Raw genomic sequence first — 57,139 nt, forward strand, 5'->3', positions numbered from 1 at the left:
TGAAGCGCGATTCTTGACGAATGAGTCCATAAGCCCACGCTAGATTTAAATCAATCTGCCTTGCGATAGGAGATAGCTCATCGCGATACGGTGTAGGGTAGCGCAAATGAAAGTCATGCTCTTGTTTTGTACGATCAGCAGTATTGACAACGCGATCATATAAATTGATACGCTTAGCATATTCAGCGGCAGCGAGTAACTGCCTATCGGTCATATTACGTAACTCCCAATTCCATTCGCGATTACCTTCAAAACGTAAATTCATGGCATAAAAACGTTCGCCACGAATAAATCCTTTGCGACTTGCCATGGCATCAATTTCTTGCTCCGTAACTTTGGTACGACTGGGTGCATGATTTGGTTTGCCTAATTCCTCGCGGGCCAATTGACCGTAAAAGTTGTATTGCTCTGCAATCAGCTCAAAGCTCTCTTTTGCTTTTGCATCTTGACCTTCAGCCTTTAATGCGCGGCCATACCAATAAGTCCAGGCTGGGTCTTTGCTTCTCACCGCAGGATTCATACCATCAATCGCATTCTTAACTAGAGCCCAATCCTTTGCACGTAAGCCAGCACGCACTTTCCACTCTTGAGACTCTACAGACAATAGCTCGTTGTAACCGAGCTCCTGTTGTAAACGATAGGCATCATCTGCATTCGGGTCTAATTTCTTTGCCAGAAATTGACCAATTACACCCCAAGCAAGCGCTTGATTCTCTTTGCTGTAGCGGGATGCGGTTTGAGAAAAATCACGATAGGCTTTTGCGGGATCAGTCTTTGCAACTTTTAAAATATCGCCAATAGGATCATCGCCACCGAGCCGACGTGCCATCGTGTCGTATCCTTTTTCGCTTGCAGCACGACCAATCGCCTTTGCCTCGTTTAATGTCATGCCACCCGCATCCACTAAAGCTGGAACCAACTCTTGGCATGCTTGCCCAAAATAACTAGGGTCCAATAACACTGCGCGTGAATCGATAGTCAACTTGGTAGGATTTTCTCCTTGCGACAATTTTGATAGCAAGGAATAACACTTCACCTGCGTATCGTCATCTAATACAAACTTGGCATATTCTGCGTCAAACCGCGCCCAATCTTTACGCTTACCAAGCACTAGCAACCAATCATTACGCATACGATCTGCCAATGCGGTTCCCTGATAATGATTCAAGAAGGCTACGACTTGTGAATCAGCTGCATAGTCATTTCGAGGACTGCCTGAACTATCAAACATTTGTGGTTTGATCCGAAAATACGCTACGTAATCATCAAATGGATAATTGACTAAAGCTGAGGATAGTTGCTGTGTTCGAAACACATCATTCTTTTTGGCCGCCTCACGCAAGTCAATAAACATTCGATCTGTGTCAGTTATTTCTGCAGGCGCTACTTTTCTTTCATAAGACTTCGGCAACTTTGGTTTTTTGGTTTTCTCTGCAAATGCGTTTGACATAGAAAAAACCATCCCTAGGGCCAATATTCCAGCCCAACGGACACAGTGTCCCCTCAGAATCTGATGCGTCTTTTTCACTATCTAACCTTATTTACTATATTTTCTAATTTTCGCTCGATAATGGATGATATGCACAGTAATTCATCAAAAACTCTGCGCCAAGAATTATTAAAACAACGCAAGGAATTCGCTGCGAGTAGCGCTTTCGCTCAAATTAGAGAGAAGCTGATTTCCACTATTCAAGGGTTTCTTGCTAGCGAGGGCAAGGCCCTGAGCGCAATTGCCCTATATTGGCCGATTCAAGATGAGCTCGACATAAGAGCCCCCTTACTTAGCTGGGCTAGCGGTGATAAGGGGCGGCGCTTAGCCTTGCCTTATGCTCGCCCTGATAAACATCTGGATTTTTATGAATGGCGGGATGGCGATAGTTTGATGCCTAGCAAACATGGCGTTCCTGAACCAATTCCAAATAATGAGAGCAGACCCATTGTTGATCCAGATTGCATCTTCATCCCCTGCGTGGGTTGGTCAAGCTCAAGCGCTAATGGCAAAACACACTATTGGCGATTGGGCTATGGTGGCGGCTATTTTGATCGCACCTTATCGGTATTACGCAAAAAAAATCCTAAGCTGATTTGCATTGGGATTGGATTTAATTGGCAAGAACTGGATGACACTCAGTGGTCTGCTCAAACTCACGATGAGCCTTTAAATATGCTGCTCACCGAATCTGGTTTGCTAAGCTAACTTAATTCGTTAGCTCTAAGTTCTCCGCGATAGCCAATACGGCATCAACCTGATTTAGAGAATAAAAATGCAAGCCTGGTGCGCCAGCCGTTAGAAGCTGATCACACAAGTCCGTTACAACCTCTTCGCCGAATGCGCGAATCGATGCAATGTCATCGCCATATGATTGAAGTCGCAAACGAATCCAGCGAGGAATCTCAGCACCACAAGCATCCGAGAATCGTAACAGTTGACTGCTGTTGGTAATTGGCATGATGCCAGCGATGATAGGTTGAGTAACACCCAAATCATAGGCTTCATCAACAAAACGGAAATACGCATCACTGTTATAAAAATACTGAGTTACAGCGGAGTTTGCCCCGGCCTTCATTTTTTGCACAAAGAAATCAATATCACTTGCTGGAGACTTTGCTTGTGGATGCGTCTCTGGATAAGCGGCAACATCAATATGAAACCAATCACCCGTCTCTGCACGAATGAACTCTACCAATTCATTGGCATGATGAAATTCACCGTACTGACCCATGCCTGACGGCAAGTCACCGCGTAATGCAACGATTCGCCTCACCCCTAAAGCCTGATATTGCTTGAGCATTTCACGCACACTTTCACGCGAACCACCAACACAGGATAAATGCGGGGCAACAGCAGCTCCAGCAGCATGAATATCACTAACAACTTTTAATGTACCTGACTGAGTAGAACCACCAGCCCCAAATGTCACGGAATAAAACGAGGGCTTCAGTGTTTCGCTGAAGCGTTCGCGCACCAAGTGCAATTTATTCTCACCTTCAGGTGTTTTTGGAGGAAAGAATTCAACGCTTAATTCCATGATTGGGGCCTAGATATCTAACAGCAGATTAATAACGATAGTGCTCAGGCTTGTATGGGCCTTCCTTGGTGACACCAATATAAGCTGCTTGTTGATCAGTTAATTCAGTTAGCTGAGCATTTAGCTTCTTCAACTGTAAGCGTGCAACTTTCTCATCCAAATGCTTAGGCAAGGTGTATACGCCAATTGGATACTTATTAGTGCCAACTGCATTCCACAACTCAATCTGGGCAATCACTTGGTTTGCAAATGAAGAGCTCATCACATAGGAAGGATGGCCAGTACCACAACCCAAATTCACCAAACGGCCTTTTGCCAAGATGATTAAACGCTTCTCTGGCATACCATTGGCCGCAGGGAAAATCACGTGATCTACCTGTGGCTTAATTTCTTCCCACTTGTATTTCTCGATACCAGCAACATCAATCTCATTATCGAAGTGGCCGATGTTACAAACAATCGCCTGATCCTTCATCTTCACCATATGGTCATGTGTAATCACATGGTAGTTACCAGTTGCTGATACAAAAATATCAGCCTTGTCTGCGGCGTAATCCATTGTTACAACGCGGTAGCCTTCCATGGCCGCTTGAAGAGCGCAAATTGGATCAACTTCCGTTACCCATACCTGGGCAGACAGCGCACGTAAAGCTTGTGCAGAACCTTTGCCCACATCGCCATAACCACAAACAACGGCAACCTTACCGGCAACCATCACGTCGGTAGCACGCTTAATCGCATCAACCAAAGACTCACGGCAACCATAAAGGTTGTCGAACTTGCTCTTGGTTACAGAGTCATTCACGTTGATTGCTGGGAATTTCAAATCACCTTTGGCGAACATTTGATACAAGCGATGAACGCCAGTAGTGGTTTCTTCGGTAACGCCTTGTACCTTCTCTAAACGAGTGGAATACCAAGTTGGGTCTTGAGCTAATTTTTTCTTGATAGCAGCAAAAAGAATTGTCTCTTCTTCGCTTGTAGGGTGGTTTAAGCATGCTTGATCTTTTTCAGCACGCGCACCTAGATGTAATAGCAAAGTCGCATCGCCACCATCATCCAAAATCATATTGGTATAGCCACCATCAGCCCATTCAAAAATACGATGAGTGAAGTCCCAGTACTGCTCAAGCGTTTCGCCTTTGATAGCGAAAACTGGCGTGCCGTTTGCAGCAATCGCTGCAGCGGCGTGATCCTGTGTCGAGAAAATATTGCATGAAGCCCATTGCACTTCGGCACCAAGAGCCTCAAGGGTCTCGATCAACACCGCGGTTTGAATGGTCATATGCAAAGAGCCTGTAATGCGTGCGCCACGCAATGGCTGTTGAGCGGCAAACTCATCGCGAATGGCAATCAAGCCGGGCATCTCGGTTTCGGCAATCGCGATTTCTTTACGACCAAAGTCAGCCAAAGAAATATCCGCAATTGCGCAACGAGTTGCAACAAAGTCTTTTAAATTGAAATCAGAAACGGTATTCATGTAATGCTCCAGCTAAATACGATCCAATGCTGGAGTACAAACTCGCTAGCCGTTGAATCATGGGTTAGCGAGCGCAGTTGCAAGTAGTAAATCTGCTTCGATTTACCCCTTCAAGCCTGGGGATCTGCCAATTGGCAATCCTTGCAACGCTCCTTGAAGGTATGGCGAAATTGTAATCAATTTCGCCATGTTCTGCCTTAATACATCTTAAAAACGCTTTTTGAGTCTTTAATTCAACATACAGGGCTTATAAACCTGCAGCTGCACGCAATGCAGCGGCTTTATCTGTCTGCTCCCAAGTAAATTCTGGCTCTTCGCGACCAAAGTGACCATAAGCTGCCGTCTTGCGATAAATCGGACGCAGGAGATTGAGCATCTTCACAATACCTTTTGGACGCAAGTCAAAATGCTCAGAAACCAGTTGTGCGATCTTTTCATCAGAAATCTTGCCAGTGCCAAATGTACTCACCATTACTGAAGTAGGTTTTGCAACGCCAATTGCATAAGAGATTTGAATTAAGCACTTGCTTGCCAAACCTGCAGCAACTACGTTCTTCGCAACATAACGACCAGCATATGCAGCTGAACGATCAACCTTTGAAGGATCTTTACCAGAAAATGCACCGCCGCCGTGAGGGGCAGCACCACCGTAGGTATCCACAATAATTTTGCGGCCAGTTAAACCGCAATCGCCTTGTGGGCCGCCGATAACGAAACGACCTGTTGGGTTCACCAAGAAATTAATCGCGCCCTTAATCAAATGCTTAGGCAATACTGGCTTGATAATTTCCTCTACTACTGCCTCACGCAATTTTTCCAAAGAGATATCTTCGTCATGTTGAGTGGACAACACCACGGTATCAATAGAGTCAGGCTTACCATCAACGTAACGCAAAGTGACTTGTGACTTGGCGTCAGGACGTAACCACGTCAAGCGGCCATCACGGCGTAATTGTGATTGACGCTCTACCAAACGATGTGACAAATGAATTGGGAGTGGCATGAGCTCTGCTGTTTCGTCACAAGCGTAACCAAACATTAATCCTTGGTCGCCAGCGCCTTGATCCAAGCCATCATCGTGCGCCTTATCAACACCTTGAGCAATGTCTGGGCTTTGCTTGTCATAAGCAACCAATACGGCACAACCCTTGTAATCGATACCGTAAGCAGTATTGTCATAGCCGATTTCACGTAAGGTATTACGGGCAACTTGAATGTAGTCTACGTTCGCATTGGTTGTAATTTCACCAGCCAATACAACTAAGCCGGTGTTACACAAGGTTTCTGCCGCAACACGTGCAGTTGGGTCTTGTGCCAAGATGGCATCAAGAATCGAATCAGAAATTTGGTCCGCTACTTTATCGGGGTGACCTTCAGAAACAGATTCTGAGGTAAAGAAGTAATCATTTGCCATTGCATATTCCTTTAAAAATTAACACGATCTATCGGACAACTCGACGTGCCTGGAACTACAACGGCGACGCTTTAGCAGAATTTTTGAATCGCCCTGCAAGTTGTCTTAACTCAGCGATGGTGCCATTTTATCTGAAAACTCCAATATTCATCAAGGTTCGATCAAATTTGGTCTTCATGGCAGCATTGAATATCATTGGGGGGTGCAAAAATTCCTTTTAAAAATTGGCCTCAATATTGTCGCCGCCTTACCCCTGGTGGTGGTGCAGGCATTCGGGGCTTTATTAGGCTTACTCGCCTACCTAGGATCAAAGCAATATCGGTCCCTATTTAGACCGCAATACGAAGCCGTAGTCAAAACACGCAATTTACCGTTCAAGCTGTGGGAAGCCGTGCGCGCCTCTGGAATGCTTTTCTCAGATAGTTTATGGATTTGGCGCAATCCACAAAAAGCACTCAGCCTGGTAGAAATCCAAAACTGGGATCTAGTAGAGCAGGCGATACAAGAAGGTCACGGCCTAGTTATGCTGACACCACACCTTGGTGGCTTTGAAATTATCCCCAGAGTATTGGCGAAACATTTCCCTGCAACAATTTTGTATCGACCATCACGACAAGAATGGCTCAATGAAGTAGTAGAGGAAGGGCGCGCATATCCTAATATGCATTTCGTACCTACTAACCTCAATGGTGTAAGACAGATGACGAGAGCACTGACACGTGGCGAGGCGATCGGCATTCTTCCTGATCAGGTGCCTAGCGGAGGTGAAGGAGTATGGGTGCCATTCTTTGGACGACCAGCTTACACAACACCATTACCTGCACGTCTAGCAAATCGCAACAATACTCCGGTGGTGATGTTTACAGCAAAGCGCAAATCTATTGGAAGGGGTTGGCTAATGCAAGCAACGCGCCTTGCACCCTTTAATGAAGACGCCACCATAGCTGCCGCCGAACTCAATAGAGCAATTGAAAATGCCGTCTTACTTGCTCCCGAACAATTCATTTGGTCATATAACCGCTACAAGCATCCAACGGGCGCAGAGTTGCCGCCAAACAAGTAAAGAACATTATCATTTTGAGCATGGACTGGCTCTCAAACCTTTTTAATTTTTTAGCGCTTAGCCTATTGCGCTTATTTGCGTTTCTTCCCTACAGCATTACTGTTTATGTTGGCTATGGACTTGGCTGGCTTGCGGCTCACATACCAAATAGCAGAGCCAAGGTGGTCAAAACGAATTTGCGATTATGTTTTCCAAACCTCAATGAAAAAGAGATTGATGCGCTGGCGCTTGAACATTGGAAATTGTTTGGTCGCAGTGTTTTAGAAAGAAGCAGAATTTGGTTGGGAAGCGGCAAACAAATTACCGACATTGTGACGATTAAGTCCGCTATTACGCTTGGAGATCGCAAACCTCGCCTACTCATCAATCCGCACTTTGTTGGCCTTGAGGGCGGCTTTATGGCGCTATCAGTGCTGGCGAGTCAACGTGATTGGCCTAAGGGGGCTGGTCTTTATCAAAAAATGAAGAATCCATTCTTTAATCAAAAGATGATTGAATGGAGAAATCGCTTCGGTGGTAAATCAATTGAAAGACAAAGCCGGTTGCGCGACCTGATCCGAGAAATCCAAACTGGAAATTTTATTTTCATAGCCCCAGATATTGATTTAGGGCCCCGTGATTCCATATTTGCGCCATTCTTTGGAATTCAGGCAAATACCATCACATCCGTATCGCGCTTAGCTAGGTTAAGTGGTGCTGAAGTTTGTTTAATGACCACAACTCTGAACAAAGATCGCAAAGGCTATACGTGCCACATTAGCGAGCCACTACCAAACTTTCCTAGCAACGATGTCGAAAAGGACACTGCTCGCCTCAATCAATATATTGAGGAACTTGTTCGAGAAAGGCCAGCAGAGTACTATTGGGTGCATAAACGCTTTAAGCATCGCCCTCCTGGCGAGCCAAGCCTTTACGATTAATGGATTATTTTGAGCACTACTCTAAGCAACTCTAGACGCAAATTACGCTTCACCAAAATGCATGGTGCGGGCAATGATTTCATTGTGCTCAATGGCATCGATCAAGACTTAAGCAATATCACTCGCGACCAATGGCAAGCCTTGGCGCATCGTCAATTTGGTATTGGCGCAGATCAAATTCTTTTGGTTGAAAAACCTACTCGCGACGATGCCGACTTTCGTTATCGCATCTTTAATGCGGATGGCGGAGAAGTAGAGCAATGTGGTAATGGCTCACGTTGCTTTGTGCGCTTTGTGCTTGACCAAGGCCTATCCAATAAAAATCCTCTGCGTGTTGAAGTGGCGCACACCGTCCTTACCTTAAAGTCTCATTCCGATGGTCAAGTTGAGGTGAATATGGGCGCGCCAATTTTTGAGCACAGCCAGATTCCATTCAATGCCAATGGCCTAGCAAGCATGCAAGAGTTTCATGAAACACTCTATGCGCTGCCACTGAATCATCCTGCGACACACGATACTTTGGTGGGTGTGCTTTCCATGGGCAACCCCCATGCCGTTCAAGTGGTGGCTGATGTTGCTAGTGCCCCCGTTTTAGAGGAAGGCCCTGAAATCGAAAAGCATGCCGCCTTTCCAAAAAGAGTGAATGCAGGTTATATGCAAATCATGGGTCGCAACGAGATAGTGTTGCGAGTTTATGAGCGTGGTGCCGGAGAAACCTTGGCCTGCGGAACTGGCGCCTGTGCGGCAGTGGTTTCAGGCATTCGCAGAGGACTGCTTGACTCACCAGTAAAGGTACATACTCGTGGAGGTGACCTCCAAATTGCTTGGGGTGGAATTGTGAATAATGAAATTCAGCCCGTAATCATGACAGGCCCAGCCGTTACTGTTTTCGAAGGTGAAACAGAAATCTAAGAGACCTTTTTCTTAGACGCCATATTTTTCTCTATACGCTTTTACTGCTGGCAAATAAGCAGTTAACTGGCCATCGCTTGATGCTGTCAAAAATGACATTAGGTCGGTTAGATTCGCGATTGAAATTACCGGCAAACCAAACTCTTGCTCAACAGCCTGTACTGCTGACTTGTCGCCAATTTCTATCGCATTACCCGAGCGCTCCATGCGATCTAAGGCAATTAATACGGCAACAGGTTCAGCGCCCGCTTTGCGAATGAGGTCTACAGATTCTCTAACTGATGTGCCTGCTGAAATAACATCATCAACAATAATGACCTTACCCTTTACCGGCGCACCAACTAACACGCCACCTTCGCCATGATCTTTGGCTTCTTTGCGGTTGTAAGCATAAGGAACATTAATACCTTCGTCCGCTAGAGCAATAGCGGTCGCAGCTGCAAGAGTAATGCCCTTATAGGCTGGCCCATACAACATATCGAAAGGAATTTTTGATTCCACCAACGCCTTTGCATAGTAACGTCCAAGCGCGCCCAAACGAGCGCCATCATTAAATTCACCAGCATTGAAGAAATATGGAGAGAGCCTGCCGGCTTTGGTTTTAAACTCCCCAAAGGACAAAACCTTTGCCTCCAAGGCAAAACGAATAAAGTTATCTTGATTTGAATTATTTGAGCTCATAGACCTACATGTTACGCATCATTTCCGCGAACCTCAACGGTATTCGTTCTGCAGTTAAAAAAGGCTTTCTACCGTGGGCCATCAAACAAAAGGCTGACTTCATCTGCATGCAAGAACTCAAAGCCCAACGCGATGATTTAGAAGACGCCATTCTGAATCCTGATGGACTACATGGCTTCTTTCATCATGCGGAGAAAAAGGGCTATAGCGGCTGTGGCATCTATACACGCCATCAACCAGATGAAGTACTTTACGGATATGGCAATGCAGAATTTGATGCGGAAGGGCGTTATGTTGAAGCGCGCTTCAAAAATCTTTCGGTGATCTCGGTTTACATGCCATCAGGCTCAAGCTCTCCTGAGCGACAAGAGGCTAAGTATCGCTACCTCGATAGTTTCATGCCACATCTCATCAAACTTAAAAAATCTGGCCGTGAAATTGTTCTCTGCGGTGACGTCAATATTGCCCACCATGAAATCGATTTAAAAAACTGGAAAGGCAATCTTAAAAACTCGGGCTTCCTGCCTGAAGAGCGCGCTTGGTTAACCAAACTATTTGATCAAGTGGGCTATGTCGATGTTTATCGCAAACTAGAGCCTAAGGCTGGAGAGACTTGCTATACCTGGTGGAGCAATCGTGGCCAAGCTTATGCTAAAAATGTTGGGTGGCGCATTGATTATCAAATCAGCACTCCCGAGATTGCTGCTGCAGCCAAGACAACCACCATCTATAAAGATGAACGCTTTTCTGATCATGCACCACTAACGGTGGATTATGACTGGAAGCTTTAAAACTATTCGCCTTCTTTTTTGGTCTGCACAATTTGAAAATGCATCGTTGCCCAGATTAATGCCAATACTGGAAGGCCGATGATGGCAGTGCCATAGAAAAAAGCTGGGTATCCAAAGTGGTCAACATAAACGCCAGAAAATCCTGCCAGCCACTTTGGTAATAACAGCATCATCGAACTAAATAAAGCGTACTGCGTTGCCGAGTAGCGAATATTTGTAAGAGATGAAAGGAATGCAATAAACGCGGAGCTGGCGATTCCTGAACTTAAGTTATCCGCCGAAATCACCCAGATTAAACCGTGCAAATCATGCCCCTGATGGGCAAGCCAAGCAAATAGCAGATTACTTACAGCAGATAACACGGCACCCACAAATAGAATTCTGAGAACGCCGAATCGGAGCGTGAGAACTCCGCCCACAAAGGCGCCAACGAGAGTCATCACAACGCCAAATACTTTGCTAACTGCCGCAACCTCATCTTTTGTGTATCCCATATCAACATAAAACGGGTTAGCCATGATGCCCATCACTACATCACTAATACGATAAATCGCTATGAGAGACAAAATTAATATGGCATGCCAACGATAGCGACGAATAAATTCTGCAAATGGTTCAATCAAAGTTTGATACAGCCACGCTTTTGCATTGCGCGCTTTAGCTAACTCATAACGAGCAGGCTCTTTACTAAATAGGGTTGTCAAAACCCCAACGCCGATCGAGGCCGCCATACACAAATAAGCAAATTGCCAAGCACCAGCGTCATAACCGCTACCTGTTTCAGCTCTTGCGGCCAACCACAATACGCCGGCACCCGCCCAGATGAGTGCTAAGCGATAACCAGTTTGATATGTGGCCGCGAGCGCCGCCTGACGATCGCTATTCGCTGATTCAATCCGAAATGCATCCAAAGCGATGTCTTGAGTAGCAGAACCAAATGCCACTAATAGAGCACACCATACGATTGAATTCAGGGCAAGCTTGGGATCCAAAGTAGACATGCCTACTAAGCCGAGAATGACCAGGGCTTGCGCGAATATCAACCAACTTCTCCTGCGCCCCAATAGAGCAGTTAAGAATGGAATTTGCACACGATCAACCAAGGGGGCCCACATCCATTTGAACGCGTAAATCAGCCCAACCCAAGTTAAGTAGCCAATTGTGCTGCGATCGATTCCTGCTTCGCGCAACCAAAAACTCAAAGTTCCCAGTATTAGCAAAAGGGGTAAGCCCGCTGAGAAGCCTAGAAATAACATTCTTAGGCAAGGCCATTCGAGATACACCCGAAAGTCTTTTAACCAAGATTGAATGGCGGACAGCACCTTGATGTTTATCTTATGCGCGACAGACACGGAATAGAGCAAGGCTACCAAACAGATTTGGCATCAAGGTCACTTGTCGACCATCATGCAAGATGCATTGATCAATGACTTTAAGTCCAAGACTGGATGCTAATTTTTCAAAATCGGCAACCGTCAATACGCGTACGTTTGGAGTGTTGTACCACTGATAAGGCAAGCTCTTTGAGACAGGCATACGACCAAGCGCAACCGCTAAACGGTGCGACCAATGACCAAAGTTTGGAAAGGACACAATCGACTCTTTGCCAACGCGCACAATCTCACGCAGAATTTTTTCAGTCTGATGAATCGTTTGCACAGTCTGAGATAACACAACCGTATCAAAACTATTGTCTTCAAATAAGGCGAGGCCGCCCTCTAAGTCTTGCTGGATAACGTTTAAGCCCTTTTGCACACAAGCTAAAACTCTCCCGTCATCTATCTCAACACCATAAGCATGCACTGGTTTTTGTTTCTGCAAGAACTCCAAAAAGCTGCCGTCACCACAACCCAAATCAAGCACCTGGCTATTAGGAATAATCCAATTTGCGATGGCAGCAAAATCGGCGCGCTTATTTAAATTACTCATGATGAACCTCGCGCATTTGCTTGAAATACGCCCTCACAAGATTGTGATATCGCTTATCATCTAACAAGAAAGCGTCATGACCATGTGGCGCATCAATTTCGGCATAGGTAACTTCGCTCTTGTTGCTAAGTAGCGATTGAACAATTTCACGACTACGATTTGGAGGAAAGCGCCAATCTGTTGAAAAACTCACTACCAAAAACTTTGCCTGCACTTCAGCCAAAGCGCGATTGAGGCTGCCTTCAGATCGGCGCGCAGGATCGAAATAATCAAGGGCACGGGTTATGAGCAAATACGTATTGGCATCGAAATAAGTGGAGAATTTATCTCCTTGGTGACGTAGGTAGCTTTCAACCTCAAACTCCACATCAAAGCTGAAGCGATAGTCCTTGGACTCTCCATGAGGGCGTTGTAATTCACGACCAAACTTTTCAGCCATATCGTCGTCAGACAAATAGGTGATGTGACCAACCATGCGAGCTAAACGCAAGCCACGCTTAGGTACTACTCCATGCGCATAGTAATTGCCGCCATGAAAATCTGGGTCCGACAGAATGGCGTTACGAGCCACTTCATTAAACGCAATATTTTGTGCGCTTAACTTTGGAGTAGATGCAATGACAATGCAATGATCAAGGCGCTTGGGAAACTGAATAGCCCACGCCAAGGCTTGCATACCTCCCAAACTTCCGCCCATCACTGCCGCAAATTTCCGAATCCCCAATTTATCCGCAAGACGAGCCTGAGTATTTACCCAATCCTCTACCGTAACTACCGGGAAATCGGCTCCATATGGCTTGCCTGTAGCTGGGTTTAGGCTCATTGGGCCCGTAGATCCAAAACAGGATCCCAAATTATTCACGCCAATTACAAAAAAATGATCTGTGTCGACCGGTTTACCAGGGCCAATCATGTTGTCCCACCATCCAATGTCTTCAGGATTATCTGGACTTGGGCCTGCTACGTGATGCGAAGCATTTAAAGCATGACAAATGAGTACGGCATTGCTTTTATCTGCATTGAGCTTGCCATAAGTTTCAATGACTAAGTCATATCCCGATAACATGGCGCCACTTTGCAAAGGCAGTGGCTCGGCAAAATGAATGGTATTTCTAGAGAGATGTAACTCGCTCATTCTGACAATAGCAGACGCAAACTTACATCAGCGGCATCTGTTGGTAGCTTTTTGAAACCGCTTCTAGCAAAACGATGCCAACGCCCCAATACAAAGCTCATCAACATGGCTGCGCGGATGCTTACTTCTTCTTGTCCTAACTTAGACCATGCTCCGCCTTGAGTCTGGGCAATACGCAAAGCCTGCTTAAGAGAGGCCTCAACTCGATCCAGAACTTGGGTAATACGTTCTTGCAAGCGATCATCCTCCTGCAAAAGAGCGTCTCCCAACAAGACTCGTGTCATACCAGGATTTTTTTCCGCAAAGAATAAGAGCATCTGCAGAATGCCTCGGGCCTGGGCAAGACCTGATTCTTCTTTTTGATTAATTTGGTTGATTAAACCAAAAACAGTTTGCTCAATAAATGAAATCAAGCCCTCAAACATTTGGGCTTTACTTGCAAAGTGTCGATATAAAGCAGCCTCTGATACGTCAATCTTCGCTGCCAAAGCTGCTGTTGTGACACGTTCACCTTTTGGATTTTGCAGCATTTCTGCCAGCACTTGCAGAATCTGCAAACGGCGCTCGCCTGGACGAGGGCGCTTGCGTGTCTTGCCAGCATCAACGCTAGCGCTGTTGATTTCTGCTGACTCTATGGATTCGCGCATTGTCATCTTCTTATCTGGAACGAATCATCGTGCCGAAAGCTTGCTCGGTCAAAATTTCTAACAGCAAAGAATGCTCAATGCGACCGTCAATTATGTGCACTGAATTTACGCCGCTCTTAGCTGCATCTAAAGCAGAAGAAATTTTTGGCAACATACCGCCTGAAATAGTGCCATCGGCAAATAAACCATCAATCTCTCTAGCGGTTAAATCCGTCAGTAATTTGCCATCTTTATCCATTACACCCGGAATATTGGTCATCATGACTAATTTTTCCGCATGCAAAATCTCTGCCATCTTTCCAGCAACCAAATCGGCATTAATGTTGTATGCCTGACCTTCCGCACTAAAGCCAATCGGAGAAATTACCGGAATGAAAGCATCGTCCTGCAAGGCCTTCACAACGGCTGGATTGATTGCTTCGATTTCACCTACAAAACCAATATCGACTTTCTTACCTGGCTCTGTGTCGCTAGGAATCATCATTTTCTTCGCATGAATCAAGCCGCCGTCTTTGCCGGTTAAGCCAACTGCCTGTCCGCCAAAATGGTTGATCAGCATCACGATATCTTGTTGCACTTCACCACCGAGAACCCACTCAACCACTTCCATAGTTTCTTCATCGGTAACACGCATACCTTGGATAAATGTTCCAGTCTTACCAATCTTTTTGAGGGCCTCGTCAATTTGTGGGCCACCACCATGAACCACCACAGGATTCATACCAACTAATTTCAACAAGATCACATCGCGCGCAAAACTTTCCTTGAGTCGCTCCTCGACCATAGCATTTCCACCGTACTTAATGACGATGGTTTTACCGTGATACGCACGAATGTAAGGCAATGCCTCAGCAAGAATCTCCGCCTTTAATAAAGGCGAGATATCGCTAATAGATGTCAAATGCTTAGTCATTACAAATGGTGTTTATTCGCCAAATAATTTTTGACGGAGTTCGCGACGCTCTTGTGCCTCAAGAGACAAATTGGCTGTAGGCCTTGCAATTAAACGGTTCAGGCCGATTGGCTCACCTGTTTCTTCACACCAACCATATTCACCAGATTCGATTCGTCCGAGTGCTTGCTCAACTTTTTTAAGTAATTTGCGCTCACGATCACGAGTGCGCAATTCCAGCGCATGCTCTTCTTCAATCGTTGCACGATCAGCTGGATCTGGAACCAAAATATTTTCACGGAGATGTTCAGTTGTCTCGGATGCATTTTTCAAGATGTCATCTTTTAAGGTCAACAACTTTTGACGGAAAAAATCTAACTGGGCAGCATTCATGTAGTCCTTGTCAGACATCTTAAGCAATTCAGCCTCAGTTAAAGGCGCGCCCTTAGCTGCTTTAGTGCTCGTAGCTTTGCTGCTTGCTTTCGCAGTACTTGCAGGTTTTGTTGCTGTTTTTACCGTCATCTCATTCTTTCCTAGATTTGAAGCATTATTGCCTCATTCTGCCAAACTTTTGTTGTTGCTAGCCAATATTCTTCAAGCTTTCACAATCTTGGCCGTGGCGGCGGATTGTACCCGAATCTGACTAGACCAAACAGCCTTCAAGCCCAGCCAGTAGGGTGTCTTTAGGCAAATCAATGCCTATGAAGACCATACGGGTTTGTTTGGGCTCAGACCCCCAGGGACCAGCTAAATCACTGCCCATCATTTGATGCACCCCCTGAAACACCACTTTTCGGCTACTTCCTTTGACATAAAGCACGCCCTTGTAGCGCAGCATTTTCTCTCCAAAGACCTCCAAAATACCCCCCAGGAAATCTTCCAGTTTTTTATGATCAAAGGGTTTATCACTACGAAAAACGAAGGACTGAATGCGATCGGTATGGCCAGCATGACCATGATGGTGGTCATGGCTATGATCGTGTCCGCAAGTACTGTGATCATGATCATGAGAGTGGTCGTGACCGCAGTGAGCATGATCGTGATCATCCTGCTCCAAGAAATGAGGATCAATATCTAACTTCGCATTTAAATTGAAACCCTTGAGATCTAAAACAGCATTTAATGGAACCACGCCCTTAGAGATTGCACTGATGGGAGCTCTCGGATTCATATGCATTAAACGGCTACGCAAAGCTTCAACTTCGGCTGCCGACACTAAGTCTGTTTTCGTAATAAATATTTGATCCGCGAAACCCACTTGGCGCTGGGCCTCCTCGTGCTCAGTCAGTTGCTGCTGGCCATGCTTAGCATCCACTAAAGTCACTACGGCATCAAGCACATAATGATCCGCAACATCATCATCCATAAAGAAGGTTTGGGCTACAGGCCCTGGGTTTGCTACCCCCGTAGTCTCAATGACAACGCGATCAAAATGAATTTTTTTATCTTTTCGCTGCTCCCATAAAGCATTTAACGCCTCAACTAAATCGCCGCGAATGGTGCAACAAATACAACCATTACTCATTTGCACAATATTCTCTTCATGATCCTGGACCAGGATATCGTTATCGATATTTTCTTCGCCAAACTCATTCTCAATCACTGCAATTTTTTTACCGTGATCTTCAGTCAGAATGTGTTTTAACAAAGTAGTTTTGCCGCTTCCTAAAAAGCCGGTCAATATAGTTACAGGGATTAATGCCATGAGCGATCCAATCAAAATCCAAAAATCTTTGTGTGTTGTGTTCCCACACTCGGGAAACCCACTATCTTACCTAGTTCCTCAAGCTTTGCCAGCCTTGGCGCGTGGATGCGCTTTATCGTATGCCTGAGCTAGATGCTGGAAATCTAAAGAGGTATAAATCTGCGTACTGGCAATACTGGCGTGCCCAAGCATTTCTTGAACGGCACGCAAATCCTGTGAGGACTGCAACACATGGCTGGCAAAACTATGGCGCATCATATGCGGATGGACGTGAGTAGGCAAGCCAGCACGAATCGCTAAAGTTCGCAACCGTGCCTGCACTGTGCGTGGTGATAAACGCTTGCCACTTGCAGATAAAAAGAGCGCAAGGGATTCAGATAATTCCCCGCTCGCATCCCTAAGGTTTCTCCACGCCAATAAAGATTGCATTGCAGGAGCACCAACCGGAACAGAGCGTCTTTTACCGCCTTTGCCTAAAACGGTCACTTCTGCGGCATCCCAATCTAGCCATCCTGCAGATTCATATTGACGATCTTTACTCTGCATGACGTCAATACCTAGAAGCTCAGATAAACGCAAACCGGAGGAATACAACAAATCAACAATGGCGGCATCCCGAATCGACTCTAAATCTTTTTTCTCAGCCGCTTCTTTTACAGCCTGATTCACCAACGCAAGCGCTTGCTCAACAGAAAGGGCTTTAGGCAAGGACTTAAGGCGCTTTGGCGCCTTAACATCATCCACAGGATTGGCGGTTAACCGTACGCTGACTTTACCCGCCTGTGCATCGCGCCGTGCATTTTTTTCTGTCAACCAGTCGTACCATCCACGCCATGCAGATAAAGCCCGAGCAATACTTCTAGATGACTTGTCTTTGGAGTGCAAACGTCCAGCCCAACGACGCACATGGGCATTCGTTACCTTTAATAAATCAACGGAATCATCTTGTGCAAAGTTTTGTAAATCACTTAAGTCCATGCCATACGCTTTTAGCGTGTGCAGAGAGAGTTGACGCAATACATGAAGCTCATGCAAATACTCTTGCATGAGTGGATGAAGATCAGCCGGCTTTAATTTCATAAGCCTGGATACGATCCAAAGCTGCAGCAGTCAGTTCTGCAATTTGCCTTAAATAGAAGGCGCCCATGTCAGCAGTAAACCGAGTCTCGTCTTTGCTGGCCAACAAAAGAACTGCTGGTGATTGATTCGCACCAATGCTCTTACCAAGCGGCAGGCCGATAGCCACCATGCTTTGCCATTCGGGATCAATCTGAGTTTGACTAGCCAGCAAATCTACACTGGCAGCAGCCAATTCCTTAGCAGAGCCGCACAAGGGCGTATCTACCCAAGGACCAAATGCCGAATTAGGAGATAGTAATTGTGCAGCTTCAACCTCAAAAACTTCTGCCAAGCCAGTAGTAATTGCCGCTTCAACATCAGCCTTATTGTTTGCCTTTATTAAGCGCAACAACCAAGCGACCAAACTTTGTTGCGTTTTGTCATTGCGACTACCAAAGTGCAGCATCTCACTCAAGCGTCGATTAAGTTCTTGGTTTTGTGTACGCAAGACTGTCATCTGACGCTCTTGCAAAGAGATGGCGCGATCTTCGTGCGGGTGCTTGATCCGAATCTCATTAAACAAATTGGCATAACGCTCAAAAAAACCTGGGGTTGCGCGCAACCACTCAGCAACCAACTCTTCTTGCTCAGCCTGTTTTGGATCTATCGCACTCATGTATCTCTTTCTTGAATTTCTTACTTAGCTCAATTTTTTACGTAGCAATTCATTAACCTGAACGGGATTTGCCTTACCCTGAGAGGCTTTCATAATCTGGCCCACCAAAGCATTGAAAGCCTTGTCTTTTCCAGATCGGAATTCTTCTACTGATTTTTGATTGGCGGCAAGGACCTGATCAATAATGGCCTCTAATGCACCGCTATCACTGATTTGTTTCAAGCCTTTTGCATCAATAATTTGATCGACAGTACTGATTGGTTTTCCTACGATTGCATCATCCCAAAGGGTTGCAAAAATGTCTTTTGCAATCTTGTTTGAAATCGTGCCATCAGCAACTCGAGCAAGTAAGGGCGCCAAATCTTTTGCTTTTAAAGGCGCATCAGCAATCGCAATCCCTGCGCGATTAATTGATGAAGCAAATTCTCCAGCAATTAAATTGGCAGCAGCTTTAGCCAATGGTTTTCCAACAATCGCTAACAACTCTTCAAAAACTTTAGCCGTATCGCGATCTTGGCTGAGTAGCTGCACATCGTAGGCGCTTAGTCCGTAATCGGCTTGCCATTGCGCACGCAGATCAGCAGGCAATGCAGGCATTGTGCTGCGTACCTTAGCAATCCATGCATCATCAATCAGCACTGGCAATAAATCAGGGTCTGGGAAATAGCGATAATCGTTTGCGTCTTCTTTGCTACGCATACTGCGAGTCTCACCGCGATCAGGATCGTATAGACGGGTTTCCTGAACCACAGTACCGCCATCCTCAATCAATTCAATTTGACGACGTACTTCATATTGAATTGCCTCTTCCAAGAAACGGAAAGAGTTCAAATTTTTAATCTCGCAACGCGTACCAAACTCAACCTGGCCTTTTGGACGCACGGATACGTTGGCATCGCAACGGAAAGATCCTTCTTGCATATTGCCGTCGCAAACACCCAACCAGACAACCAGGCCATGTAAAGCCTTGGCATAGGCTACTGCTTCTGCAGCACTACGCATCACTGGCTCGGTCACAATCTCTAATAGAGGTGTGCCAGCACGATTGAGATCGATTCCGCTGGAAGGCTCACCATGCGGCCCAATAAAGCCTTCTTCGTGAACCGATTTACCCGCATCTTCTTCCATATGAGCGCGAGTAAGTTCAACGGTCTTAACTTCATCGCCCACCAAAATTTCAATCTTCCCGCCGACCACAACCGGAATCTCAAACTGACTAATTTGATAGCCTTTAGGTAGATCAGGATAAAAATAATTCTTGCGAGCAAAAATACTTGCTGGTGAGATCTTCGCGCCTACCGCCAATCCAAAACGGATAGCATGCTCAACGGCTTCGCGATTAAGAACTGGCAGCACACCCGGCAATGCTAAATCTACGGCACATGCTTGCGTATTCGGAGCGGCACCAAAACGAGTGCTAGCTCCACTAAAAATTTTAGATTGCGTTTGTAATTGCGCGTGTGTTTCTAAACCAATAACAACTTCCCACTGCATCATGCCACCTCGCTTGCTTGACGCAAATGCCAATCAGTGGCTTGCTGATATTGATGCGCGATTTGTAATAGATGAGCCTCAGAAAAATAATTGCCGATCAACTGCATTCCAATTGGCAAATTGTTTGCATTAAATCCACAAGGCGTACTCATTGCGGGTAAGCCAGCGAGATTAGTAGACAGCGTATAGATATCTTCCAAATACATTTGCACGGGATCTTTTGACTTCTCACCCAAGCGCCAAGCCACATCAGGCGCCACGGGCCCCAAGATGACGTCGCACTCTTTAAATGCTGCCTGAAAGTCTGAAGCAATAATGCGTCGTATTTTTTGAGCTTGCAAATAATATGCGTCGTAGTAACCATGACAAAGAACGTAAGTTCCAATCATGATGCGACGTCTTACCTCCGCACCAAATCCCTCAGTGCGAGATTTTTGATACATATCACCGAGATCTTTGTATTCGCTAGCGCGATGCCCATAACGTACACCATCGAAGCGACTCAAATTACTGGATGCTTCCGCCGGTGCTAATACGTAATACACCGGTATTGATAATTTCGTTTTCGGCAGACTGACTTCAACTAATTTAGCACCCAAGCTTTCCAACAGTTTTGCGGCTTCGTTTACTGACTTTGCAACATCTGCAGATAGGCCCTCAGCAAAAAACTCTTTTGGCAAGCCAACTCTCAAACCTTCTAAAGGTTTTGCGGGATTTGCATTACCCTCTTGCCAAGCTTGATTGAGGTAACGTCCATAGTCCTCACCAGAATCAGACAAAGAAGTGGAATCACGCGGATCATGCGAAGACATCGCCGTCAGCAACAAGGCACAGTCTTCCGCCGTTTTACCCATCGGACCAGCTTGATCCAAAGAGGATGCATAGGCAATCATGCCGTAGCGAGAAACGCGCCCATATGTGGGCTTAATTCCTGTTAGACCACAAAATGCCGCTGGCTGACGAATTGAGCCGCCAGTATCCGTACCTGTGGCTATTGGCGCCAAACCTGCGGCAACAGCTGCAGCTGATCCTCCAGATGAACCGCCAGCAACACAGGATGCATTCCATGGATTTAGCACTGGACCATAGGCCGAATTCTCGTTTGATGAACCCATCGCAAACTCATCCATATTGGTTTTGCCCAGACAAACCATCCCAGCACCATTCGGGTTATTGACGTCTGGAATTCCTAGATTGGCGACCACAGTTGCATCGAAAGGGCTTTGATAATCAGCCAAGATTTTGGAGGCGGCAGTGGTCTTCCATCCGCAGGTTACAAAGACATCTTTATGCGCAACTGGGATGCCGGTCAATTTACCTGCTTTACCAGCAGAAATGAGTGAGTCCGCTTTATTTGCTTGATCTAAACTTAAGTGAGCATTCACATCAATGAATGCATTCCACCGCTTTTCAGACTCAATGCGATCCAAAAAATATTGCGTTAGCTCTTTGCTGGACACCTCTTTTGCAGCCAGCGCTTTTGCCATTAAGGCAACGGAAGTGTTGTGCCAACTCATTCAATCACCTTCGGAACCAAGAAGTAGCCATCTTGCTGGGCGGGGGCGGATTGCATGTTTTCGGTACGCTGATCAGACTCTGTTACCTGGTCAGTGCGCAATGGCTGAGCCAGTTCACGCAAAAACAAAATGGGGTGAGCAAGTGGTTCAAGGCCCTCAGTATTAACAGCCTGCATTTCCTCAACAAGGGAAAAAACAGCCTGCAACTGAGGTAAAACTGCCTCGGCCTCTGCTTGGCTTAACTCAAGCCTGGAAAGGTGCGCAATGCGCTGAACATCATCAAGTTTCATGGGGCTTAGAGTATCATCTCAAAATATTTTCATTAACAATTTCTATTTTCCCACTACATCATGTTTGGTTTTTTCCGCAGCTACCTTTCAAACGACCTAGCCATTGACCTTGGCACCGCCAACACATTGATTTATATGCGTGAGCGGGGAATCGTCCTAGATGAACCATCCGTCGTAGCCATCCGCCAAGAAGGTGGGCCGAACGGCAAAAAAACGATTTTGGCTGTTGGTAAAGAGGCAAAAGCGATGCTAGGTCGGGTTCCGGGGAATATTGAGGCAATTCGACCAATGAAAGATGGTGTTATTGCAGATTTCACAATCACCGAACAAATGCTCAAGCAATTTATCAGGCTTGTTCATGAAAGCAAAATTTTAAAACCCAGTCCACGCATCATTATTTGCGTTCCTTGTGGATCAACCCAAGTCGAACGTCGAGCCATTCGCGAATCCGCATTAGGCGCAGGCGCTTCACAAGTGTTTTTGATTGAAGAACCTATGGCCGCTGCAATTGGTTCTGGGTTGCCAGTTTCTGAAGCTGCAGGGTCAATGGTTGTCGATATTGGTGGCGGGACAACTGAAGTTGGCGTCATGTCATTGGGCGGCATGGTTTACAAAGGATCGGTTCGCGTAGGTGGCGATAAGTTTGATGAAGCTATCACCAACTATATCCGGCGCAACTATGGCATGCTCATTGGCGAACAAACTGCTGAGCTGATTAAAAAGACAATCGGCTCAGCATTCCCCGGTGCCGAAGTACGAGAGATGGAAGTAAAGGGTCGCAATCTTTCGGAAGGCATCCCACGTAGCTTCGCCGTTACCAGCAATGAAATTCTTGAGGCATTAACCGATCCACTAAATCAGATTGTGACGGCAGTCAAATCTGCTCTCGAAGAGATCCCGCCTGAGTTGGCATCTGATATTGCTGAGCGTGGCATGATGCTAACAGGCGGCGGAGCCCTTTTACGTGACCTTGACCGTCTTTTGCTAGAAGAAACGGGTCTACCAATTCATGTGGCTGAAGATCCATTAACCTGCGTTGCTCGTGGATGCGGTATTGCTCTTGAGCGCATGGATAAATTGGGCGGCGTGTTCTCACACGAATAAACGACATACTCGTCGACCAAGGAATTGCAACATAGCGCTCCACCACTTTTCAGACAGGGCATTCCGGCCTTACTCAAACTGATTGTCTGTCTGTCAATCAGCATCGCTCTGATGCTGATTGATTTTCGTTTTAAAGCACTCGACCCTATTCGAAATTATGCAAATTGGGTTTTGCGTCCGCTTGAATACATCATGATGGCGCCACGCAATGCATTTGAGGCTACATCAGAATATTTCACAACGCGCTCCACTTTAGAAAAAGAAAATCAGATCATGAAAGTTCGTCAAGCCGAGCTTTCTTTATTGGCGAATCAATCTGAATTTTTGATGATCGAAAATCAGAATTTGCGCGAGTTAACGGCGCTGCAAAAACAGGTTCCATTTAAAACTTTGCCTGTTGAAATCTTGTTTAATCCGCCCAACCCTATTTCACAAAGAATTGTGATTAATCGAGGCAGCAATGACGGCTTAAAACTGGGCAACCCAATCGCCAATGACATTGGCATTCTTGGTCAGGTAGTAAGACTCTACGAGCGGTCTGCGGAAGTATCACTGCTAGAAGATCGAGATTTTGCGGTTCCTGTCCAAGTGGCCAGGAATGGCCTCAGAGCGGCTGTTTTTGGTGCCGGGCGCGGTAACCCTCTGGAATTACGCTACCTCCCTGTAGCAAGCGACCTAGAAGTTGGCGATGTCTTGCTAACCTCTGGCATTGATGGAGTCTATCCGCCCGGATTTGCGGTCGCCGTCATTAGCAAAATTGAACGTAATGTGGATAAAAACTCTTCCAACGTGTTTTGCGAACCCGTGGGGGCTGTAAATCGCTATCGCCAAGCCTTGGCCCTTCTATACGACCCTCAATTTGACGCCAAAGCGCCTAGCAACATTAAGCCCACTCCTGGAGCTCAAAGCAACACTCCTGGTCGCCGTCAAACTCGCGCAAGGGGTATGCAATGATCGATTTTCAAAGTGGCTATATCTTGCGTCCGGTCAATCCGGTGTTTATCTATTTCAGTTTATTTTGCGCGCTGCTGCTGAATCTTTTGCCTATCGGAAATTATGGGTGGGTACCTGATTGGTTAATCATTTGCATTGTGTTTTGGAATATTCACCAACATCATTACGTTGGGGTTATTTGGGCGTTCATTCTTGGATTACTCATGGATGTGCACAATTCTGATCTACTGGGATTACATGCATTTAGTTACTCCTTGGTTGCATACATTGCAATCTCTTGGCATCGACGTATTGTCGCTTTAACTGTTTTATCGCAGGCTCTTCACCTCATACCGATATTTTTATTGGTTTCTCTTTTTCCCGTTTTAGCACATTGGCTACTTAGCGGAGAGCTTTACTGGTGGGCCTTAACGGGCACCATTCAAGCTTTGATAGAGGCAGCGCTTTGGCCCTTAGCAATACGCATTTTATTGGCGCCCCAACGTCGACCAATAGACGTTGATCACAATCGCCCGCTTTAAGAAGCTGAATGGTTTCTTTTAAAAAACCGAATCTCGATTCCTTTCAAGAGCGCATTCACATTGCGACCTTGTTTGTTACTTTCTGCTTTTTGCTTTTAGTTACACGTCTCGTATGGCTACAATTAATTAGTCATAGCAAATATGCGCTTCTTGCTGAAAGTAATCGCATTGCACTTGTACCTGCACCCGCTAACCGTGGATTAATTATTGATCGCAATGGCATTGTAATTGGTCGCAATTACTCCGCATTAACGCTTGACGTTAATGCGGAAGAAGTCAAAGGTAACGTAGATCAACTGATCAACGAACTCTCTGAAATTATTGATATCTCCCCAAGAGATCGTCGTAACTTCAAGCGCTCCCTAGAAGATTCTCGCAACATGGGCACAATTCCCCTACGCTCCATGCTGAATGAGGCTGAAACTGCCCGTTTTATGGCTAACCGCTACCGTTTTCCTGGCGTGGAGATTCGGGCAAGAAACTTCCGTGAATATCCCTATAACGAATTAGCCTCGCACTTGGTTGGCTATATCGGTCGCGTTTCGCAGCGCGATAAAGAGCGCATGCAAGCCGAAATTGAGAACTCTAAGACCGACGATCCAGATGCATTGCAAGCCTCTTTCTTACCAGGCATTCAATACGTAGGAAAAATTGGCCTGGAGCAGAGCTATGAAACTGTTTTGCGTGGTGTGCCTGGATATGATCAGGTTGAAATTACAGCAGGTGGAAAACCGATACGCACGCTCTCTAGCTCACCCTCTGTTCCAGGGAAAAATATTGTGTTGTCAGTTGATGTCAAGCTGCAGTATTTAGTCGAACAACTTTATGGAAATTTCCGCGGCGCATTCGTTGCAATCGAACCAGAAACTGGTGATGTATTGGCATTTGTTTCTAAGCCAAATTTCAACCCCAATGATTTTGTTGAAGGCATTGACTCCGTGACCTGGAAAGAGTTAAACGACTCGCCACAAAAACCTTTATATAATCGCCCACTCAAAGGCATCTACCCACCGGGATCAACCTACAAGCCATTCATGGCTTTAGCTGCCCTAGAAAATAAAAAGCGCACACCATCTCAAACCATTTCGGACCCTGGTTATTTTGATTTTGGTAACCACACTTTCCGCGATGATAAAAAAGGTGGGCATGGCATTGTGGACATGCAAAAGTCGATAGTTGAATCTTGTGATACCTATTACTACATGCTCGCCCGCGATATGGGCGTCAACATGATGCATGACTTCATGAAGCCATTTGGATTTGGTCAAATTACCGGTATTGATTTAGAAGGCGAAGCAAGGGGGGTTCTGCCATCTACCGATTGGAAGAAAAATACTTTCAAAAAACCAGAGCAGCAAAAGTGGTACGAAGGCGAGACTATTTCGCTCGGCATTGGTCAGGGATATAACTCGTTCACCATTCTTCAGCTTGCGCACGCTATGGCCAACTTAGCTAACAATGGCGTGGTAATGAAGCCCCACCTAGTCAAAGCTATCGAGGATCCATTTACACGCAATCGCGTACTCACAACCCCAAAAGAGAGTTATCGCATCGACCTTAGCTCAGAAAATATTGATGTCATTAAAAAAGCGATGGTTGAAGTAAATATTTCTGGCACTTCTGCCGCAGCATTCAGGGGTGCTGGATATGTAGCTGGCGGTAAAACAGGTACAGCCCAAGTCTTTAGCTTGAACTCGAAAGATTACAAGCATGGTGCCACAGCAGAGTTCTTACGCGATCATGCTCTTTACATTGCCTTTGCACCTGCAGACAAGCCCACAATCGTTATTGCTATGGTTGTTGAGAATGCAGGCTTTGGCGCACAGTATGCCGCGCCTATCGCACGCAAGGCATTGGATTACTATATTGAAGGCAAGTGGCCCAGGGAGGTTCCCGAATGGAAAAGAGCCCCATAAAAAAATTTCAACCACTCTTCTTTAGTTTTTTTTCCGGCTTTGATCGCCATCTAGGCCTTATTTTGCTTGGCTTGGCAGCTGTTGGCTTTTTCACATTTTTATCTGCCAGCCAAAATACGCCTGTACAAATTGCAGATGAGCTTCGTAATCTGGCTTTGTCATTTGCTGTAATGTGGTTAGTCTCTCGCATTCCACCAAAGTGGCTAGAAATAAGCGCTGTTTGGATTTATGGTCTTGGTGTTGCTCTGCTAGTTGCAGTCGCAGCCTTCGGATTAATCAAAAAAGGAGCGCGACGCTGGCTCAATATTGGAATTGTGATTCAGCCCTCTGAGATCATGAAGATTGCTATGCCGCTAATGTTGGCTTGGTACTTCCAAAAACGAGAGGGCATCCAAAAAGCATGGGATTATGCTGTTGCCGGAATCATTTTGGCTATTCCTGTTTTTCTAATTGCGCGCCAACCCGATCTAGGAACTGCTTTATTGGTTTTCGCAGCAGGCCTTTACGTCATTATTTTGGCTGGCCTTCCCTGGAGATGGATACTGCCCTTCGTAGGGGTTGGCATGATTGGCATCCTCTTAATCATTATTTTTGGCAGCACTATTTGTGCGCATGATGTTGCATGGCCTTTTGTACACAACTATCAAAAGCATCGTATATGCACGCTACTAGATCCCAGTAGCGACCCGCTAGGCAAAGGCTTTCACACCATTCAATCCATGATCGCCATAGGCTCGGGTGGCTTTTTTGGCAAAGGCTGGTTTCAAGGTACGCAAGCACATTTGGAATTTATTCCAGAAAAACATACTGACTTTGTATTTGCAGTTTTCTCTGAAGAGTTTGGTTTGCTTGGCAACTTAATATTAATTGGACTTTTCTTTGCCCTTATCAAACGCGGTCTCACAATTTCAGCAAGCGCACCCAATTTATTCACGCGATTACTGGGGGCTGCAGTAACACTCATTTTCTTTACCTATGCTTTCGTGAACATTGGCATGGTAAGTGGATTGCTCCCAGTGGTTGGCGTTCCATTGCCATTTATTAGTTATGGAGGCACTGCGCTAGTCACGCTAGGATTTGGTGCGGGTATCTTGATGAGCATTCATCGACACCGTCGATTAGTTCAAAGTTGATGCAGCGGGCTCTTTATTTTTCATTCTTATGATGGCTTTTTTATTTCCAGTAATAAAAAAGCCCGGCATGCCGGGCTTTTTTATTAACAATGAAGAATTACTTCTTACGCTTGTTAACTGAGTCTTTAAATGCTTTACCTGCAGAAAACTTAACAGTTTTAGCAGCAGCGATTTTGAGTGGCTCGCCAGTTTTTGGGTTGCGGCCCATACGCGCTGCGCGCTTACCAGAAGCAAAAGTACCAAAACCGATCAGTTGTACTGAATCACCTTTAGTTACAGCTTTAATAATGTTCTCAATAGCAGAATTCAATGCGAATTCTGCTTTAGCTTTAGAGATCTCCGCGTCGTCAGCAATCGCTGCGATTAGTTCGGCTTTGTTCAAGTGAAACTCCTTATAGATATTGATGTCGGCGCACATTGCGCTTCCATGATTTTAACCACAAAAAATTATAAAAATAAAGCTTAGTTACAACAATTTTAAAACCACCGCAAATTAATCATTTATTACTTCTACACCAGAAACAAAATATTCTGTATCACCAAAACAGGTTGTCGGCAAACCGATATGTTGATCATACTTTATGGCAACTTTTTTTCCTAAGTTAGCATTTATTTTTTGCGCCACAGCATCATCACGCACCGTAAAGAGGAATTTTTCAGACATTGTTCCTGGCATAGAAACCATCGCCAATTCCCCCTCCCAAGTCTTGCAAACATAGCCGCGCTTAGAGAATTTCTGCACGTAACCAGCCCTTTCTCCACTGCCATAGCTCCAAGTGAGCATTAGCCAGGTATATGCTGAAATACCCACTAAGCCAATTAAAACAAGGCTTAAGAGCCATTTTGTAAAGCTATTCATGCGGTGTTCTCCTATTTTTATCCACATTAACCCTAACTGAGACAACTCTCTTGATTTACATCAAGTATAGGTGCTTATAAGAACAAGAAATAGTGTGCCGAGGCATTCGTTACAAATTAAAATTGATCCATCACTTTATTTGGCACAAGCAATGCAAGCTCGTCACATTATTTTTTTTCTCTTTGTAGCATCAGCAATTTATGTCTATTTCAGAGGGAAAGTTCGTTTTGGCGTAGTGAGATCACTAACCGATTACCAAGTTCTACTCGCCCCGATAAATGCTCTTTTGTATTTATTTTCAAAGGTGAAGGCGACCGCTTTTATTCCGGTAAGCCAATTCCCTGAAATGAAACCCTTGCAAGATAACTGGGAAATTATTCGTCAAGAAGCGCTTTCCTTAAATGCCGATGGTGCAATTGCTGCTGCCACTGGCTATAACGATATTGGCTTTAATTCCTTTTTTAGAACCGGCTGGAAACGTTTCCACTTGTATTGGTATGGCAAAGATTTGCCATCTGCCCAAACCAGCTGCCCCAAAACCGTTGCCTTGCTGAAATCAATACCCTCGATTAAGGCCGCTATGTTTGCCTCCCTGCCACCAGGGGCAACGCTAGTGCGTCATCGCGACCCCTATGCTGGATCACTGCGTTATCACATTGGTTTAGTAACACCAAATGACCCTAAATGTTTTATCGATGTAGATGGTGAGCGTTACTTCTGGAAAGACGGCGAACCTGTCATGTTTGATGAAACATTTATTCATTACGCCGCCAATGAAACAGATCATCAGCGCATTGTTTTGTTCTGCGACGTTGAAAGGCCTGTTCACACAAAAGTAGTGCAACTATTGAATCGCTGGTTTGGGCGCTATGTTATGAGTGCTGCCGCATCACAAAATGTTCCTGGCGAGAAGGTTGGTTTTGTCAACGTTTTATTTACTTATTTCTACCAGCTTCGCGCCCAAGCTAAAAAACTAAAAGCCAAGCACCGCTCGATTTATTACGTTGGCAAATGGATGCTGATCTTGGGAATTTTGTGGGCAATTTTTTGGTAGCCGCAAATCGATAGTTCAAATATTAATCTGGCATTAGTGTTTGAATAATTTGTTCGGCGCCAATATCGCCCTGAATTTCAAGCCGTTTTTTGCGACTGTTTTGTCCAGAAATAAATTGAATTTGTTTTTGTGGCACCCTTAGCTGTTTAGATAACCATGCTACGAGCAACGCATTCGCCTTATTTTCAATTGGCGGGGCTTGTAGGGCGATTTTGAGGCAATCGTCATGCAAGCCTAGCACTTTGGTTTGCTTAGCGCCTGGCTGGCAGTGCAGACTCAGCATCATTCCTTTGGGGGTTTGTTTTAACCAAATTGGCGCCATCAAACTACTTTAAACTTAAACCCATGCCATATAAAAATTCTCGAGCTTTAGATCATCTCTTTGCAAGCAATCGCCAATGGGCCGAAGGTATGGTTGCTAAGGACCCAGATTTCTTTAAAAGGCTATTAAGTCAGCAGGCCCCTGAATATCTTTGGATTGGTTGTGCTGATAGCAGAGTGCCTGCAAATGAAATCGTAGACTTGTTGCCCGGCGAACTGTTTGTTCATCGCAATGTAGCCAATGTAGTTGTACACACTGACCTCAATTGCTTATCAGTTATTCAATTTGCCATTGATCTTTTAAAGGTCAAACACATTTTGGTGGTTGGTCACTACGGATGTGCTGGTGTTCATGCAGCCCTGAGCGATAGAAGAGTAGGTCTTGCAGATAATTGGTTACGCCATGTAAAAGATGTTCATCAAAAGCACGAGCGCTATCTTGGTGATGTTTTGCCAACACCTAAGCGCCAAGATCGTTTATGCGAACTCAATGTTATCGAACAAGTGGTGAATGTCGGTGAAACCACTATTGTTCAAGATGCTTGGTCTCGCGGCCAAGACTTGACAGTTCATGGCTGGGCTTATCGTTTGGATACTGGCCTAGTTAATGATCTTGGCATGTCTTGCAGCTCAACGGAAGAAATGTTGGATCGTTACGCAAAATCAATCAAACGTTACGAGTCAGAGTAAAAGTTAGTGTTAAGCGCTTTTACAAATCATGCAAGCATTGCATGCTTAAAGCTACTATCAATACTTCCTTACAGAGTTCTGGTGTCGCTTGGCTATGGACTTGGATATATTGCAGCCAACATTCCTAGTGATCGTAATCGCGCAATCAAAATCAATTTGAAATTATGCTTCCCCGAACTTTGCGAATCGCAGATCAATCTATTGAGAAAAGAGCATTGGCGCTTATTGGGTCGAAGCCTAGTAGAAAAAAGCATTATTTGGCTGGGTAGCGAAAAGCAACTCTCGAAGTTAATTGAAGTGCAATCATCAGTTGATTTGACAAGTCGCAAGCCTCGGATTCTAGTGAATATGCACTTTACCGGAATTGAGGGAGCCATAATTTTGAGCGCTCTGGCTAAGCGTATGAATTGGCCAAGAACCTCGGGATTTTTCCAGAGAATGAAAAACCCTTTCTTTAATCAAAAAATGATTGAATGGCGTAATCGATTTGGGGGTAACTCTATTGATCGCCAAGGAAATACAAAAGCTATTATTCGCGAGATTCGTAATGGCGATCTTATTATTGTTGCGCCAGACATCGATCTCGGACTTAAAGATTCTGAGTTTGTCCCCTTCTTTGGAATTGAAACAAATACGATTACCACTGTTTCTCGTCTTGCAAACATTACTGGTGCTAATGTTTGCTTAATGACTACCACTCTAAAAGATGATGGATCAGGATATCTCTGCAAGATCAGCGAACCTTTAAAAGACTTTCCCACTGCCGACCATAAAGAAGATACAGCGCGCTTAAATAGGCGCTTTGAGGATGAAATTCGTCTACGGCCCGCTGAATATTACTGGGTTCACAAGCGCTTTAAAAATCGCCCAAATCAAGAGGCAAACCCCTACAACCCTTCTAACTAAAGGACTTTTGTCCTATCATTAGAAGATGACTGAGCGCATTGGACTGTTTGCTGATCTTCATAGCAATCTAGAGGCTTTTGAGGCCTGCATGACTAGAGCCGAAGAGCTTCGGGTCACTCGCATGGTTTTTCTTGGTGACCTAATTGGCTACAACGCAGACCCGGTTGCGGTTATCGAAAGAATTGCTGAACTAGTTGATTCTAAAAAAGCGTTAGCAATTCTTGGCAATCATGATGAGGCGATTTTCAAAGATAGTCGCAATCACATGAATGCAAGCGCCAATGCCGCGATTGAATGGACCAAGAGTAAGCTTAGCAATGCTCACGTGCAATTTCTAAAGGATCTTCCATTAATTATTAAAGAAGAAAAAATATGCTTTGTGCATGCTTCTGCCCATAACCCCGCTGACTGGAACTACGTTACGGACAGTATGAGCGCGTGGCGCTGCGCGCAGAGCTCTGGAAAGAGCTACACATTTGTTGGCCATGCACATGAGCAAGCTCTGTTTTATCAAAGTGCGGTGGGCAAACTCATTCGTTTTGCACCACATCCAGGAGATGAAATTCCAGTCCTTCAACATCGCCAATGGGTTGGTGTTGTAGGCTCACTTGGTCAACCTAGAGACGGAAATCCTGAGGCTTGTTTTGCAGTGTTTGAGCCAGCAACAGAAGTTCTCACTTTTCATCGCACTGCCTATGATCACTTTACAGCAGCCGATAAAGTCAGGCGCGCAGGGCTGCCAGAGGATTTGGCTAACCGTTTAATTACGGGCAAGTAGGCTATGCCCATAAATAAAGAAATTGAAGCAGTAGACGATATATTCCAAGAAGGCAAAGTCGTTGATGGCTTTGTTCTTGGGCAAGAAGTGCATCGTGGGGGAATGGCAAGCCTTTTTTCGGCAACCAAAGAAGGAATTGATGTTCCGATACTCCTCAAAATCCCAAGAGTGGGAAGAGATCAGCCAGTAGAAAGTCTGATTGGTTTTGAAACAGAGCTCACCATTTTGCGCTCTTTAAAAAGTCCGTATGTTCCTAAATTTTTAGGTGCCGGCAATATGGCAACCAGGCCCTATATTGCAATGGAAAGAGTGGAAGGCAGGCCGCTCGAAGACTTAATTAAAGAGGGTAAAGAATTTACGATTGACGAGGTTGTTCGCATCGGGGCTGACCTTGCGCAAGCAGTTCAATCGCTACATTCTCAGGATGCAATTCATTTGGACATCAAGCCAGAAAATATTCTGATTGATGACAAAGGCAAACTGACACTAATTGATTTTGGTCTTTCACACCACGATCGTTTTCCAGATTTGCTGGCTGAAGAAATGCGCAAGGGCGTTGGCTCAGCGCCTTATATTTCACCAGAGCAAGTAGCTGGGATACGCACAGACTCTCGGAGCGACATTTATTCCATTGGCGCCATCCTGTATGAGCTACTCACTGGTGAGCTTCCCCATGGAAATCCTCAAACAATGTCAGGCCTTAGAAGACGAATGTGGGCGAAACCATTTCCACCACGCGCTATTCGCAGAGAAATTCCTCGCTGGCTTCAAGAAATTGTTCTTCGCTGTCTTGAGCCTCGTGCTGCAGATCGCTATCAAAGCGCCGCTCGCCTACGCCAAGTATTGCGAGATCCAGACGGCGTCACCCTGACTGAGCGCGCAGATCGCGTTGAACCGCCAAGCTTTTGGGAAAATCTAAAGGGGATGTTTAGAGCGGCTGGCTATGAGCCCTCACCAAGCCCAAAACCTAGCATGGGGAACTATGATGCGCCGCTAATGATCGCTGCGATTGATACGCGCCAGTCCGATGAAAATTTACGCGAAAGAATGCAAACTACTGCAAAAAATTTACTGCAGGCTTACCCAGAAAGTCGACTTGTTTGTATAAGCACGATTGCAAGCACTCCAACCTTTGAGGGTAATCTTGAAAGCGAAACCGCAAGCGGCATTGTTCGTGGTCACTTAGTGCAATTGATGGATTGGGCAAAACCACTCAAACTTCCACCAGAGCGAATTTCATATCACGTACTGGAAGCGATGGATCCAGCAACACGAATTGTCGAATTTGCAAAAGATAATGATGCTTCACTTATTTTGATCGGCGCATCACACAAACTACCAAACAAAGTAACCCCTTGGCGAACCTCAATGACCAAGATTGTCGAAGAGGCCCCTTGTAGCGTTCATATCGTCAGAACTTAATCTCTACAGCAAGACAGATGCCTCTTTATCGGATAATGTGGCTATGGAAGAAAAAGTACGCGTCTCTAAATTGCTATCTGAACTTGGTTTGTGCTCTAGGCGCGAAGCTGACTCTTATATAGAGCAAGGACTAGTTACGGTCGATGGAGAGGTGGTCAACGAACTAGGCGTTCGTGCATATCGTCACCAGAAAATTGAGCTGCAATCAGGAGCCAAGGCACAACAAGCTTCTCGAATTACGGTCATTCTGAATAAGCCTGTTGGCTTTATTTCTCATTACGATGATGAACAAGAGTATCAACCTGCTGCATCTTTAATTACGCCTGAGAACTACTTTCCTAATCCACTCGATAAAAATCGTAGCCCCCGCTTTAACACTAAAGGCCTTGCGCCTGCAGGTCGCTTAGATATTGACTCTACGGGCCTACTTGTTCTGACCCAAGACGGTCGAATTGCCAAGTTATTAATTGGAGAAAATAGTCCAATCGAAAAAGAATATTTGGTGCGCGTGGAAGGCAGGCTTTCTTATGAGGATTTGGATCGTCTAAGACATGGCTTATCTTTAGATGGTGTTGCGCTCAAACCGGCTCAAGTCAGTTGGCAAAATGAAGAGCAATTGCGTTTTGTTTTACGGGAGGGCCGCAAACGTCAAATTCGCCGTATGTGTGAAATGGTGGGCCTAAGAGTGCTTGGATTGAAACGTGTGCGCATGGGGCGTGTGTCTTTAGGCCCTCTGCCGCCTGGCCAATGGCGCTATCTCAAGCCAGGAGAGCAATTCTAGCGAGGCTTGCCCGCTTATAATTGCCTCCGAACTAGATCAATCAACGCAGAATTACCATCGAAACTAATACCCCCAGCACCCCCGCCGCAGAAGTACTAAGACGTCGCAGCTTCGCCATCATCTCTCACCCAGATGCTGGCAAAACTACACTTACAGAAAAACTATTGCTTTACGCGGGTGCAATTCAGATTGCTGGAAGTGTTAAGGCCCGCAAAGCCAGCAGACATGCCACATCCGACTGGATGGAGATTGAGAAACAACGCGGCATCTCTGTAGCAAGCTCTGTAATGCAGATGGAATATCGTGACTGCATTATTAATCTTTTAGATACCCCAGGACACCAAGACTTCTCTGAAGACACCTATCGGGTTCTTACTGCGGTTGACTCTGCCTTAATGGTTATTGATGCAGCAAATGGTGTGGAATCGCAAACATTGCGCTTACTAGAAGTCTGTCGCGCACGAAACACGCCGATTGTTACCTTTATTAACAAAATGGATCGCGAAGTAAAGCCCCCAATGGAGCTAATGGATGAAATTGAATCCGCGCTCGGCATTGAAGTGGTGCCATTTACCTGGCCGGTAGGTATGGGTAAATCATTTGCCGGGGTAATTGATATTGCCAATAATCGCATGCGCATGTTCAAGGCTGGCGAAGACCGCGTCACTGAAGACTCTCATACAGTTATTGATATTAATGATCCAGCACTTAAAGAGCGCCTTGGTCTTGATCTTGAAAATGCTCTGGGGGAGGTTGAGCTAATTAAAGAAGCAATGCCAGCATTTGATCGTGAAGCTTTTCTGGCTGGTCGCCAATCTCCCGTATTCTTTGGCTCCGCAATTAATAACTTTGGTGTTCGAGAAATTTTGAACACGCTTGTTGAGCTAGCCCCTTCGCCTGGTGGTCGCAAAGCCCTACAACGTGAAGTCAGTCCAGCAGAAAATAAGTTCTCAGCAGTAGTTTTTAAAATTCAAGCAAACATGGATCCCGCTCATCGTGATCGCGTAGCTTTCTTACGAATTTGTTCTGGCCATTTTGAGCGCGGCATGAAACTGAAGATTTGTCGCAACGGAAAAGAAGTCCGCACCAACAATGCGCTTTCATTTTTATCGCAGCGTCGCGATATCTTGGATGAAGCCTTTCCAGGCGACATTATTGGCTTACCAAATCACGGGCTATTGCGCTTAGGCGATACGCTAACCGAAGGTGAGCAACTGCAATTTACTGGTCTACCGTTCTTCGCCCCAGAAATTTTTCGACTAGTTGAATCGGCTGATCCATTACGTTCCAAGCAGTTACGCACGGGACTGATGCAGCTTGGTGAAGAAGGCGCAATTCAAGTATTTCGTCCAATGGCAGGAGGCATCATGTTGTTGGGTGCGTTTGGACAACTGCAATTTGAAGTGGTTAGTCACCGCCTTCAGACAGAATACGGCGCTGAAGTTCGTTTGCTACCTGCACGCTATAGCCTTGCTCGCTGGGTGAGCTCTGATGATCCTGTAGCACTCAAAAAATTTACTCAAGAAAATATTCATCGTATGGCAGAAGACGTTGTTGGGGCACCAGTATTTCTGGCATCTCATAAGTCTGAGCTAGATGTAGCACAACAACGTTGGGAATCGATCCAGTTCCATGCCTTAAGAGAGCACGCCGGCCTCATTTATCAATCAGACCTAGCCGGCTAAAAAGCATCAACGTACTGAATTGCAACTAAAGACGGTTGCTAGAGAAGAGTCGCCACTTTTGTACTTGGCCACCTTGCCATACTGGGCACAGTAAGCATTTGCCTTTTGAGTCAATTGATCAATTGACTCGCCATCTGCATTCAAAAAAGTGACATGGTTTGAATCCGATGCATCCGTGTACACCGGTGTACAAGCCACTAGCGCAAAAACACTTATTAATAGACAAATAATCTTCATGCTTAGTTCTTTAGCTTTTCAAGAACTGCCGCGGTTATTTTCGTTGCCAAAGGTCGATAGGCCAATATACAAACGATCGCGACAGGATATGCGACTAGCCATACCTCTAACCAAAGCCAAAAGAAATTCTCGACAGCGCCAATGCGAACAAATGTTGTTGCAAGGGTGATGCTGGCAGACATTAAAAAACCCATCACCAAAGCAAAAATAAGATTGGGAATATTGATCATGATCCAAATATAAATTAAGTGCGCTTGACCAGCATTCTTTTACTTAAGATCACTGTAGAAACCACCAAGAATGCGAACACCATATTCATTGCCGTTAAATGATCGCCCAATAAAACACTGGCAGCCACTAATGTACAAAATGGTTGTATGAGCTGAACCTGACTGACCCTGGCAATACCGCCAATAGCTAGACCCTCATACCAAAAGAAGAAGCCGAGAAACATGGGGAAAAGACTTAAGTAAATGAAGCTTGTCCAAGCAAGTGCATCGGCATTCCAATACTCTGGCGTGAACATATAGAAAGCGGCAATGGCATTAATTGGAAGCGAAACCACCAAAGCCCAAGAAATAACCGCGCGCGGGTTCATGCGACGAGACAGCTCTCCGCCCTCAACGTATCCGATACAGGCGCAAATGCCTCCTGCCACCAAAAGACCGTCGATATAAGTAAAACTTCCTGCGCTTTTTAACAATGCATAAACCACAACTAATGAGGCGCCGAGCAGAGATACCAACCAAAACCCAATTGATGGACGTTCTTTAAAGCGAACCACTCCGATTACGGTTGTAGCTAAAGGCATCATGCCCAGTATGACCGCGCCATGCGAAGAGGATCCTTCTTTCATTGCCACAGTAGTAAATATTGGAAAACCAAATACAACACCAAGAGCAATAATGACAAACTTGATCCAGTCGGATCTTTGAGGCAAAGACGCTTGTTTGTAAATTAGATAAGCCAAAGCCACCAAGCCAGCCAAAAGGGCTCTAGCAAATGCAATGAAATAAGGATCAAAGCTAAGAACAGCAATCTTGCTTACGGGCAAGGTCAAGCTAAAAATCAGAATGCCGATAAAGCCTATCAACATTCCCTTACTTTCTTGGTTCAATCTCGTTCCTTTTGATGTATTTGAGATCATTGTATTAATAAAGCAAAGGCGATGAGCTGTAATATACAAATACCCATGGATACAACGTTGCCCCATATTCAAGCTATTTATATTGCTGCGACTGCTGGCGCCCCGATGCAATCATTGTCCAAAGCAAAGATCATTCCAATGGGAATAAAAGGGGATCGATACACTAACGGTAAAGGTGCTTACTCAGATACAACTCCCGGCAAAATACGCCATCTCAGCCTCATTACTGAATCGGGTATAGCTATTGCTAATGAGTGGCTCATGGCTGGAGAAGAGCCAACCTTCGATGCTTCACAAACCCGCAGAAATATTGTTATTGGCAATATGAGCGCGGATGATCTCAATCTATTGGTTGGTAAAACATTTGTATTAGGAGCACTAATTTTGAAAGGTGTAGAACTGTGTACGCCTTGTCAAAGACCTGCTCAGCTCTTGGGTAAAACAAACTTTATAGATGCATTTGAAGGGCGGGGCGGCTTAAGGGCTGAAATTATGAATATCGGAGAAATTTCGGTAGGCGATGTATTGAGCCTACAAACAAAGGATGAATCATGATTCAGTATCGAGACGACGCTAAAGTTACAGCCGAAGAAGCAATTGATTTATATATTCGCTCAACACTGGGTGAGCGCAGGCCAGTTGATAACAAAGAAACTTTTGAGGCAATGCTAAACAATGCCAATCTCACCATCACTGCATGGGATCAAAATAAGTTAATTGGGATTGCACGATCGTTAACAGATTTTTCATATGTTGCATATTTGGCTGATCTTGCGGTTGATGAACAATATCAACGCAAAGGCATTGGCAAAGAGCTCATTGCACAAACTCAAAGACGCCTGGGTCCTAACTGCATGATTGTTCTGCTAGCGGCACCAAAAGCAAATGAATACTATGAGCACATAGGCTTTGAACATAATCCACGGGCCTGGACACTGAAAAATTAGTATGAAAATCACTCGCTTCTGCTTAGTCCGTCATGGTGAAACCGATTGGAATGTCGCGCGTCGCCTTCAGGGCCACACCGATATTCCGCTAAACCAACACGGTATTGCCCAAGCAATACAAATGGCAAAGGCACTTAAGGCAATTGATTTGCAATTTGATGTTTTATATTCGAGCGATTTACAACGTGCGGCCAGCACGGCAAGTGCAATAGAAAAACAATTTAGCGTTAAATCCATTTCAGATCAGACTCTTCGGGAGCGCCATCTTGGAGCGCTTCAAGGCCTAACCATTGATGAGGCTCCACAGATCAAACCAGAACTCTGGTCTATTCACCTAAGCCGGAATCTTGATCACCCACTAGAGGGTGGGGAAAGTATTAAACAGTTTGCCAATCGCATTCATACTGCTTTGGAAAATATTCGAACTCGGCATGCAGGTCAAACCATACTATTGGTAAGCCATGGAGGCGCACTAGATATGATGTATCGACTCGCTAGCAATCAATCTCTGGAGTCCGAAAAAGCGGTAGCCGTACCCAATGCATCCCTAAACTGGATCAGCTATAACGGACATTCATGGCAAGTAGATAAGTGGGCCGACACAACCCATTTAGAAAATGTGGCTCTAGATAATTTAGATCTATAGCCGCGCCAAAATGCCCTATGATGACACAATGAAATTCATGATTAGGCTCTTCACTAGCTTGGCAGCCTTGGTGCTATCCATTTCTGCCTACGCCATAGACCTGGAGCCCGTCGATGTGCCCAATGGCCTGCCAAATCGAATCGTCGGCGATATTGGTGTCGCTGTTTACAGCTCTAATATGCATATTGGCACAGAGGGCACACAATCTTTAGTTCTTCCTTATGCTTTTTTTGATTACAAACGGTTCTTTGTACGAATTGATGAAGTCGGCATTAAGACATTTGAGTTGGGCAATGGATATCTTGAGCTGATTGGGAAAATTGACCTAAATACCTACAAAGTTAAGTCGCCATTTAATGGCGCATCGATTAATCGTAGCGATCCAATTCCTTTGGGTATTGGTACTTATCAAGAAACACCGATTGGTGGTTTTTTTGCAAATGCCTATCATGACTTTGGTAAATCCCATGGCGCTCTTTATGAGCTTTTGTATTTTGCAGAAGTAGAGACTTATAAAAATATTATTTTGTATCCAGAGCTTGGAATTGAAAGACAATCCAGTCAATACGCTAACTACTACTATGGCATGAATACTGGCGAAGCAAATGCAACGGGCTACAGCACCTACGTTGCGCCCGCCACTAATAATTTAATAGCAGGATTCATGCTAGAAATTCCAGTTGTAGACAATTGGTACATCAACCTCTATGGGCGTCGCAAATGGTTAGGCAACGGCATCAATAACAGCCCAGTTCTAAATCGTTCATTTCAAGACAATATTTTTGCAGCGCTTGCTTACCGCTTTAAATAGCTCAGGACAACTAAAAGGTCATCACGAGAATAGATGCGCCAGAAACAAACATGACCAACTCCATTAGCATTAAGAATTTTTCTTCTGGGAGAGCTAAAACTATTTTCTTTGAAAAAATTGCTCCCACCAAAACAAATACTCCAATAAACAAACCTTGAACTATTGCTGTGATATTCAGGAAACCGAGTTGATGAAAAGTAATCCCCTTCGTAAAGAGAATTGACAAAGTGCTTGCGGCCTCAGTTCCTAAAAATGCGCCTTTGCTTAAGCCGTAAGCCAAAAAAAATGGGGTATTGATTGCCCCCGTAGTAGCAACAATCCCCGTCAGATAGCCGATTGCGGCACCCACCAGGCCCATTTGCCAAAGTTCTAAATAAAAGTTCTTCTTGCGCATCCACCTTCGCACTGGGATTAAAGCAATCAGAAAAAATCCTAGGGTTATTTCTACCAGTCGCTCATTTAAAGCAACCAAGGTATTTACGCCCAAAATCACCGCGGGAACCCCAGTTAGGCTATAGACAAAACACACTTTCCAATTAATCTGGCTCCACCATAAAAAAATACGAGATAAATTGGCAACCGTAGCTACCAAAGCAATAATTGGAATTGCTTGAATCGGTCCATAGAAATAAACAAGGGCGGGCATCAAAATGATGGTGGTTCCAAACCCGATAACGCCGCCCAATATTCCGGCCGCCAAGCCAAGCGAGCCCAGCACAAAACCTTGTAAAACATAATCACCAAAACTGATAATCAAGATTTAAGCTACCAAGGCAACGTGGGCATTACTGGCTTTAAGCCCGCCTTCTGAATAGTGGGGGCTGCCTTCGGTGAGGCTAAAAATGCAATGAGATCTCTTGAAGCATTAAGGTTTGCAACGTTATTAGTAATGCCCGCAGAGAACAAAACCGTTTGTTGAACTTCGGGAGGAATCTCTCCGATGAAATCAATTCCCGATATTGGAATTAATTCGCTAACTTGCTGAAAGCCTAGCTCTGCATCGCCTCTTGCTACTACCGTGCCAACACGCTCGCTATAAATCTTTTTAGCTGTTTTACTCATTTGCTCAGCAATACCTAATTTAGGAAATAGCTCGGTGGATAAATAAGTACCGCTTGCACTAGCCGAATAAGCCACAGATTTTGCATTGAGCAAGGCTTGCTTTAAGGCTGGAACGGTGCTGATATCAGGCTTGGGAGCGCCCGCCTTAACAGCAGCGCCAATAACAGAAGCAACCAAATCTACACGACTTCCAGGCTGCACTGCGCCACTCTTTATAAAACTTTCTAATGCGGGTGCCGCCAAAATCAAGACATCAAACCTTTCATCTCTTGCTAGCCTTGAAGGAATTGAATCCGGCGCCGTACCCATAGATGAGCCATAAGAAATGATTACCTTATTTGGTGACTGCTTCTCATATTCAGGCACTAAAGCCTTCAATGCTTCAGCAAATGCGCCTGAAGTAATTACTTGAATATCTGCTGCAAGTACTGGGGTGACGCTAAATAAGCCAACAAGCACTGCCAAGATGGCATGTTTCATACAGTTAATCAGTCTCATTATTTTCTGTGCCTTTAAATTAAAGCGATTGTTTCTCACCCACGCCACACACTACCTGCCCTGACAAGCGACTGGCATTTCCCATAATGGTTTTTCTTGGCTGAAATCGCAATTGACACCAACTGGTGATGTCGTGCTCGCAAGACACGCGCTTAGGCACACTGTGGCCATAGCAATAGAAAGTGTTAAAGAAAATCTTTTCATAATTCCTCACTCATTGGTGTTACTCAAAACATTTACTACCTCATCGTAAACGAATCTATTCATATTATCGATTTTTCGGATTATTGAAATCAAAATTATTTGTTAGGCCAATAACAAATAATTTCCTGATAATGATTCTATGGTGTTCGTTGATCAAAGGAGATATAACCATGGCCACAAAATCAAACAAAACTGTAATTGACATTGGTATCAGCGAAAAGGATCGTAAAGCAATTGCCAAAGGCTTATCAGCTCTTTTAGCTGACAGCTATTCTCTCTACCTGATGACCCATAACTTCCATTGGAATGTAAAGGGGCCAATGTTTAATACCCTTCATACTATGTTCATGGCCCAATATACAGAGCAATGGGCGGCGCTCGATCTTATCGCCGAACGAATCAGGGCACTTGGTGAGCCAGCACCTGGAACATATAAAGAATTTGCCAAACTGACCTCTATTGATGAGGTGCAGGGAACCCCGAAAGCGATGGAGATGGTTAGATTGCTTGTAAAGGCACAGGAAGCAACTGCAAAGACAGCCCGTAAATTATTTCCATTGGTAGAAAAAGCAAGTGATCAACCAACTGCTGATTTACTTACCCAAAGACAAGATGTTCATGAGAAAACGGCCTGGATGCTTAGAAGCCTGCTTGAAGAATAAATACTGGCGTCTTTAGATTTCAGGCTAACTTAGGCGCTATTTTTATTGAGTCGTTGAATTTGTTGCTGCAACCATCGACTATGTTGGGCAAAATAAGTCAACAGGCCGATAACCAACATGTTTCCAAAAAAACCGCCCATGACAATAATCATGCTTTCACGCACGAAGTTGTCAAAAGCATAGTTATGAATTAAAAAAATCACATAGGTATAACTAAAGCCGTGAGCAATACTAGCAAACAAAGCTAGTGTTACGACATCGCGGTATTTCAGATTATGTAGATCTCGCGCAATACCCAAGCCCTTAAGCGTTAAATTCACCGCGAGTACCAGAACAATACTTCCGACCAATGCAACCATTAACCATATGTACCAATGTTGCTCTGGCTGAAAAATAATAAGCCTAATAAATACAGCTAGACCCACACCTATAGCAGCCATCCAACCAAAAATGAGCACTGAAAGTACTTTAATGCCGGCTGGAAGATAAACGAAATAACTTAATTCGGGTCGATTCTCTAAAACCGGAAAAGCTTTAACAACATATAGAGTGAAAAAGTATAGGCAAAACGGTACTCCTATTTTTAGGAGGATAATGGGAATTCGTATTTGATTTAATGAAAACATGGGCACAGACCCATCATACTTAAAAAGAGGAGACCATTCCAAAATGACAAATTCTTACCTACGGTTTTTGCATCTAGCAGATACGCTGATCAATCCTAATGAAAAACCTTTGGACTCCCTAAGCAAAGATATCCTTGAACATATCAGCAAGCATATTGTTTTAAACAAAGGCAAGGTTGTTGTCGGTGACATTCTCATGCTGAGTCAACTGGGCTCACAAGCCACTCTTCATAAAAGACTTCATGCTCTAGTGGATGATGGTTATCTAAAACTAAAATCGACGAGCGATGGCAGGGTAAAACAAGTTGAGCTAACAAAAAAAGCGACAAAATATTTTGCTGGATTAAGCCAGGCCTTAGAAAAAGCAGCTAACGCCTAGCGGGGCTTACTTAACAGCACAACCCTAGACGGACGCTTTAAACAGCACTTTTGCCTTTTATTTTTAGGCGCTCGTCAAACTTTTGTCGATTAATAACAAATCGCTCATGCAGTCCCTTAGAAATTAAATCGACTCCGTCGTGAGCCTCAACTGCAAACGTCAACCTTTTTCCATCCACAGCAATTAATTTGACTTTAGCTGTGACCTCTAAACCAACAGGGGTCGCTGACTCATGACTGACGTTGATATGGGTCCCTAGGGATTGCTCTTGCGGCCAATCTAAATAAGGATAATTGCTTTAATACAAGCCCACTCTAAAAAGCCCACCAGAAAGCCTGTTGCAAATACATCTGGCATCGCCACAAATTCTTCAGACTCGGGATACAAAGATGGAACGGTTTTGCTCTTGGGGATTTTAAATTTATGCTCGTATTGAATGCCGACCTGCAAAGATTCTTTCATGGCTTACCTCATAAAAGCATTAAGAGTTTCAGCGAATTTTTTATGTTGCTGAAATAAAAACGCGTGGCCTCCATCAAAGAAGGCTAACCAAGCGAACGGGATTTGATTCGCAATAATTTGTGAATTCTTAGGAACATCAAGAATGTCATATTGGCCATCTGCCACCAACACGGGAACTTTAATGTTCTTTAAATCAATGAAGTTCTTATTATCGGCATCCCAAAGCGTTGTTCTTGCGCGAGTTTGGCGAAGCTTAGACTCTTTAGAGATAACAAAATCGTCAGGAATGGTTCCAGCCAGCTTTGCAGCCTGCTCCCTTGCTAACGCATCTTTAGCAGCCTGTTTTCCGGCCTCATTGTTCGGGAACAGCAGCGCGACATTTTCCATAACCGATAAATGGGGATTGTTTAAATCCTCCTCAGTCTTTTTGCTTGCCTTGATCTGATACTTGCCACCTGGGTTTGGCGCGCAAAGAATGCCCTTAATAACCAATTCAGGATGTCTAATCAAAAACTGTTGGGCAACACGGGCCCCCATTGACCAACCTAGAACATTGGCTTTTTTATAACCAAGTGCTTTTACCAGCCCAGCAGCATCATCGGCCATCTGAGCCATGGTAGTTTTATTTTCTTTAGTATCGCTAGACAGTCCAATGCCGCGATTATCAAACAGTATCAAAGTATTATTTTTGGATAGCTCATCAATCAAAGCCGGATCCCACATGCTCATCGTTGCGGAATACCCATTAATCAAAATCATAGGGTCACCTTGGCCGCGAGTGTAATAAGCAAGCTTGACCTCTCCAACCTGGGCATATTTAACTTCAGCCTTGAATTGAGCATGAGCAGAGCCAATAAAGCCAAACAATACTGAAAGTAGTGCAAATAATGCGGCAACTAGATTGCGAATATCCACCAGGCGATGATTCATTTACTTCCCAAAGCAAGTAGAAGATAAGACGACCAAGCTAAGTTCAATATAACCAGAGCAATTAGTGTGTTGAAGGTAAATTTCATTCCCAATATTCTTTTACTGAAATCAGGTGGAGGCACATTGATTCCTTTGGCATGAATCAAGCGACCAATAATAAGTGCGATGCCAGGAATAGCAACCAACCACCAGGGCGCACCATTAAGCTCCAGACATGCAAGCAAAATGATTCCAAAGGGAACATATTCAGCAAAGTTTCCCTGGGCACGAATAGCCCTTTCAAGATCCTCATAACCACCGCTACCTAAGCCCACTTTGTTCTTTCTTCGAAGGCCAATGACTGCAAAAGAGAGCTTTATAAATATGATGGTTAAAACGGAGGCAATGATTGAGGTGACTAGCAGCATTTAGATCTCCCGGAAGAATTCCTAAATACTAATCGGGAAATGAAAAACCACCCGAAGGTGGTTTAGATGATTCTTGGTGGCCCGGGGCGGAATCGAACCACCGACACAAGGATTTTCAATCCTCTGCTCTACCGACTGAGCTACCAGGCCAAGACTTGAAATTATAAAGGAAACTGGGTTTTAGCTTAAAAAATATGCCTACTGACGCTAGCTAGCAGTGTTTGATGCCCTTGAGCGGGCTGCGTGTAATTTCTTATAGCTGTCAAGCAAGCGGTGATGCCGGTCAAGGCCCTCTAGCTTGATGCTGGTTGGGGTCAATCCATAAAAGCGCACCAAGCCATTTACCGAACCCAGTACTGCATCCATACGCTCATTGCCAAACATTCTGCGAAGGTTTGTCTCGTAGTCTTCGAGCGCTAAATCCTCATTCAGAACAATCTCCAGAACCGCATTGAGCGCCTGATAAAACAATTTGCGATCAACCGTGTTGTCGTTGTATTGAAGAAAAGCGCCTACCAATTCTTGGGCTTCAGCGAAATTTTTAAGTGCTAATTGAATTAATAGCTTTAACTCCAATACTGTTAGCTGACCCCAAGGCGTATTCTCATCAAACTCAATACCAATCAGCGTTGCAATATCTCCATACTCATCAAGCTCGTTATTCTCTAGTCGATCAAGCAATGCACTGAGTTTTGCATCGCTTAGTGAATGTAAATTCAAAATATCGTGACGGAATAGCAATGCTTTGTTTGTGTTATCCCATACCAGATCTTCTACTGGATAGACCTCGGAATAGCCGGGCACGAGAATTCGGCAAGCGATGGCGCCCAATTGATCATACACAGCAACATAAGCTTCTTTGCCCATGTTTTTAAGAATGTTAAATAATGTTGCCGCCTCCTGCGCATTGGAATTTTCACCGTGACCTGAAAAATCCCATTCGACAAATTGATAATCGGCCTTCGCACTAAAAAAGCGCCACGACACTATTCCACTTGAATCAATAAAGTGCTCAACAAAGTTATTGGGCTCAGCTACTGCCTCACTTACAAAAGTGGGCGGGGGCAAATCATTCAAACCCTCCAAACTTCGACCCTGAAGCAATTCAGTTAAGCTTCGCTCTAACGCAACCTCCAAGCTTGGGTGGGCCCCAAAGGAGGCAAATACACCGCCGGTTCGAGGATTCATCAAGGTAACGCACATTACTGGATAAACACCCCCAAGTGACGCATCCTTTACCAAGACCGGAAATCCTTGCTCTTCTAGACCCTGAATGCCCGCTAAGATACTTGGATACTTTTCAAGCACTTCTCGCGGCACGTCAGGCAACGCAATTTCACCCTCTAGGATTTCTCTTTTGACTGCACGCTCGAATATTTCTGAGAGGCATTGCACTTGCGCTTCAGCCAAAGTGTTTCCCGCGCTCATCCCATTGCTTACGTAAAGGTTCTCAATTAAGTTTGTCGGAAAATAAATTGTCTTGCCATCTGATTGCCGAACATAGGGCAAACAACATATGCCTCGTTCGACATTTCCAGAATTTGTATCAATCAAATGCGAACCAAGCAACTCACCGTCTGGATCAAAAATGTTTAGGCAATACTCATCCAGAATTTCTGGTGGCAAGGCATCTTTATTGCCCGGCTTGAACCAGCGTTCATTTGGGTAGTGGACAAAATCTTTGTTGGCGACTTCTTCGCCCCAGTATGCGCCAGCATAAAAATGGTTATTGCTAAGTCTCTCAATATATTCGCCCAAAGCTGAGGCTAGAGCACTCTCTTTTGTTGACCCCTTGCCATTGGTAAAACACATTTGCGAATGTGCATCACGGATATGCAATGACCATACGTTTGGAATAAGGTTGCGCCAGGAAGCAATCTCTATCTTAATTCCCAGATCGGCTAACACTTTAGACATATTGGCAATGGTTTGCTCTAGTGGCAAATCTTTGCCGATAATAAAAGTGTTTGTATCGGCAGCGGGCTTTAAGTTCAATAGGGTCTGAGCATAAGCATCTAAGTTTTTCACCTCTTCAATGACAAACTCTGGGCCGGCCTGGACCACTTTCTTAACAGTGCAGCGCTCAATAGACCGCAAAATTCCTTGACGATCTATTGCAGAAATATATTCAGGTAGTTCAACTTGGATTTTGAAGATCTGTTGATAGCGATTGTCGGGGTCAATTATATTATTTTGTGAGAGGCGAATATTTTCAGTAGAGATATTGCGCGTATCACAATACAGCTTCACAAAGTACGCCGCACATAAAGCAGAAGATGCCAAAAAATAATCGAATGGTCCTGGTGCTGAGCCATCACCCTTATAGCGTATAGGCTGGTCAGCAATCACCGTGAAGTCATCGAACTTAGCTTCTAGACGAAGCTTGTCGAGAAAATTGACCTTAATTTCCATGGGAATGATTCCGAATAAGATGTGCCCTCAACATGAGGCCTCGTGATTGCTTCAAGCGCACCCCATGTAAAAAATAATTTGCCAAAAAGTTATGGCGAATTACTGATAGATTTTATTGTTCGCCCTTATTGCGAGATGTATCAATACCGAGAGCTTTCAACTTGCGATATAGGTGAGTTCTCTCTAGACCTGTGTATTCTGAAATCTTGGTCATACTGCCACCCATAATTTGCATTTGATGCTCAAAGTATGCTTTCTCAAACAAATCGCGAGCTTCTCTCAGAGGTAAATCAAAATAGGTCTTTGCAATTCCGCTGATATACTCGCCCTCAAGAGGTGCAGCCGCTGGCTCAGTAGCAGAAGGTTTTGTAGCTGTGCTAACTGACATTCCGGTAGCCAGCGTTTTTTCTTCTACTGGCTCAATGTGTTTTGGCGAGCTCTCTAGTGCCTTGCTTACTGTCTTTAATAGCTTTTGTAAGGCAATTGGCTTTTCTAAAAAGTTTAATGCGCCAATACGAGTTGCCTCTACAGCAGTATCAATCGTTGCATGGCCTGACATCATCACCACGGGCATTGTCAGTTGACCTGTCTTAGACCACTCTTTAAGTAAAGTAATGCCGTCAGTGTCTGGCATCCAAATGTCTAACAAGACTAAATCGGGTCGCATCTGTTCGCGGATAGTGCGTGCCTGTATGGCACTCTCGGCGGCATACACAGTATGGCCCTCATCTGTGAGGATCTCATTGAGAAGCTCACGAATTCCCATCTCATCATCAACAACCAAAATACTCGCCATACTTAGGCAGCCTCTTTTGCTAAGTTCATAAACAAAATGGATACTTGCGCACCAACCACTTCTTCTCCCTGCATACGATTCCGAATCTCTATTTTGGCACCGTGATCATCAATAATCTTTTTAACTACAGCCAATCCTAAGCCTGTACCCTTAGTCTTTGTAGTAACGTAAGGTTCAAACGCTCTTGCCAATATCTTAGCTGGAAATCCAACGCCACTATCACTTATTGTTAAACGAACTGCATTTTGTGTGACGCCACTTTGCTCTCCATAAGATACCAACTCGGTTTTAACCTCCACCGGCTCAGCCTGCCTACTGCCCTCCAAAGTCGAGTCTTGCGCATTCTGGAGCAAGTTATGAATAACTTGTCTGAGCTGTGTCGGATCTCCCATGATGCTAGGGCAACGGGTATCAAGATGTGTGCGTATTGGGCTTCCTTCATAAAGCCCTAATATTTCTGAGGTAAGCGTGTTGATAGAAACGGGCTTTAGTTGGGGACTTGGTGTTTTTGCAAAATCACGGAAATCATTGACCATCTCCTTCATCGCCTGTACCTGACTAATAATAGTTTCAGTACTGCGATTGATCATCTCTTCTTGCTCAGAACTGAGTTTGCCGGCTAATTTATGTTGCAATCTTTCGGCCGAAAGTTGAATGGGGGTCAGTGGATTTTTAATCTCATGAGCCAAGCGTCGAGCAACCTCACTCCAAGCAATCGATCTTTGGGCGCTGACCACGTCTGTGATGTCATCAAACACCACCATGCGAAGGTCTGCAGTTAATTGGGTGCCACGAACGAACAAAGTTACACCCAATTCATTTTCATATTCATTGCTTGTATGAAGCTGAATTTGCTTTTGCCAAATAGGTGCCGTTGTATTTTCTGGGCCACCTTCGGCAACAGCAAGCTTCATAGTAGCAAAGCCTTCTTTAATGGCTTCCTCAAAGTCAACGAGAGCGGGATTGCTACTCAAAGGCTTTCCATCAAGCAAGGTTAGATCTTGGGCAAAGATTCTGTCAGCGCCCGCATTGCTAGAAACAACGTTGTAATTCCTGTCAAAAATGCAAACACCCGCCGTAAGACTTCCCAATACCTTTTCCAAGAAGGCCTTGGACTCTTGCAAGGACGTGCGAGTGTCAGCCAATTGCTTGGTCATAACATTAAATTGTCTGGTTAGCATTCCTAGTTCATCGCCGGTGTCCAGCTCTGGCTTAGGAGATAGATCGCCCTGTGCAACAGCTTGTGTACCTTTGAGCAGCATTAATAATGGTCTAGCGAGCTGACGACCCAATAGCAAGGCCAAAGTGACGGCGACAAAAAGTGCAAAAAACAAAGTGAGCGTTAAGGTGCCCACAAACATCTTTCGCAAGCCAGCGCGCCCTAATGATTTCTCCTGATACTCGCTATAAGCAGATTCAACCGCATAAATATTTTTTGCTAGCGGCATTGGGATGTATCGCACCAACTGTAAAAAATATTTATCTTCTGCGCCCTTGCTAAGCAAAGCTTTGTTTCGGATCACGGGAATGATTGCCCGCACACGATAACCCCGTTGACTACCGTCCATCTCCACCTGGTCTAAAAAGGTAATCCCTTTCTTTTTAAATGCCTCAGCGATGATGTCTGTACCTGGTGCAGGCAAATATTTTTTCGACTTTAATTCGCTTGAAAATATTAAATTGCGCTGCATATTAAAGAGGCTAACCTCTTGAATACCAAATTGATTGCGGATCTTCATGACCATGGCGCCAACTTGCTCAGAGCTTGTACCCGATGGCACTTGAGCAATTTGTTCAGCAATAAAGTTACCTTCGCCAAGAATCTCTTCCTGCGCAACGCGTAAAGTGACGCGGCCCAACTCTAGGCCTGAATTCAAGGCTGACTCAACTTGCACGTCAAACCAAGTCTCAATACTTCGCGACACGAACTGAAGCGACACGCCATACAAAATTAAGCCCGGAACAATCCCCACTAAGGCAAAAATCATGGCCAGCTTTGCAATGAGGCGCGTTCCAAAATGACCGCGATGCCAACGCACCGCAATCACAATGCCAAGTACCAAGATAACCAGAATTAAAGAGGCGCCAATAATTAAATTGGCTGCGTAGAGCCATATGAAGTAACGGTCAAAGAATTCGGTATTAGAGGAAGCAAGGGAGAGCAATACCAGCAACAAAAGAGCAAAAACACCAATAAGACCTATCGCTCCGGGTAGTATTTTTTTACGCCATAGCTTTGAATCAAAAAAGCTTGGCTGATGTGGTGCAAAAGATCCTCTCATCACCTATCGCTTAATTGGGCTTGTACTACTTGCTGAAAATGGAAAATGCAACCACTCGCTTGAAACATTCCACTCTCGATTATTCAGCGCATTTACTTGAAATGGTTTTGGAAGCTTGCTTAAATCTAAACTCATTCGCAAGCCAACACTATAGGATTTACTAGGGTCAATTTGATTGCTATCAATTACTCGCCAACCGCCAATACTTCCGACCGCCTGCAACGCCTCAGAAATTGTTCTAGCCGAAAATGTTAATCCTTCAGAAGCAATTCGATATTGCTGAGTTAAGGGCTGATATGACAGACGTGTTTGTCTTTGCGTGACTATAGCCTTCTCATCAAACCAATACCAACGAGATCGCACTAAATCAAAATCGGTTTGAAAATACAAAACTACGCCTTTTTGCACTGCATCTTCCAAACCTGGAGATAGTTCGATTTGGAAGGCGGCACTTAATACCCAATCGCTGTCCACCTTTTCTAATTCAAAGGATTTAATTTTGATGCCTTCAGCATTAACGGCTGTTGAGAACAGACTCAACGCCATCAAGCCGAAAAGGATGAATTGCTTAATTCTTTGGCTCATCGCCCATTTTTCTTAAACAAAGCATAGTAAAAACCGTCGTTTACCTCGGTGGGTAAAAGCTGTCCTGGAGCGTCTAATCGTAACGCATTGGCGTGCTGCTGCGCAAACCAAACCGCTTGGTCCTCTCCCTCTTCAGGAAATACCGAGCAAGTTACATACAAAAGCAAACCTTCAGGCTTTAGCATTTGCCATGCTTGGGTCAATATTTCGCGCTGCTTCTTTTGTAAAGCCGCAATATCAGACTGACGCCGTAAAAATGGAATATCTGGGTGTCTGGCTACTATGCCCGATGCAGAACATGGCGCATCTAACAAAATTTTGTCGAAAAGGATGCCATCCCACCATGAAGATTTAGATGCATCACCTTGAAGCACTTTTACTTTTTCAGACTGCAATCGCAGTCGATCTAGATTGCCATTAATTTTCCCAATGCGCATTTCATCAATCTCGAGGGCTAGCATCTGGCAATCTGCGAGCTCCAATAGGTGGGCTGTTTTTCCACCAGGCGCAGAACAGGCATCTAATATCAAATCACTCGGATTGGGTATTAATAAACTTGCCGCCAATTGAGCGCCACTATCCTGCACAGAAACGGCGCCACTATAAAAACCTGGCAGATTAGAAACTGGCACAGGATTAGGAATCAATAGCGCGTTCGGCAATGCAAAACCCGCCAGAGATTCAATTGCAGATGAGGCAATACCAGCATCATCTAATAGCGATTGATACTGCTCTCGAGAATATTGTTTTTGGTTCACTCGCAAGATGAGCGGCGCACGCTTTGCTTGAGCAAACAAAATAGATTGCCATTGCTTGGAATAGTTACGCTTGAGGTTTGCTCGCCACCAAGGAGGGACGAACATGGGAATAGGGTCGGGAGGATATTCCGAGGTTTGTGTTGCAAGGCTTACTTTGCGCAATACCGCATTTACCAAGCCTTTGGCATACACCGTCTTGTCATACTCTGCGCAAGCCCTAACCGACTGATCAACAATCGTATGACTGGCATAACCTTTGCCCTCAGCATCTTCTTGGAGAAAAAGGGAAATGGCAACACTCAATAAATGAGCAACCTCAGGCGGGGGAGCTTTAGGAATAAATTGCTTGATCAACTCCTGTGAGCGAACCCACTTGCGAAGCGCATTGAAGCTAAGGCTCTGCACAATCGGCCTTTCATGCGCATCTAGCTGATCTAACACCTCTGTTAAAGATCTGCCATTCATGACCTCACCAATCGCCTGCGCTGAAATCGTAATTGCTTCAGACAAAGGGAGATTGAGCGGGGATTTTTGATCTTCCAAGGGCGACTATCTTAAGGGGCGGAATTTTCTTTAACTTGAAAGCGCGGCATTTCACCGGCATTGCTCAAGCTCTGCAAACACAATTTCGCTGGAATTCTTTTTCCGCCAGGTTTTTGCATTTCTAAAATTTCAATTACTCCTGTGCCGCACTTTATAAAAACACTCTCGTCGCCAAAGCCAAGAACTTGTCCCGCGCTAGCTCGTTCCCCGCTGGGCGCATTTCTGGGAATACGAGAATTCCATAGCTTGAGGCTTAAGCTACCAATCGAGCCAGTAGCCCCAGGAAAAGGATTAAATGCCCGGATTCGGGCATCGATTTTCTGCGCATCATTACCCCAGTCAATCTCTGCCTCATCTTTTGCTATCTTTTCAGCGTAAGTGATTCCTTGCGCTGATTGTGGAATTCGAGGCAAGCTGCCAAGGGCTTCAAGTTGATGTAGCGTATTAACGATTAACTTCGCGCCCAATGCTGCTAGCCTATCGTGCAGAGTAGTGCTGGTTTCATTCGAAGCAATATCAAGCTCTTCAACCATTACGGTATCGCCAGTATCTAAGCCAGCATCCATCTGCATAATGCACACGCCCGTTTTAGCATCACCATGCTCAATCGCGCGCTGAATTGGCGCAGCACCTCGCCATCGCGGCAAAAGCGAAGCATGGATATTAAAACTTCCAAATCTTTTGGGGCGCTCAGCAATATCCAAAATCTCTTGCGGCAATATCAAACCGTAAGCAACCACGACCATTGCATCAAACTCGATTTCAGAGAGTTGCCTATACGCATCCTCGGCCTGAATTTTTTTCTGGGGATCTGCAACGGTTCGCTTAAGAGTCTCAGGTTGCAAAACGGGAATATTTTTTTCTAAAGCGAATTGCTTTACTGGGCTTGCTTGAAAATGCATACCTCTACCGGCTCGACGATCAGGCTGCGTCAAAGCTAAAACAATTTCATGACCAGCTCCCTCAATCGCACGCATGGCTTGCGCCGCAAACTCGGGGGTGCCAGCAAAAACGATTTTCATTCGCTTATTAGCGCTGACCAAGCAATTCTTTGCTGCGCTTTTTCATCTTTTGTGAAATGCGATTACGTTTCAATAAAGATAGGTATTCAACAAATACTTTGCCTTGCAAATGATCTAGTTCGTGTTGCAAACAAACCGCCAACAATCCATCCGCATCAACTTCGAACTCTTTTCCGTCGATATCTAAAGCCTTTACCTTTACCTGCGCTGGACGCTCTACTTCATCATAAAATTCTGGCACTGAGAGGCAGCCTTCTCGCCAAGTTTTTTTCTCAGGGCTAGCCCAAACAATTTCAGGATTAATAAAAACCATCAATTCGTTCTGGTCATCAGAAACATCGATGACAACAATGCGCTCATGAATGTCAACCTGGGTTGCTGCTAGCCCGACACCCGGTGCCTCATACATCGTTTCAGCCATATCGGCCACTATCTTTTTAATGCGTGCATCTACCTTCGCCACGGGTTTGGCGACCTTGTGCAAACGCGGGTCAGGATAGCTAAGGACATTTAATAAAGCCATGTAGGAATTATCCAACAGAGCAATCCGTCTGTCCCAATTGCTTTCAATTCCCCAGTCTTCAAAATGATTAATCCAAATCTCAAACCAAAACCTACATGCACACACTGTTCCGAAAGGATAAAAACTATCCGCCCCGCTTAAATGATTTGTTTGACCCTCCCAATCCGCTATATATAAGTGGCGATTTAGGCTTATTAAAAATGCCTATGATTGCTATCGTTGGATCCCGCCAGGCCAGCGCACGCGGCCTTAGGAATGCCGCCATATTCGCGGATCAACTCGCTCATGCTGGCGCTTTAATCGTTTCAGGGCTAGCAAGAGGCATTGATGGCGCAGCTCATCAAGCCACGCTAAGTGGGCCTGCCAAGCGCTTCACTGCAGCGGTGTGCGGAAACGGATTAGATGTTGTTTACCCCAAAGAGCATTGCGGGCTGGCAGCCAAAATTGGTCAACAAGGTTTATTAATTTCTGAATTGGCCCTCGGTACGGGGCCCAAACCCTTTCACTTTCCCAGACGAAATCGAATCATTGCGGCTTTAGCATTAGGGGTTGTTGTAATTGAGGCGGCCGAAAATTCAGGCTCATTGATAACAGCCAGAATTGCCGCAGACCTTGGCAGAGAGGTTTTTGCACTCCCAGGACCCGCGCACGACCCGCTTTATGCAGGCTGCCACCAGCTAATCCAACAAGGCGCCAAGCTAGTCTGCAAGCCCAATGAGGTGCTAGAAGAGCTGGTTTTCCATAAAAACCGCATCTAAACCCCTAAAAATGGGGTTTTCTCTGATCGGACACCCAAAAATGAGTGCTTTTTGGACTTTTCTAGATTTATCGGTTAATAATAAAAAAGGGGGTTTAAAGGGGGTTAAGCCAAATTCAGGTTAAATTGGCACTCCTCATTACCCAGCAAAAACATCTATTTCAGCTCAAATTTAGGCAAACGCGTGGCAAAAGCACCTTCAAAAAGCAGCTCCAAGACCTCTTCGGTAGACCACCCCAAGGCACTCATCATTGCCGAAAAACCTTCGGTTGCCAATGACATTGCTAAAGCTTTGGGAGGCTTTACAAAACATGAAGACTATTTTGAAAGCGATGATTTTCTAATTTCCTCAGCGGTTGGCCACTTATTGGAAATTGCTGCTCCAGAAGAGTACGACGTAAAACGTGGCAAATGGTCATTTGCCAACCTTCCTGTTGTGCCGCCCTATTTTGATCTGCGTCCAATTGCTAAAACCGAATCACGTTTAAAGGTTTTACAAAAACTCATCAAGCGAAAAGATGTCACTTCACTCATTAATGCATGTGACGCAGGACGTGAGGGTGAGCTTATTTTCAGATTAATTGCGCAACACGCAAAAGCATCACAAACTGTAAAACGGCTTTGGTTGCAGTCGATGACACCAGCTGCAATTCGAGAAGGGTTTGCAAGCTTACGCACCGATGAAGAAATGCAACCCTTAGCAGATGCCGCACGCTGCCGCTCTGAGGCTGATTGGCTTGTAGGCATCAACGGCACGCGTGCTATGACTGCTTTCAACAGCAAAAGTGGTGGCTTCTTTTTAACTACTGTTGGACGCGTTCAAACACCCACGCTCTCCATTGTGGTCGAGCGTGAAGAGTTAATTCGTAAGTTCGTATCAAAGGATTATTGGGAAGTAAAAGCGGAATTTATTGCTGCTGCAGGTGTCTATGAGGGTCGCTGGTTTGACCCTAAATTCAAAAAGGATGTCGCTGAGCCAGATGCTCGCGAGAATCGCCTTTGGAGCGAGGCTGCAGCCCAAAGCATTGTGACTGCTTGTCGTGGAAAAAAAGCAAACGTTACTGAGGAATCAAAGCCTGCAACTCAGCTTGCCCCCCAACTGTTTGACCTTACCAGCTTGCAACGCGAAGCAAATGCACGCTTTGGCTTCTCAGCAAAAAATACTTTGGGCTTGGCTCAGGCACTTTATGAACGTCACAAAGTTCTGACATATCCACGTACTGATGCAAAGGCGCTTCCTGAAGATTATTTAGATACTGTTAAGCAAACCATTGAAAACTTGGCGGATCATTCTCGTGAATATCAACCGTTTGCAAAACAAATCTTGCAAGGAGACCCTAAGGATCCAAAAACAAAAGCGGGTTATGGCTGGATCAAGCCCAATAAACGAATCTTTGATAACTCCAAGATCTCAGATCACTTCGCAATTATTCCAACGCTGGAAGCACCAAAAAGCCTCAGCGAGCCTGAGGCAAAGCTATATGACCTCGTGGTACGTCGTTTCTTAGCAGTTTTTTATCCTGCCGCCGAATTTAAAGTAACCACCCGCATAACAGAAACCTCCGGTCATCACTTCAAAACGGAAGGGCGCGTTCTAGTTAACCCAGGTTGGTTGGCGGTTTATGGCAAATCCAATCAAGCTGATGATGAGCTTGTCCCTGTACAAGAGGGCGAATCTGTTCAAACAGAGTCTGTACTTGCCGTTCCTCTGAAAACCAAGCCACCTGCACGCTATACAGAAGCAACCTTACTTTCCGCTATGGAAAGCGCGGGCAAATGGGTTGATGATGATGAAATGCGTGAGGCAATGGCTGAGAAGGGCTTGGGTACGCCGGCAACTCGTGCCGCCATTATCGAAGGGCTGCTGGCAGAAAAATACATTGTGCGGGAAGCTCGTGAGTTAATTCCAACCGCGAAAGCATTCCAGTTAATGACGCTGTTACGCGGACTCGATGTTGAGGAACTTACACGTCCAGACTTGACCGGTAGCTGGGAAAACAAACTCTCCCTTATTGAACACGGCAAGATGAATCGCGATACCTTCATGCAAGAGATCGCGCAAATGACTCAGCGCATTGTGAAGCGTGCAAAAGAATATGACAGCGATACCATTCCGGGTGACTACGCTACGCTCACTACCCCATGCCCACACTGTAAGGGGCCGGTAAAGGAAAACTACCGTCGTTTTGCTTGCGAAAAATGTGGCTTCACGATTAGCAAAACACCTGGTGGTCGTGCATTTGAATACCCTGAAGTAGAAGAGCTGTTGCGCGAAAAAACAATCGGGCCACTTCAAGGATTCCGCAGCAAAATGGGTCGTCCTTTTGCCGCAATTATTAAGCTTTCCGAAATCCCAGAGGATGATGCTGACTATCCAAATGCGGGCTACAAGCTAGAGTTTGATTTTGGCAATACACAAGAAGATGAGACTGAAGCAATTGATTTCACAGGTCGCCAAGCATTAGGAGTTTGTCCTAAATGCTCGGGTGCTGTATATGAGGACGGCATGCGCTATGTATGTGAAAACAATACTGGCCCAAACAAATCTTGTGACTTTAAGACCGGCAAAGTAGTTCTACAACAAGAGGTGTCTGCAGAACAAATTCAGAAGCTTTTAAAAGAAGGCAAAACGGATCTACTGAGCAACTTCAAATCCAATCGCACTGGTCGCGGCTTTAAAGCTTA

Annotated in this window: 61 protein-coding genes, 1 tRNA gene and 1 riboswitch (2 of these 63 running past the window's edge); of the genes, 25 read left to right on the forward strand and 37 right to left on the reverse strand. The window is 45.0% G+C overall.

Annotated elements, in window-relative coordinates:
- A protein-coding gene (locus tag NHB35_RS10410; RefSeq protein ID WP_353432293.1) for a transglycosylase SLT domain-containing protein crosses the window boundary here: on the reverse strand, positions 1-1,450 show its 5' portion. 437 nt of this gene lie to the left of the window's left edge; only the first 1,450 of its 1,887 coding nucleotides appear in the window; the start codon lies at positions 1,448-1,450; the stop codon falls past the left edge of the window.
- A 129-nt stretch (positions 1,451-1,579) separates the two neighbouring features.
- On the opposite strand from NHB35_RS10410, the gene NHB35_RS10415 reads away from it, so the two are divergent.
- The gene (locus NHB35_RS10415; RefSeq protein WP_353432294.1) at positions 1,580-2,197 is read left to right on the forward strand and encodes a 5-formyltetrahydrofolate cyclo-ligase; all 618 of its coding nucleotides are present in this window, start codon (positions 1,580-1,582) and stop codon (positions 2,195-2,197) included.
- Between the two features lies 1 nt (position 2,198).
- On the opposite strand, the gene metF is transcribed toward NHB35_RS10415, so the two are convergent.
- The 3 genes from metF to metK all read right to left on the reverse strand — a co-directional run bounded on the left by metF (position 2,199) and on the right by metK (position 5,923).
- The gene (metF, locus tag NHB35_RS10420) at positions 2,199-3,029 is read right to left on the reverse strand and encodes a methylenetetrahydrofolate reductase [NAD(P)H] (protein ID WP_353432295.1); all 831 of its coding nucleotides are present in this window, start codon (positions 3,027-3,029) and stop codon (positions 2,199-2,201) included.
- Between the two features lie 28 nt (positions 3,030-3,057).
- Positions 3,058-4,509 carry an adenosylhomocysteinase gene (gene ahcY, locus NHB35_RS10425; RefSeq protein WP_353432296.1) on the reverse strand — a complete coding sequence of 484 codons (1,452 nt, stop codon included), beginning with the start codon at positions 4,507-4,509 and terminating at the stop codon, positions 3,058-3,060.
- A gap of 62 nt (positions 4,510-4,571) precedes the next feature.
- Positions 4,572-4,670: riboswitch (S-adenosyl-L-homocysteine riboswitch) on the reverse strand.
- Between the two features lie 86 nt (positions 4,671-4,756).
- The gene (gene metK, locus NHB35_RS10430) at positions 4,757-5,923 is read right to left on the reverse strand and encodes a methionine adenosyltransferase (protein ID WP_173956573.1); all 1,167 of its coding nucleotides are present in this window, start codon (positions 5,921-5,923) and stop codon (positions 4,757-4,759) included.
- A 202-nt stretch (positions 5,924-6,125) separates the two neighbouring features.
- Here metK and NHB35_RS10435 point away from each other — a divergent pair, with 202 nt between their 5' ends.
- From NHB35_RS10435 to dapF, 3 genes are read left to right on the forward strand one after another with little or no spacing between them, the layout of a single operon-like run.
- Positions 6,126-6,986: a lysophospholipid acyltransferase family protein gene (locus NHB35_RS10435; RefSeq protein WP_353432297.1), complete on the forward strand. Its 861-nt coding sequence runs from the start codon at positions 6,126-6,128 to the stop codon at positions 6,984-6,986.
- Positions 6,987-7,006: 20 nt separating this feature from the next.
- On the forward strand, positions 7,007-7,906 hold the full coding sequence (locus tag NHB35_RS10440) for a lipid A biosynthesis acyltransferase (protein WP_353432298.1): 900 nt from the start codon (positions 7,007-7,009) through the stop codon (positions 7,904-7,906).
- 57 nt (positions 7,907-7,963) lie between these two features.
- Positions 7,964-8,818 carry a diaminopimelate epimerase gene (gene dapF, locus NHB35_RS10445; RefSeq protein WP_353433442.1) on the forward strand — a complete coding sequence of 285 codons (855 nt, stop codon included), beginning with the start codon at positions 7,964-7,966 and terminating at the stop codon, positions 8,816-8,818.
- Between the two features lie 12 nt (positions 8,819-8,830).
- Here dapF and pyrE read toward each other — a convergent pair whose 3' ends face one another.
- The gene (gene pyrE / locus NHB35_RS10450) at positions 8,831-9,499 is read right to left on the reverse strand and encodes an orotate phosphoribosyltransferase (protein ID WP_353432299.1); all 669 of its coding nucleotides are present in this window, start codon (positions 9,497-9,499) and stop codon (positions 8,831-8,833) included.
- An 8-nt stretch (positions 9,500-9,507) separates the two neighbouring features.
- On the opposite strand from pyrE, the gene NHB35_RS10455 reads away from it, so the two are divergent.
- Positions 9,508-10,290, forward strand: coding sequence for an exodeoxyribonuclease III (locus NHB35_RS10455; protein WP_353432301.1), 783 nt, complete (start codon positions 9,508-9,510; stop codon positions 10,288-10,290).
- Positions 10,291-10,292: 2 nt separating this feature from the next.
- On the opposite strand, the gene NHB35_RS10460 is transcribed toward NHB35_RS10455, so the two are convergent.
- From NHB35_RS10460 to gatC, 12 genes are all read right to left on the reverse strand, one after another.
- Positions 10,293-11,612: an MFS transporter gene (locus NHB35_RS10460; RefSeq protein WP_353432302.1), complete on the reverse strand. Its 1,320-nt coding sequence runs from the start codon at positions 11,610-11,612 to the stop codon at positions 10,293-10,295.
- 13 nt (positions 11,613-11,625) lie between these two features.
- Positions 11,626-12,219, reverse strand: a complete 594-nt coding sequence (gene metW, locus NHB35_RS10465; protein WP_353432303.1) for a methionine biosynthesis protein MetW — start codon at positions 12,217-12,219, stop codon at positions 11,626-11,628.
- The gene (locus NHB35_RS10470; protein ID WP_353432304.1) at positions 12,212-13,354 is read right to left on the reverse strand and encodes a homoserine O-acetyltransferase; all 1,143 of its coding nucleotides are present in this window, start codon (positions 13,352-13,354) and stop codon (positions 12,212-12,214) included. The genes metW and NHB35_RS10470 overlap by 8 nt, the downstream gene beginning before the upstream one ends.
- The gene (slmA, locus tag NHB35_RS10475; protein ID WP_353432305.1) at positions 13,351-14,001 is read right to left on the reverse strand and encodes a nucleoid occlusion factor SlmA; all 651 of its coding nucleotides are present in this window, start codon (positions 13,999-14,001) and stop codon (positions 13,351-13,353) included. Before slmA ends, NHB35_RS10470 begins: the two co-directional genes overlap by 4 nt.
- Before the next feature lie 10 nt (positions 14,002-14,011).
- Positions 14,012-14,914 (reverse strand): acetylglutamate kinase, encoded by a 903-nt coding sequence (argB, locus tag NHB35_RS10480; RefSeq protein ID WP_215390456.1) that lies wholly within the window; start codon positions 14,912-14,914, stop codon positions 14,012-14,014.
- A 12-nt stretch (positions 14,915-14,926) separates the two neighbouring features.
- Complete coding sequence (dksA, locus tag NHB35_RS10485) at positions 14,927-15,304, reverse strand: RNA polymerase-binding protein DksA (RefSeq protein WP_353433443.1); 378 nt, start codon at positions 15,302-15,304, stop codon at positions 14,927-14,929.
- A 232-nt stretch (positions 15,305-15,536) separates the two neighbouring features.
- On the reverse strand, positions 15,537-16,598 hold the full coding sequence (locus NHB35_RS10490; protein WP_353432306.1) for a GTP-binding protein: 1,062 nt from the start codon (positions 16,596-16,598) through the stop codon (positions 15,537-15,539).
- A 78-nt stretch (positions 16,599-16,676) separates the two neighbouring features.
- On the reverse strand, positions 16,677-17,645 hold the full coding sequence (locus NHB35_RS10495) for a tyrosine recombinase XerC (RefSeq protein WP_353433444.1): 969 nt from the start codon (positions 17,643-17,645) through the stop codon (positions 16,677-16,679).
- Positions 17,646-17,658: 13 nt separating this feature from the next.
- On the reverse strand, positions 17,659-18,333 hold the full coding sequence (locus tag NHB35_RS10500; RefSeq protein WP_353432307.1) for a DUF484 family protein: 675 nt from the start codon (positions 18,331-18,333) through the stop codon (positions 17,659-17,661).
- Positions 18,334-18,357: 24 nt separating this feature from the next.
- Positions 18,358-19,827 (reverse strand): Asp-tRNA(Asn)/Glu-tRNA(Gln) amidotransferase subunit GatB, encoded by a 1,470-nt coding sequence (gene gatB / locus NHB35_RS10505; protein WP_353433445.1) that lies wholly within the window; start codon positions 19,825-19,827, stop codon positions 18,358-18,360.
- Positions 19,827-21,344, reverse strand: coding sequence for an Asp-tRNA(Asn)/Glu-tRNA(Gln) amidotransferase subunit GatA (gatA, locus tag NHB35_RS10510; protein WP_353432308.1), 1,518 nt, complete (start codon positions 21,342-21,344; stop codon positions 19,827-19,829). The genes gatB and gatA overlap by 1 nt, the downstream gene beginning before the upstream one ends.
- Positions 21,341-21,634, reverse strand: a complete 294-nt coding sequence (gene gatC / locus NHB35_RS10515) for an Asp-tRNA(Asn)/Glu-tRNA(Gln) amidotransferase subunit GatC (protein WP_353432309.1) — start codon at positions 21,632-21,634, stop codon at positions 21,341-21,343. Before gatC ends, gatA begins: the two co-directional genes overlap by 4 nt.
- A gap of 60 nt (positions 21,635-21,694) precedes the next feature.
- Between gatC and NHB35_RS10520 the strand changes: the two genes are divergently transcribed.
- From NHB35_RS10520 to rodA, 5 genes are read left to right on the forward strand one after another with little or no spacing between them, the layout of a single operon-like run.
- Positions 21,695-22,738 (forward strand): rod shape-determining protein, encoded by a 1,044-nt coding sequence (locus NHB35_RS10520; protein ID WP_353432310.1) that lies wholly within the window; start codon positions 21,695-21,697, stop codon positions 22,736-22,738.
- A 24-nt stretch (positions 22,739-22,762) separates the two neighbouring features.
- A complete protein-coding gene (mreC, locus tag NHB35_RS10525; RefSeq protein ID WP_353432311.1) occupies positions 22,763-23,692 on the forward strand; it encodes a rod shape-determining protein MreC in 930 nt (309 codons plus the stop codon).
- A complete protein-coding gene (gene mreD, locus NHB35_RS10530; RefSeq protein ID WP_353432312.1) occupies positions 23,689-24,213 on the forward strand; it encodes a rod shape-determining protein MreD in 525 nt (174 codons plus the stop codon). Before mreC ends, mreD begins: the two co-directional genes overlap by 4 nt.
- 8 nt (positions 24,214-24,221) lie before the next feature.
- Positions 24,222-26,129 (forward strand): penicillin-binding protein 2, encoded by a 1,908-nt coding sequence (gene mrdA, locus NHB35_RS10535; protein WP_353432313.1) that lies wholly within the window; start codon positions 24,222-24,224, stop codon positions 26,127-26,129.
- The gene (gene rodA / locus NHB35_RS10540; RefSeq protein WP_353432314.1) at positions 26,111-27,262 is read left to right on the forward strand and encodes a rod shape-determining protein RodA; all 1,152 of its coding nucleotides are present in this window, start codon (positions 26,111-26,113) and stop codon (positions 27,260-27,262) included. Before mrdA ends, rodA begins: the two co-directional genes overlap by 19 nt.
- Positions 27,263-27,359: 97 nt before the next feature.
- Here rodA and NHB35_RS10545 read toward each other — a convergent pair whose 3' ends face one another.
- Complete coding sequence (locus tag NHB35_RS10545) at positions 27,360-27,644, reverse strand: HU family DNA-binding protein (RefSeq protein WP_087908896.1); 285 nt, start codon at positions 27,642-27,644, stop codon at positions 27,360-27,362.
- Positions 27,645-27,755: 111 nt separating this feature from the next.
- Entirely contained in the window at positions 27,756-28,121 is a 366-nt protein-coding gene (locus NHB35_RS10550; RefSeq protein ID WP_353432315.1) for a hypothetical protein, read from the reverse strand.
- A 151-nt stretch (positions 28,122-28,272) separates the two neighbouring features.
- Between NHB35_RS10550 and NHB35_RS10555 the strand changes: the two genes are divergently transcribed.
- Complete coding sequence (locus tag NHB35_RS10555) at positions 28,273-29,175, forward strand: aspartyl/asparaginyl beta-hydroxylase domain-containing protein (RefSeq protein WP_353432316.1); 903 nt, start codon at positions 28,273-28,275, stop codon at positions 29,173-29,175.
- 22 nt (positions 29,176-29,197) lie between these two features.
- Here the strand turns inward: NHB35_RS10555 and NHB35_RS10560 are convergent, their stop codons facing one another.
- The gene (locus NHB35_RS10560) at positions 29,198-29,497 is read right to left on the reverse strand and encodes a DUF167 domain-containing protein (protein WP_353432317.1); all 300 of its coding nucleotides are present in this window, start codon (positions 29,495-29,497) and stop codon (positions 29,198-29,200) included.
- A 23-nt stretch (positions 29,498-29,520) separates the two neighbouring features.
- Here NHB35_RS10560 and can point away from each other — a divergent pair, with 23 nt between their 5' ends.
- Genes can through NHB35_RS10590 form a run of 6 tightly spaced genes read left to right on the forward strand, consistent with a single transcriptional unit; the run spans position 29,521 to position 35,758 of the window.
- Positions 29,521-30,186, forward strand: a complete 666-nt coding sequence (gene can, locus NHB35_RS10565) for a carbonate dehydratase (protein WP_353432318.1) — start codon at positions 29,521-29,523, stop codon at positions 30,184-30,186.
- 6 nt (positions 30,187-30,192) lie between these two features.
- Positions 30,193-31,092, forward strand: coding sequence for a lipid A biosynthesis acyltransferase (locus NHB35_RS10570; protein ID WP_353432319.1), 900 nt, complete (start codon positions 30,193-30,195; stop codon positions 31,090-31,092).
- A 25-nt stretch (positions 31,093-31,117) separates the two neighbouring features.
- Complete coding sequence (locus NHB35_RS10575; RefSeq protein WP_353432320.1) at positions 31,118-31,870, forward strand: metallophosphoesterase family protein; 753 nt, start codon at positions 31,118-31,120, stop codon at positions 31,868-31,870.
- 3 nt (positions 31,871-31,873) lie between these two features.
- On the forward strand, positions 31,874-33,292 hold the full coding sequence (locus NHB35_RS10580) for a protein kinase (protein ID WP_353432322.1): 1,419 nt from the start codon (positions 31,874-31,876) through the stop codon (positions 33,290-33,292).
- A 43-nt stretch (positions 33,293-33,335) separates the two neighbouring features.
- Positions 33,336-34,073, forward strand: coding sequence for a pseudouridine synthase (locus NHB35_RS10585; RefSeq protein ID WP_215390850.1), 738 nt, complete (start codon positions 33,336-33,338; stop codon positions 34,071-34,073).
- A gap of 56 nt (positions 34,074-34,129) precedes the next feature.
- Positions 34,130-35,758, forward strand: a complete 1,629-nt coding sequence (locus NHB35_RS10590) for a peptide chain release factor 3 (protein ID WP_353433446.1) — start codon at positions 34,130-34,132, stop codon at positions 35,756-35,758.
- Between the two features lie 6 nt (positions 35,759-35,764).
- Here NHB35_RS10590 and NHB35_RS10595 read toward each other — a convergent pair whose 3' ends face one another.
- The 3 genes from NHB35_RS10595 to NHB35_RS10605 are packed head-to-tail and all read right to left on the reverse strand — an operon-like array spanning position 35,765 to position 37,112.
- On the reverse strand, positions 35,765-35,995 hold the full coding sequence (locus tag NHB35_RS10595; protein ID WP_353432323.1) for a hypothetical protein: 231 nt from the start codon (positions 35,993-35,995) through the stop codon (positions 35,765-35,767).
- 2 nt (positions 35,996-35,997) lie between these two features.
- On the reverse strand, positions 35,998-36,225 hold the full coding sequence (locus tag NHB35_RS10600; protein ID WP_353432324.1) for a DUF2798 domain-containing protein: 228 nt from the start codon (positions 36,223-36,225) through the stop codon (positions 35,998-36,000).
- Positions 36,226-36,239: 14 nt separating this feature from the next.
- Positions 36,240-37,112: a DMT family transporter gene (locus NHB35_RS10605; protein WP_353432325.1), complete on the reverse strand. Its 873-nt coding sequence runs from the start codon at positions 37,110-37,112 to the stop codon at positions 36,240-36,242.
- A gap of 75 nt (positions 37,113-37,187) precedes the next feature.
- Between NHB35_RS10605 and NHB35_RS10610 the strand changes: the two genes are divergently transcribed.
- From NHB35_RS10610 to NHB35_RS10625, 4 genes are read left to right on the forward strand one after another with little or no spacing between them, the layout of a single operon-like run.
- Entirely contained in the window at positions 37,188-37,697 is a 510-nt protein-coding gene (locus NHB35_RS10610) for an MOSC domain-containing protein (RefSeq protein WP_353432326.1), read from the forward strand.
- The gene (locus tag NHB35_RS10615; RefSeq protein WP_353432327.1) at positions 37,694-38,089 is read left to right on the forward strand and encodes a GNAT family N-acetyltransferase; all 396 of its coding nucleotides are present in this window, start codon (positions 37,694-37,696) and stop codon (positions 38,087-38,089) included. Before NHB35_RS10610 ends, NHB35_RS10615 begins: the two co-directional genes overlap by 4 nt.
- Position 38,090: 1 nt before the next feature.
- Entirely contained in the window at positions 38,091-38,735 is a 645-nt protein-coding gene (locus NHB35_RS10620; protein WP_353432328.1) for a histidine phosphatase family protein, read from the forward strand.
- A gap of 28 nt (positions 38,736-38,763) precedes the next feature.
- Positions 38,764-39,546: a MipA/OmpV family protein gene (locus NHB35_RS10625; RefSeq protein ID WP_353432329.1), complete on the forward strand. Its 783-nt coding sequence runs from the start codon at positions 38,764-38,766 to the stop codon at positions 39,544-39,546.
- A gap of 10 nt (positions 39,547-39,556) precedes the next feature.
- On the opposite strand, the gene NHB35_RS10630 is transcribed toward NHB35_RS10625, so the two are convergent.
- Both NHB35_RS10630 and NHB35_RS10635 read right to left on the reverse strand, forming a co-directional pair.
- Complete coding sequence (locus tag NHB35_RS10630; protein ID WP_353432330.1) at positions 39,557-40,303, reverse strand: sulfite exporter TauE/SafE family protein; 747 nt, start codon at positions 40,301-40,303, stop codon at positions 39,557-39,559.
- A gap of 8 nt (positions 40,304-40,311) precedes the next feature.
- On the reverse strand, positions 40,312-41,088 hold the full coding sequence (locus tag NHB35_RS10635; protein ID WP_353432331.1) for a substrate-binding domain-containing protein: 777 nt from the start codon (positions 41,086-41,088) through the stop codon (positions 40,312-40,314).
- A 392-nt stretch (positions 41,089-41,480) separates the two neighbouring features.
- On the opposite strand from NHB35_RS10635, the gene NHB35_RS10640 reads away from it, so the two are divergent.
- Entirely contained in the window at positions 41,481-41,972 is a 492-nt protein-coding gene (locus NHB35_RS10640; RefSeq protein ID WP_353432332.1) for a Dps family protein, read from the forward strand.
- Between the two features lie 29 nt (positions 41,973-42,001).
- Here NHB35_RS10640 and NHB35_RS10645 read toward each other — a convergent pair whose 3' ends face one another.
- A complete protein-coding gene (locus NHB35_RS10645) occupies positions 42,002-42,598 on the reverse strand; it encodes a hypothetical protein (RefSeq protein ID WP_353432333.1) in 597 nt (198 codons plus the stop codon).
- Between the two features lie 43 nt (positions 42,599-42,641).
- Between NHB35_RS10645 and NHB35_RS10650 the strand changes: the two genes are divergently transcribed.
- Complete coding sequence (locus tag NHB35_RS10650) at positions 42,642-42,977, forward strand: hypothetical protein (RefSeq protein ID WP_353432334.1); 336 nt, start codon at positions 42,642-42,644, stop codon at positions 42,975-42,977.
- A gap of 279 nt (positions 42,978-43,256) precedes the next feature.
- Here the strand turns inward: NHB35_RS10650 and NHB35_RS10655 are convergent, their stop codons facing one another.
- The 11 genes from NHB35_RS10655 to def all read right to left on the reverse strand — a co-directional run bounded on the left by NHB35_RS10655 (position 43,257) and on the right by def (position 53,697).
- Entirely contained in the window at positions 43,257-43,439 is a 183-nt protein-coding gene (locus tag NHB35_RS10655; RefSeq protein ID WP_353432335.1) for a hypothetical protein, read from the reverse strand.
- Between the two features lie 3 nt (positions 43,440-43,442).
- Entirely contained in the window at positions 43,443-44,369 is a 927-nt protein-coding gene (locus NHB35_RS10660) for an alpha/beta hydrolase (protein WP_353432337.1), read from the reverse strand.
- Complete coding sequence (locus NHB35_RS10665) at positions 44,366-44,776, reverse strand: MAPEG family protein (protein WP_353432338.1); 411 nt, start codon at positions 44,774-44,776, stop codon at positions 44,366-44,368. The genes NHB35_RS10660 and NHB35_RS10665 overlap by 4 nt, the downstream gene beginning before the upstream one ends.
- A 74-nt stretch (positions 44,777-44,850) precedes the next feature.
- Positions 44,851-44,926, reverse strand: a tRNA-Phe gene (locus NHB35_RS10670).
- Positions 44,927-44,983: 57 nt separating this feature from the next.
- The gene (locus NHB35_RS10675) at positions 44,984-47,188 is read right to left on the reverse strand and encodes an OsmC domain/YcaO domain-containing protein (RefSeq protein WP_353432339.1); all 2,205 of its coding nucleotides are present in this window, start codon (positions 47,186-47,188) and stop codon (positions 44,984-44,986) included.
- 112 nt (positions 47,189-47,300) lie between these two features.
- A complete protein-coding gene (locus NHB35_RS10680) occupies positions 47,301-47,984 on the reverse strand; it encodes a response regulator (protein ID WP_353432340.1) in 684 nt (227 codons plus the stop codon).
- A 2-nt stretch (positions 47,985-47,986) separates the two neighbouring features.
- The gene (locus tag NHB35_RS10685) at positions 47,987-50,266 is read right to left on the reverse strand and encodes an ATP-binding protein (RefSeq protein WP_353432341.1); all 2,280 of its coding nucleotides are present in this window, start codon (positions 50,264-50,266) and stop codon (positions 47,987-47,989) included.
- A 3-nt stretch (positions 50,267-50,269) separates the two neighbouring features.
- Positions 50,270-50,851, reverse strand: a complete 582-nt coding sequence (locus NHB35_RS10690) for a DUF4390 domain-containing protein (protein WP_353432342.1) — start codon at positions 50,849-50,851, stop codon at positions 50,270-50,272.
- Positions 50,848-52,152, reverse strand: a complete 1,305-nt coding sequence (gene rsmB, locus NHB35_RS10695; RefSeq protein WP_353432343.1) for a 16S rRNA (cytosine(967)-C(5))-methyltransferase RsmB — start codon at positions 52,150-52,152, stop codon at positions 50,848-50,850. The genes NHB35_RS10690 and rsmB overlap by 4 nt, the downstream gene beginning before the upstream one ends.
- A gap of 11 nt (positions 52,153-52,163) precedes the next feature.
- The gene (gene fmt, locus NHB35_RS10700; protein ID WP_353432344.1) at positions 52,164-53,174 is read right to left on the reverse strand and encodes a methionyl-tRNA formyltransferase; all 1,011 of its coding nucleotides are present in this window, start codon (positions 53,172-53,174) and stop codon (positions 52,164-52,166) included.
- Positions 53,175-53,181: 7 nt separating this feature from the next.
- Entirely contained in the window at positions 53,182-53,697 is a 516-nt protein-coding gene (def, locus tag NHB35_RS10705; RefSeq protein ID WP_353432345.1) for a peptide deformylase, read from the reverse strand.
- 95 nt (positions 53,698-53,792) lie between these two features.
- Between def and dprA the strand changes: the two genes are divergently transcribed.
- Both dprA and NHB35_RS10715 read left to right on the forward strand, forming a co-directional pair.
- Entirely contained in the window at positions 53,793-54,455 is a 663-nt protein-coding gene (gene dprA / locus NHB35_RS10710) for a DNA-processing protein DprA (RefSeq protein WP_353432346.1), read from the forward strand.
- A gap of 183 nt (positions 54,456-54,638) precedes the next feature.
- Positions 54,639-57,139: the 5' portion of a DNA topoisomerase III gene (locus NHB35_RS10715; protein ID WP_353432347.1), read on the forward strand. It continues 163 nt past the right edge of the window; only the first 2,501 of its 2,664 coding nucleotides appear in the window; its start codon is at positions 54,639-54,641; the stop codon falls past the right edge of the window.

Origin of the sequence: Polynucleobacter sp. MWH-UH23A, from assembly GCF_040409805.1 — a bacterium.
Classification (GTDB): Bacteria; Pseudomonadota; Gammaproteobacteria; order Burkholderiales; family Burkholderiaceae; genus Polynucleobacter.

Coding starts and splice junctions, on each gene's coding strand:
- NHB35_RS10415 (WP_353432294.1), top strand. CDS start 1,580: ATGCACAGTAATTCATCAAAAACTCTGCGCCAAGAATTATTAAAACAA.
- metF (WP_353432295.1), bottom strand. CDS start 3,029: ATGGAATTAAGCGTTGAATTCTTTCCTCCAAAAACACCTGAAGGTGAG.
- ahcY (WP_353432296.1), bottom strand. CDS start 4,509: ATGAATACCGTTTCTGATTTCAATTTAAAAGACTTTGTTGCAACTCGT.
- metK (WP_173956573.1), bottom strand. CDS start 5,923: ATGGCAAATGATTACTTCTTTACCTCAGAATCTGTTTCTGAAGGTCAC.
- NHB35_RS10440 (WP_353432298.1), top strand. CDS start 7,007: ATGGACTGGCTCTCAAACCTTTTTAATTTTTTAGCGCTTAGCCTATTG.
- dapF (WP_353433442.1), top strand. CDS start 7,964: ATGCATGGTGCGGGCAATGATTTCATTGTGCTCAATGGCATCGATCAA.
- pyrE (WP_353432299.1), bottom strand. CDS start 9,499: ATGAGCTCAAATAATTCAAATCAAGATAACTTTATTCGTTTTGCCTTG.
- NHB35_RS10455 (WP_353432301.1), top strand. CDS start 9,508: ATGTTACGCATCATTTCCGCGAACCTCAACGGTATTCGTTCTGCAGTT.
- metW (WP_353432303.1), bottom strand. CDS start 12,219: ATGAGTAATTTAAATAAGCGCGCCGATTTTGCTGCCATCGCAAATTGG.
- NHB35_RS10470 (WP_353432304.1), bottom strand. CDS start 13,354: ATGAGCGAGTTACATCTCTCTAGAAATACCATTCATTTTGCCGAGCCA.
- slmA (WP_353432305.1), bottom strand. CDS start 14,001: ATGCGCGAATCCATAGAGTCAGCAGAAATCAACAGCGCTAGCGTTGAT.
- argB (WP_215390456.1), bottom strand. CDS start 14,914: ATGACTAAGCATTTGACATCTATTAGCGATATCTCGCCTTTATTAAAG.
- dksA (WP_353433443.1), bottom strand. CDS start 15,304: ATGTCTGACAAGGACTACATGAATGCTGCCCAGTTAGATTTTTTCCGT.
- NHB35_RS10490 (WP_353432306.1), bottom strand. CDS start 16,598: ATGGCATTAATCCCTGTAACTATATTGACCGGCTTTTTAGGAAGCGGC.
- NHB35_RS10495 (WP_353433444.1), bottom strand. CDS start 17,645: ATGCAAGAGTATTTGCATGAGCTTCATGTATTGCGTCAACTCTCTCTG.
- NHB35_RS10500 (WP_353432307.1), bottom strand. CDS start 18,333: ATGAGTGCGATAGATCCAAAACAGGCTGAGCAAGAAGAGTTGGTTGCT.
- gatB (WP_353433445.1), bottom strand. CDS start 19,827: ATGCAGTGGGAAGTTGTTATTGGTTTAGAAACACACGCGCAATTACAA.
- gatA (WP_353432308.1), bottom strand. CDS start 21,344: ATGAGTTGGCACAACACTTCCGTTGCCTTAATGGCAAAAGCGCTGGCT.
- gatC (WP_353432309.1), bottom strand. CDS start 21,634: ATGAAACTTGATGATGTTCAGCGCATTGCGCACCTTTCCAGGCTTGAG.
- NHB35_RS10520 (WP_353432310.1), top strand. CDS start 21,695: ATGTTTGGTTTTTTCCGCAGCTACCTTTCAAACGACCTAGCCATTGAC.
- mreD (WP_353432312.1), top strand. CDS start 23,689: ATGATCGATTTTCAAAGTGGCTATATCTTGCGTCCGGTCAATCCGGTG.
- mrdA (WP_353432313.1), top strand. CDS start 24,222: ATGGTTTCTTTTAAAAAACCGAATCTCGATTCCTTTCAAGAGCGCATT.
- rodA (WP_353432314.1), top strand. CDS start 26,111: ATGGAAAAGAGCCCCATAAAAAAATTTCAACCACTCTTCTTTAGTTTT.
- NHB35_RS10550 (WP_353432315.1), bottom strand. CDS start 28,121: ATGAATAGCTTTACAAAATGGCTCTTAAGCCTTGTTTTAATTGGCTTA.
- NHB35_RS10555 (WP_353432316.1), top strand. CDS start 28,273: ATGCAAGCTCGTCACATTATTTTTTTTCTCTTTGTAGCATCAGCAATT.
- NHB35_RS10560 (WP_353432317.1), bottom strand. CDS start 29,497: ATGGCGCCAATTTGGTTAAAACAAACCCCCAAAGGAATGATGCTGAGT.
- can (WP_353432318.1), top strand. CDS start 29,521: ATGCCATATAAAAATTCTCGAGCTTTAGATCATCTCTTTGCAAGCAAT.
- NHB35_RS10575 (WP_353432320.1), top strand. CDS start 31,118: ATGACTGAGCGCATTGGACTGTTTGCTGATCTTCATAGCAATCTAGAG.
- NHB35_RS10580 (WP_353432322.1), top strand. CDS start 31,874: ATGCCCATAAATAAAGAAATTGAAGCAGTAGACGATATATTCCAAGAA.
- NHB35_RS10585 (WP_215390850.1), top strand. CDS start 33,336: ATGGAAGAAAAAGTACGCGTCTCTAAATTGCTATCTGAACTTGGTTTG.
- NHB35_RS10595 (WP_353432323.1), bottom strand. CDS start 35,995: ATGAAGATTATTTGTCTATTAATAAGTGTTTTTGCGCTAGTGGCTTGT.
- NHB35_RS10600 (WP_353432324.1), bottom strand. CDS start 36,225: ATGATCAATATTCCCAATCTTATTTTTGCTTTGGTGATGGGTTTTTTA.
- NHB35_RS10610 (WP_353432326.1), top strand. CDS start 37,188: ATGGATACAACGTTGCCCCATATTCAAGCTATTTATATTGCTGCGACT.
- NHB35_RS10615 (WP_353432327.1), top strand. CDS start 37,694: ATGATTCAGTATCGAGACGACGCTAAAGTTACAGCCGAAGAAGCAATT.
- NHB35_RS10620 (WP_353432328.1), top strand. CDS start 38,091: ATGAAAATCACTCGCTTCTGCTTAGTCCGTCATGGTGAAACCGATTGG.
- NHB35_RS10625 (WP_353432329.1), top strand. CDS start 38,764: ATGAAATTCATGATTAGGCTCTTCACTAGCTTGGCAGCCTTGGTGCTA.
- NHB35_RS10635 (WP_353432331.1), bottom strand. CDS start 41,088: ATGAAACATGCCATCTTGGCAGTGCTTGTTGGCTTATTTAGCGTCACC.
- NHB35_RS10640 (WP_353432332.1), top strand. CDS start 41,481: ATGGCCACAAAATCAAACAAAACTGTAATTGACATTGGTATCAGCGAA.
- NHB35_RS10645 (WP_353432333.1), bottom strand. CDS start 42,598: ATGTTTTCATTAAATCAAATACGAATTCCCATTATCCTCCTAAAAATA.
- NHB35_RS10650 (WP_353432334.1), top strand. CDS start 42,642: ATGACAAATTCTTACCTACGGTTTTTGCATCTAGCAGATACGCTGATC.
- NHB35_RS10655 (WP_353432335.1), bottom strand. CDS start 43,439: ATGAAAGAATCTTTGCAGGTCGGCATTCAATACGAGCATAAATTTAAA.
- NHB35_RS10660 (WP_353432337.1), bottom strand. CDS start 44,369: ATGAATCATCGCCTGGTGGATATTCGCAATCTAGTTGCCGCATTATTT.
- NHB35_RS10665 (WP_353432338.1), bottom strand. CDS start 44,776: ATGCTGCTAGTCACCTCAATCATTGCCTCCGTTTTAACCATCATATTT.
- NHB35_RS10675 (WP_353432339.1), bottom strand. CDS start 47,188: ATGGAAATTAAGGTCAATTTTCTCGACAAGCTTCGTCTAGAAGCTAAG.
- NHB35_RS10680 (WP_353432340.1), bottom strand. CDS start 47,984: ATGGCGAGTATTTTGGTTGTTGATGATGAGATGGGAATTCGTGAGCTT.
- NHB35_RS10685 (WP_353432341.1), bottom strand. CDS start 50,266: ATGAGAGGATCTTTTGCACCACATCAGCCAAGCTTTTTTGATTCAAAG.
- NHB35_RS10690 (WP_353432342.1), bottom strand. CDS start 50,851: ATGAGCCAAAGAATTAAGCAATTCATCCTTTTCGGCTTGATGGCGTTG.
- fmt (WP_353432344.1), bottom strand. CDS start 53,174: ATGAAAATCGTTTTTGCTGGCACCCCCGAGTTTGCGGCGCAAGCCATG.
- def (WP_353432345.1), bottom strand. CDS start 53,697: ATGGCTTTATTAAATGTCCTTAGCTATCCTGACCCGCGTTTGCACAAG.
- dprA (WP_353432346.1), top strand. CDS start 53,793: ATGCACACACTGTTCCGAAAGGATAAAAACTATCCGCCCCGCTTAAAT.